Genomic DNA, 57,671 nt, shown 5'->3' with positions numbered 1-57,671 from the left:
GAAAAGAAAATAGAATTAATATCAGAAAAAGTAATTTTTGTTTCATATTGCCATAACTTTGCGTTAAAGATAACAAAAGAATTGGAGCAACTTAAACAAATACAAAGCATACAAAACCCCTTTATCAAAAAACTGGTTCAACTCAAAGAGAAATCTCGTGATAGAAAAAAAACCAGAAAATTTATTATAGAAGGAAAAAGAGAACTTTCATTAGCTATAAAAAGTGGTTATGATATTGAAACTATCCTTTTTTATCCCGAATTGTTTTCTACTACTGAAGCAAAATCTTTATCCCAAAATGGAATAGCCATTATTGAGATTTCTTTTGAAGTTTTTCAAAAGTTGGCTCACCGTGATACAACCGAAGGTGTTTTGGCTGTCGCCAAAACTAAAGAGCATAGTATTAATAATTTATCTTTCATCTCCAAAAACCCGTTAATATTGGTTGCTGAAGCTCCTGAAAAACCTGGTAATATAGGTGCCTTGCTACGCACTGCAGATGCTGCAAATTTAGATGCGGTGATTATTGCCAACCCTAAAACCGATTTATACAATCCTAACATTATACGGTCTAGTGTTGGCTGCATATTTACGAATCAAATTGCTACGGGAACAACCTCTGAAATTATTCAGTTTTTAAAGTCAAACAACATATCTATTTATTGTGCGGCTCTACAAGCTTCAGTTAATTATCACACACAAAATTACACAAAACCTTCTGCAATAGTTGTTGGCACAGAAGCCACAGGATTGAGTCAAGAATGGCGTGACGCTTCCAATCAAAATATCATTATACCTATGCAAGGTGAAATAGACTCCATGAATGTATCAGTTGCTGCGGGAATTCTTATTTTTGAAGCCAAAAGACAACGTGATTTTAAATAACATAATGACAGCTACTTCCTTATTCTGGATCATTACAGCCATTATCATTATCAATTTTATTATTGATAAAATATTGGACGCACTCAACGCCAAACATTTTAATGATGATTTACCTAAAGACATCAACGATGTCTATGATGCCGATGCGTATAAAAAATCACAAAGCTACAAGCTAACCAATTATAGATTTGGTATTATTACCTCTACGTTTTCGCTGCTTTTAACACTTGCTTTTTTGTTTTTAGATGGCTTTGAATATGTGGATAATATAGCTAGAAGTTATTCAAGCAATCCAATAATAATTGCTTTAATTTTCTTTGGAATTATTATGATTGGCAGCGACATTCTTACCTTACCTTTTTCCTATTATAAAACATTTGTAATTGAGGAAAAATTTGGGTTTAATAAAACCACAAAAAAAACATTCGTTCTAGACAAAATAAAAGGCTGGATAATGATGGCTGTTCTAGGTGGTGGAATTCTGGCTCTAATCATCTGGTTTTATCAATTAACAAAAGTCAATTTTTGGTTATATGCTTGGGGAACCGTTGCTGTATTTACCTTGTTTATGAATATGTTCTATTCACGATTGATTGTGCCTTTATTCAACAAACAAGTACCTTTAGAAGCGAGTTCTTTACGCGACAAAATTTCGGCTTATGCTGAAACAGTTGGTTTTAAGCTAAATAAAATTTTTGTTATTGATGGCTCTAAACGCAGCACAAAAGCCAATGCCTATTTTTCTGGCTTTGGTAGCGAAAAACGGGTAACACTTTTTGACACATTAATAAACGATTTGGACGAAGATGAAATTGTAGCAGTATTGGCTCATGAAGTAGGCCATTATAAGAAGAAGCACATTATTTTCAATCTAGTGGCTTCGGTGTTATTAACTGGACTCACCCTATATATACTTTCTGTTTTTATATCCAATCCACTTCTATCCAATGCTTTGGGTGTAGAAATACCCAGTTTTCATGTTGGACTAATAGCATTTGGATTATTGTATTCGCCAATTTCTGAAATAACTGGATTAATTATGAATGGATTCTCCAGAAAGTTTGAGTATCAGGCAGACAATTATGCCAAAGCGACCTACAAAGCAGAGCCATTGATTACATCGCTTAAAAAACTTTCTAAAAATAGTTTAAGTAATTTAACGCCACATCCTGCTTATGTGTTTATGCACTATTCGCATCCAACACTATTAAGTAGAATAAAAAATTTAAAAGGCTAACTGAAGGAGTTATTTTTTTCTTTGAGCCTTAGGAGGCATAGTTCCAAACACTTTGTCCCAAAATGTATTAGACACTCCAAATGCTTTGTCAGGATATTGATAATGGTGCAAACTATGATGCATCCATAAATTTTTAAAACGTTTTGGCGGTCTCATAACGTGGGTTGCTCTATGAACAAACGAATACATTAAATACCCTACAAAGAAACCAGGAAAAAAGCCATAAACCAACTGTGTATAGCCTGCAATCCAAAAAATCAAAAAGAAAAACCCAAATAATATAGATGCTAAAATTAATCCAGGTACTGGAGGCATAAGCAAACGCTCTTCGTCTTTTGGATAGTGATGGTGGGCACCATGCATGATAAAATGAAAGCGTTGAGACCATTTAGCTTCGGTTACCCAATGAAACACATAACGGTGTAACATATATTCGGCAAACGTCCAAAAAAACAATCCTACAATAAATAAACCAACAAATTGCAGAACGCTTAATCCCATAACTTCAATAGCCACATAACCTAATATCAAATTAGTTAGGCCATAAACAATAATATTAGATATAGGATCGGTCTTGGTCAAACTTTCCAAAAATGGGTTTTTAAAAATTTGTGCCTGACCAGCTTGAAATTCTGTCGTTACTCGTGGTTTCATAATTTCTTTTATTTAGATTTGGACTAAATGTTTTGCAAAATTACCTAATTTTATATAAATAATGAATTTTTGAAGTTATTTCCTTTTAACTACCATAACCAAATGTCTGTTTTACCATGAGAATGTTGAAATTAATTTGGGATTTTAGAGGTCCCTATGCTGAAAAGACAGCTGAACATCATGAAATTCACTTGAAGGATTATATAAAAACAGAACAATTAAATTTGAATATTACTGGCTTTCAAACCATTAACGATATGCATGCTATTGCATTTATGGTTGTACCAGAAAATATTATGAAACCTATTCGCGATGCTTTAAAACCACATCGCGGACAATTATATCAAGAATAAATATGATAGCAACAGCAATTATTTTCGTCATTTTAGGAATTTTGATAAAACATGGGAAATTTTATAACCTTATTGCAGGCTACAACACCATGTCTAAAGAAGAGCAAGCAACTTACAACATTGAGAAAATAGCTACTCTATTTAGAAATGTCATGTTTGCTATGGCCTTGTTAATTATTCTTGGCTATATACTATCAAAACAATTAGAAAACGAACAGATAAGCTTCTATGCCATCATAATGGTGAGCATTATAGGTATTCCGTATCTCCTAATTAAATCAAATTCTAAAGCTTACAAGAACAATAATTCCAATTAACGGGAATAGTTTGGTGATTCTTTCGTAATGGTCACGTCATGTGGGTGACTTTCGTTTATTCCTGAAGCCGTTATTTTTACAAATTGACCAGTTTCCTTAAGCGTTTCAATATCTTTAGCACCACAGTAACCCATACCAGCACGTAAACCACCTACAAACTGATGGATACTTTCATTTAATTCGCCTTTATAAGGTACACGACCCACTATTCCTTCTGGAACCAATTTCTTGATATCATCTTCTACATCTTGGAAATAACGATCCTTACTACCTTGTTTCATAGCTTCAACCGATCCCATGCCACGGTAGGATTTGAATTTTCTACCTTCATATATTATAGTCTCTCCTGGTGATTCTTTAGTACCTGCCAATAACGATCCTAACATCACACAATCAGCTCCTGCAGCAATTGCTTTAGGAATATCGCCTGTATAACGAATTCCGCCATCGGCAATAACAGGAACACCAGAACCTTTTATGGCCGCTGCTACTTCTAAAACAGCAGAAAACTGTGGAAATCCAACACCCGCAACAACTCGAGTAGTACAAATAGAACCGGGTCCAATACCTACTTTTACAGCATCAGCCCCAGCTTCAACCAAATATCTGGCAGCTGTACCTGTAGCAATATTACCAACTATAACATCTAAATTGGGGAATTTAGATTTCACATCCTTTAATACATTTACCACACCTTTAGTATGACCATGAGCGGTATCAATTATTATAGCATCTACTCCTGCATTAACCAAAGCTTCAGCCCGGTCTACTGCATCTCCAGTTACACCAATGGCAGCAGCAACCCTTAAACGGCCAAAAGCATCTTTATTGGCATTCGGTTTTTGAGTTAATTTAGTTATATCTCTAAAAGTAATTAAACCTATAAGTTTATAATTATCATCAACCACAGGTAATTTTTCAATTTTATTCTCTTGTAGAATATCTTCAGCATCCACGAGCGATGTTCCTTGACCAGCTGTAACCAAATTTTCAGAGGTCATAACCTCCACTATTGGCCGGTTATTATTTTTTTCAAAACGTAAATCACGATTGGTAACAATACCCTTTAAAACACCATTTTCATCCACAATAGGAATACCTCCAATACTATGTTCTGCCATGTTTTCTTTAGCATCGCGAACTATAGCTGTTAAGGGTAATGTAACCGGATCGATTATCATACCACTTTCTGCACGCTTTACTTTTCTAACTTTAGAGGCCTGTTCTTCAACAGTCATGTTTTTGTGTAAAACGCCAATACCGCCTTCCTGTGCCATGGCTATTGCCATTTTACTTTCGGTAACCGTATCCATAGCAGCAGAGACTATAGGTACATTGATAGTAATGTTTTTTGTGAATTTAGTTTGAATATTGACTTCGCGAGGTAAGACTTCAGAAAAAGCAGGAACTAAAAGGACATCGTCATAAGTTAAACCTTCTCCAACAATTTTGTTTTGATGTGCGATCATGATGCAATTACAGTTATAATTGCGTGCAAATATACGATTTTAATATGGATTTCTATTTTAATAGTATGTTAATAACATATTATGTCATTTTAAGAAAGGTTATAGCTAAAACTAGTCGCATTTTCAGTCAATATAACAACTCAAAAAAAATTAACATTTGATAGCACATTAATAACCAAACAATTACATTTTTTTATTTTTATTTATTCTAAATAAACTTGCGAGAAGTAATTTTTGCTACTACTTTTGCAGCCGTTAAATTAATCCTATTTATAATAAGTCTAAATAAAAATGAAATACTATTTATCACTATTTACAGTACTTTTAAGTTTATCTATAGTCGCTCAAAATGAAAAACCGCTCGATTCGGTTCAAGATTTAAGTGAAGTTATAATTTCTACAAACGTTATCTTTGGAAACAAATATGTGGCAAAAAATCGAACAGGTTCTGCCTACTACATTTCTCCTGAAGAATTAGCAAAATTTAATTACACAGATATTAACCGTGTATTAAGAACTGTTCCTGGAGTAAATATTTATGAAGAAGATGGTTATGGATTACGACCAAACATTAGTCTACGTGGAACGTCACCAGAACGTAGTGCCAAAATTTCTATTATGGAAGATGGCGTTTTAATTGCGCCAGCTCCCTATAGTGCCCCAGCTGCTTATTACTTCCCTTCTATTGCGAGAATGGAGGCCATAGAAATATTAAAAGGAAGTAGCCAGGTGCAATATGGGCCATTTACAACTGGTGGAGCCATTAATATGGTTTCGACTCAAATACCAGATTCATTTTACGGTAAAGTTTTTGGTAGTTATGGAACCTTTAACACAGGACAATTTCAGGCTAAAATTGGTGACAGTAAAGAAAATTTCGGTTATATGGTAGAATACTTGAACTATAATTCCGATGGTTTTAAAAATCTGTTGGACAACCAAAATACAGGTTTTGACAAAAATGATGTAGTTGCAAAATTTAGAGTAAACTCAAGTCATGATGCCAAAACTAAACAAGCATTAGAGTTTAAGTTTCAATATTCAGACGAAACTTCTAATGAAACCTATCTAGGGTTAACTGATGAGGATTTTGAAACCAGTCCGTTTGATAGATATGCTTCTTCCCAAGTTGATAGAATGAATACTGAACATATTCAATTTATGGCAACCCATAGCCTAGACTTCACACCTGATTTTAGAATTACGACAACAGGATATTATAACAGATTTCAACGCAACTGGTACAAATTAAATGATGTGACGTTAAATGGTGACCGTGTTGGAATTGCCAATATTGTCAGTAATCCAGAAACGTATGCTGATTATATGCAAATAGTAAGAGGTGAAATAAACTCTCCAGACGATGCGTTGCGAGTAAAAGCCAATAACAGGTTATACCATTCAAAAGGTATTCAAACTAAATTGGATTATCATTACAAAGGCGACAATACATTTCACGATATTGAAGTTGGATTAAGGTATCACTACGATGAGGAAGATCGTTTTCAATGGGTAGATAATTACAAAATAAATATTGAAGGGTTAATGACCATGACCACAGCTGGAACACCTGGAACTGATGCTAACAGAGTTAGTGCAGCCAAAGCATTTGCAGCCTATGCCATGTACAAATTCAGATATAATAAATTAACTGTAACACCAGGTCTACGTTATGAAAATATTATTCTTAATCGAGATGATTATGGTAAAAATGATGTGAACCGTTCTGGTCTAAATTTAGCCTCTCTTGAGAATAAAGTTGATGTCTTTATTCCTGGAATTGGATTTAGCTATAAGTTTAATAACATGACATCCATTTTTGGTGGTGTGCATAAAGGATTTTCTCCACCTAGTAATCAGGATGGGCAAAAACCAGAAGAAAGTATTAATTACGAATTCGGTTCAAGGTTTGCAGTTGATGGTCTAACAGGTGAAGTTGCAGTTTTCTTTAATGATTACAGCAATCTATTAGGCAGTGATTTAGCTGCAACTGGTGGAACAGGATCATTAGAACAATTCAATGCAGGAGAAGTTAATGTTGCTGGTCTTGAAGCATTGTTAAACTACGATTTGCTTTCCAATAACGAGAAATTTGCTCTGCCAATTTCATTTGGCTATACTTACACAAACGCTGAATTTCAAAATAGCTTTGGAAGCGATGATGATCTATGGGGCGAAGTTCAAGAAGGTGACAAATTACCTTACATTCCAGAACATCAATTTAACCTGATGGTGTCTTTAGAACACAAAAAATATGAGATAAATGCCAGTGGGCGCTATTTGGGAGAATTTAGAACAATGGCTGGAACTGGTGCCATACCAGAAAACGAAAAAGTTGATTCAAATTTTGTATTAGATTTTTCAGCAAAATACCATTTTAATGATCACTTTAGTTTAACTGGAAATATAATTAATGCCTTAGATACTACCTATGCCGTTTCGAGAGTACCTGCTGGCTTGAGACCAGGTATGCCTTTTGCAGCTAACGCAGGATTAGAGTTTAGGTTTTAAAACTATGAATTAGTCTAAATTTATAAAGCTACTTGATTCAAGTAGCTTTTTTTATGATTAGTGAAATGCTGAAAATATTTTAGTGGCTTCGTTATAAGCACTCTCAAAACTCATAGCATTGAGGTCTGATTTCTTTTTTGTAGTGAAGTATGACAATAGCTTTTCAGTAGGCATATTACCTGTGAGTTCGTCCTTGGCCATTGGGCAGCCGCCAAAACCTTGTATTGCGCCATCAAAACGGTTACATCCAGCTTTATAGGCAGCATCAACTTTTTCAAACCAAGTAGAAGGTGTGGTATGTAAATGCGCTCCGAATTCTATTTCTGGGTATTTTGGAATTAAATTGGAAAACAAATAATCTATATTTTCAGGGTCTGAACTCCCAATGGTATCACTCAATGATAGAATCTTGACGCCCATATTACTCAAGCGCTCGGTCCACTCGCCTACTATATCCACATTCCAAGGATCACCGTATGGATTACCAAAGCCCATGGAAATATAAACCACCACTTCTTTATTCGATTTATCAGCTATCTCTAAAATTTCTTTCAAAGTTACAACCGATTGCGCAATGGTTTTATGGGTGTTACGCATCTGGAAATTTTCAGAAATTGAAAACGGATACCCTAAATAATCTATTTCACTGTGTTGTGAGGCATCACTAGCGCCCCTTGTATTAGCTATAATGGCCAAAAGTTTTGAGGTGGATTTAGATAAATCTAATTGCGCCAATACTTTTGCAGTATCAACCATCTGTGGAATAGCCCGAGGTGATACAAAGCTTCCAAAGTCAATAGTATCAAAGCCTACACGTAACAACGACTGAATGTATTGCACTTTTTTTTCAGTTGGAATAAAAGTCTTGATACCTTGCATGGCATCACGTGGACATTCAATGATTTTAATAGGTTTATTCATGAATTTCAAAGATAATAAAGATTGTCTTGTACGAAAACGTTTTCTTAAAAACTGATTGGATCAGGAAATAATAATTCCCCTAAAAAGCCAAACCAAATACCATATCCTAAAACACCACCAATAAAACCAGACACAATAAAAGTAAACCAATACTTTAAGGGAACAATCTTAAAAATGATATACATTGAAACAGCTAAACCTATTAACATGGTTAGTATAGGAACAACCCATTGGTTTAAGTCCAATGCACTTGATATTCTAAATTCATCACCGTAAAATTGAGTTGAACCAGAAATTAGTATTGTAAAAATTGCCATAACCGTATTAAAAACCTCACGTAAAATGAACAATCCCAGAAAAACCCCCAACCAGTCCAAAATTTTAAAATCACTACGTTGCTTTGATTTTCTAACATAGAGCATAAAAAGACCTATCAAACACATTAAAATAGTTTGTGCTGGTCCTCCAATGGTTATCCATAAATCATGAGCTTTGTTGTTTGGAAATTTACCTTGTATTTTGGCAACCAAATTATTGTAATGATCTAATTCGTTTTCATCTAGTTCTTCAAGATTTGTTATACCTTCATCTTGAAACTTTTGTTCCAATTGTTCTAATTCTACAACATATTTATCCTGCTTATAGCCTTTAGTCAAATGGTACATACTACCATAACTCAAATACGTTTCATAATCAAAATATTTAGCTACAGCAATATGACCGATTTCATGGGAAAGCGTGCCGACTATTGTAAAAACCACAAAAGTTAGTATTAGCCAAAAGGATATTTTTTTATTAATGCTAAACACAGTCACTAAATCAAAATTAAAATAGCAATACTTATAAACACTACTATTTGGAGCCACTTTAATACAAAACCAAGATTTTTATGCGATTTTATATAGTCTGATATTTTTCCTGCAAGTAAGGCTATAAATGAAAAAATGATTAAGGATACTGCCATGAAAACAAAACCTAAAACATAAAACTGAAGAACCGTACTTAATGTATCACTAAATAAAAACCCAGGGAAAAAAGCTAAAAAAAAAATCGTAACTTTTGGGTTTAGTACATTCATTATAAAGCCTTGTTTAAACAATTGTATTAAAGACTTCTTCGGAATATAACCATTCGACAAATGAATTGCGCTGCTACTTTTGTAAACCTTGTATGCTAAATACACCAAATATAACGCTCCTAGCAATTTGATGGCGAAAAACAATGTTTCACTTTCTCTGATTATCACGGAAACCCCAAATGCTAACAAGGTGGTATGAATAATGCAGCCAGAAATCAAACCTGCTGTAGTAGCCAAACCATATTTTGACCCATTTACAACGCTTTGTGTTAACACATAAATGTTATCTGGCCCAGGAGAAATAGCTAATGCTGAAGTAGCCAAAATAAATGATAATAGAATTTCTATGATTGATAGCTTTTAATTAAAACTCAAAAATAGGCAAAAAGAAATTGTAAGCAATTATTAATTAAACGACCTAATATTAAACAGTTTAGCTATGAAAACAACTACTTCAATCTTCTTATTACTAGCTTTAATGATTACGAATATTATATACTCACAATCTGTAGCTACTTACAATATAACGTTTACCAGCTCTTGGAATTCTACTGATCATGGTACGCTTCCAACCAATGCACATTGGTCCAGACTAGTTGGAGCCAATCACAATAATAATATTACATTTCTAGAAATGGGGCAATTGGCAACTCAAGGTATTGAAGATGTAGCCGAATTGGGTGACAATGCTGTTTTTATGGATGTTGAAGTACAGCAAGCCATTAATAATGGAAATGCCGAGCAGTATATTAATGGAAGCTCATTAGCTAATGCTACAGGCACTATTGAAATTATGGGTTTGGATGTAAGCGAAGATTATCCTCTCTTAACTTTAGTTTCTATGATTGCTCCGAGTCCAGATTGGATGATAGCCATAAACGGTATTAATTTAAGAGAAAATAATTCTTGGAAAAACAATATTTCTATTGATTTGTATCCTTATGATGCAGGTACAGATGATGGTATTAACTACACTTCTGGAAATGCCGATTCAAATCCTCAAGGTGTAATTACCAGTCTGGTTAATATTGGTCCTTTTAATGACCAAAAAATAGGAACACTTATCATTTCGCTTCAAGGTGTTTTAGGAGTAGACGAATTTCAAAGCGAGTCTGTTAAGTTATTTCCAAACCCTATGACAACAAATTTCAATATTGCTTCAGCTACTAATAATACAGTAACAGAAACTACTATTTACAATGTTTTAGGCAAACAAATTTTAGAGGTTAAAAACGCTAGTAATACTAAATTTCAAACCATTAATGTTGCTAATCTAAAAAAAGGTGTTTACCTCGTAAATATGAAATTTAAAAATGAAGAATCTGTTTTAAAAAAGATCATTATCCATTAATGATTGCTTTATTAATTTGCTTAATAAGGTTTGGCCCTTCATAAATAAAACCTGTATAAAGTTGTATTAAATCGGCTCCAGCATTAAACTTATCCATAGCGTCTTGAACCGAATGAATCCCTCCAACTCCTATTATAGGAAATGCTTTATTACTTTTTTCTGAAAGAAAACGAATGACTTCTGTAGAACGGTTTGTAAGTGGCTTACCACTCAAGCCTCCCATTTCTGTTCTATTGTCACTGGTTAATCCATCTCTTGAAATGGTAGTGTTTGTTGCAATAACACCATCAATTTTAGTGCCTTTAACAATATCTATAATATCTAGTAATTGTGAATCTGTTAGATCTGGTGCTATTTTCAATAAAATAGGTTTAGGATTTTGTTTTTCAGCATTTAAATCCTTTAGGGTCTGTAAAAGTTTAGTCAACGGTTCTTTGTCTTGTAGTTCACGAAGGTTAGGTGTATTGGGCGAACTTACATTAACCACAAAATAATCTACATAATCAAAAAGAGAATTAAAGCAAATTTTATAATCATCAACTGCTAGATCATTGGGTGTCAACTTATTTTTACCAATGTTTCCACCAATTAACACGCCTTTGTTTAGTTTAAGTCGTTCAACTGCTGCTTCAACTCCACCATTGTTAAAACCCATTCTATTTATAATTGCGGAATCTGATTGCAAACGAAATAAGCGTTTTTTTGGATTGCCAGACTGTGCTTTTGGTGTTAATGTCCCAATTTCTATAAACCCAAAGCCAAAATTTGAAAGTTCATTAAATAATTTCGCATCCTTATCAAAACCTGCAGCTAGACCTACTGGGTTTTTAAACTTTAATCCAAACAACTCCCGCTCTAATCGTTTATCATCAACTCGATACAAGCTATTTATAATACTAGAGACAAAAGGTAGCTTATTAAAAAAACGAATAGTTGAAAATGTGAAATGATGTATTTTCTCTGGATCGAAAAGAAAAAAAATGGGTCGGATAAGAAACTTATACATGTCTGGGTTTTAAATTGCAAAAATACAATTCTAATTTACCAATACTAGTCAAAACCTATTCTTTTTGCGTGTGTTTTATATACTTTTCTATCACCACTGCCGTTACAATTACCAAATAGAATTGCCCCATCATAGACAGAAAAATCGATCCTTTTTGGGCAATGTCTGAAACCGGTGCAATATCACCATAACCAATTGTCATAAGTGTTATATAGCTGAAATACATTAAGTCGTCTACATTAGCAGGTGTCATACCAAGTTCCTTTAGCCCAGAAAAAGACCCAGGATTAATCATTTCAATACAACAAAAAATAAAAAAACCAATAAGTCCAAGTGAAATGTAGCCACTCATTAAACCATAAATAACTGGTTTATTAACCGTTTTGGCATTCCATACTTGTGAAATTATTTCAACAGTAACTAAAGCATAAAACCCGAAATAAACAAAAAACCGAATATACTCTAGAATACGTTCATCAGATTTAGATATTAGTCTATAAAAGAAAACGAAAGATACAAGCACTAACATGCCGATTACAACTAAAGTTTGCTTTTTTCTTTTTTTAAATATCACCAATCCTGATGCAATATTAATTACAAAAAGAAGGGGCAAAACCACAGCCGTTAAAACTTGTTTAGGGAAAATTAAAGACCCAAACAAAATGGTAATTAAACTATAAAAGAATAATTCAAAGCGGTATTTAAATAATTTTTTTAAAATCATTGACTTAATCTTCCATCAGCGCGTCATTAAACGTATAGTCTTTATAATTTACTTTATACAGCACACTGTAAAAAGACGGAATAAATAATAACGTTATAAAAGTTCCGAATAATAATCCAACCATTATACTAACGGCCATACCTTCCCACATTTCACCGCCACTCAAATACAACGGAATTAAACCCAAAACAGTAGTAAATGTGGCTAACAGAATAGGTCTGAAACGTTGTAAGCAAGCTGCTATTATGGCATCTTGAATTGGCCGGTTCATTTCATGCTCTTCAATTTGCATTCTGTCTATTAACACAATAGCGTTATTAATAACAATTCCAGCTAACGAAATCACACCTAAAAATGGCATAAAACCAAATGGCTCTTGAAATATAAGAAGTCCAATTACAACACCAATAATTCCTAACGGAATTGTTGAAGCTACCATTATTGTCTTTCTTACCGAATTAAACTGAATAATTAACAGTAATATAATGATGAAGCCTGACAAAGGTAAATACCCAATTACAGCACCCATGTTTTCAGCCGTGTTTTCTGCATCTCCACCAAACTTATAAGTGTAACCTTCAGGCCAAGATTTGGACTCATTCTCTATCCAAGGTGTAATTTCTTTCATGATAGCAGAAGCATTTCCATCATCATTTAATTCACTAGAAACTATAATGGTTCTATCAATATCCAATCGTTTTATTTTAGCGTATTGCCATTCTGGAACAATAGTCGCCACTTGACTTAACGGTACACTTTTTCCCGTATTTTGAGCATAAATATTTAAGGTTTCTATTGAGGCCAATGATTGTTGCTGACTACCATCACTACGCATAAGAATTGGTATTGACTTATCGTCTTCTCGGTATTCTCCAGTTTGAAAACCATCTAAAACCGTTTGTAATGATGTAGCGATATCCTGATTGGAAACACCCGCTAAACGTGCCTTATTTTGATCGATATCCACTACAAACTTTTTACTTTTTGGTCCCCAATCATCTTTAACATTTTTGGTGCCCGTAATTTTTGATAATTTCTGTTTGGTTTGTTCTGATAAAGCCGCTAATACATCGGGATTATCTCCTGATATTTTCACCTCGATTGGTGTGCCTCCACCTCCTGAACCTAAAAGACTTACTTTAATATCTGCATCAGGAAAATTATTATAGCAATACTTATCTATTTTATTTACCAATTCATTATTGTAAATAGCATCTGAAACATTTACTAGCATATGCCCATAACTCGCATCGGGTTCGTCTGGTGTATAACCTAAATCATACGATTCGGGCCCTTTACCTACATAAGAGGACCAATCGGTAATACCATTTTCTCGTTTGGCATTTACTAATAATGAATCGCGCATGTAGACTTCTAATTCTTCAACTAATTCTTGGGTACGTTCTATACGAGTGCCCTGGGTAAGGTTTATATCTATAGTAATCATATTACGATCACTATCCGGGAAGAAAATAAAAGGAATCTTTGTAAATCCATAAAGTGATAAAACAAATAATCCTACAATTACTAAAAGTACAGTTACCTTAATTGATAAGGCTTTTAAAATCAAATCTTTGTAATACTCTTTAAGCTTATAAATCACTTTGTCAATCGCACTCGGTTCGCGTTCAGCCTTGGGCTTGATTTTTAAAAAGAGTACACAGAATAATGTTATTACTGTTAAAGCCAACAACCATGAGGATAATAATGCTAGAGAAATAACAACAAAAATCGGTCCTACAATATCTCCCATCGTAGATTCAGCTAAATAAAATGCTAAAAATGCTGCTGAAGTGGTTAAAGTAGAAATCAATAAAGGCGTGAATAATTCTGAACACGCATCAATAGCTGCATCTTTGGCTTTAGCACCATTTTCCATTTTCACCATAATGGTTTCGGCTACAACAATGGCATTATCCACCATCATGCCCAACGCCATAATTAATGCTGCAAGCGTTACTTGATTTAAGCCCATACTAATAACCCCCATAAGCATCAAGGTCATAATGGTAACAAGTGGAATTAAGCTGGCAATAATGGCACCTGTTCTTACACCCAAAAATATAAGCATAACCAAAAGCACAATTACTATAGACTGCATAAGGTTAACAATAAAATCGCTAATCTTAACATCTATATACGTATCTAGTGACGCTAGTCTTACAAGTTCTAAACCAACCGGAAGTTTTTTCTCCCAATCAGCCATAACTTTATTTACATCTTCACCTAATTTAATAACGTTAGCGCCTTCTTTTAAACTAACGTGCATAGAAATGGCTTCTTTGCCATTGACTTTTACGATTTGTGTAGGTGGATCAATATAGCCTTTAACGATGGTTGTTATATCGCCTAGATAAACCATTTGTGTACCATCGCCAACAGGAATTAATGTATTTTTAATGTCTTGAACAGAATTGAAGTTTCCTGTTGGTTCTAAAATAATACGTTCACTATCTAAATTAACTTGGCCACCCGAACTCAATATATTTGTTGCACCAATAGCTTGTTGCAGTTTTGAGGCCGAAAGACCGTATTCCTTTAATCGTGAATTATCAAATTCTACAAACACACGTTCATCCTGTACACCTCCCAATTCAACTTTGGCGGCAAAATCCAGTTTTATTAAATCGTCTTTAATATCGTCAACATACTCTTTTGCTTCAGCATAAGAATAACCATCTGATATAATACCAACAGCAATCCCAAAAACCTCTCCAATACCATCATCATCTAAAAAAGGAACAACATTAGACGGTAAACCTTCTATGGCTTCTAACTTTCGTCTCAACCTATCCCAAACTGCCTGAAGTTTTTCGGGTCTTACTTCATCTTTTAACTCGACAGTAACTATCGAAAGCCCAGCTCGTGATGTACTAGTAACTTCTTTTAATTCAGGTAGCTCCTGTGAAACCTTTTCAACCTTATCGGTTACGAGTAGCTCAACACGTTCTGGACTGGCTCCTGGAAAATTGGTTACAATATTGGCAACACGTACAGTATAAGGCGGCATACTATCTCGTGACAAGCCTTGGTATAGGACTATACCCATTAGTACGATAGTAGTTAAAACGGTAAACGTAATTCTGTTGCGCTCTATTGAAAACTTGGCTAAATTCATGTATTGCGCTTAATTTAATTTAACTTTTTGTCCATCTAAAAGTGTTTGAAGTCCCGCAGTGGCAATTTTTTGTCCCTCTTCCAACCCAGAGTCAATTTCAAAGCCTTCTGAAGTCAATTCGCCAATTTCAATAGGTTGTCGTTTAATAACATAGTTTCCTTCTGAACCATCTATTACAAATACAAAGCGGCTATCACCATCTTCACCAACACTTACCGGTGGTATTACCAATTTACGTTCTTCACTTTGGCTAGTGACAAATTCAAAAGTAACACTAGCGGCCATACCACTTTTTATTTGCTCATCATCATCAAGAACAGTCACACGAATTGGGTAAGTAGATGTATTACTATCTAATGCTGGAGCAACTTCGGTTACCTCACCATTATATTGTTTATTACCAATAGCTGTAAAAGACACTTTAACTTTCATGCCTTTGTACACATTATTAATAACGCTTTCTGGAAGCCCAATTTCAATTTCAATTGCAGATCCTGCATTTAGGACACCAATAGTTTGCCCTGGTGAAACATTCTCATCAACTTCTGCAACAACTGAAGCTATAACACCTTCTTCTGGGGCATATAAATATCCAAATTGAATTTGATCTTGTTGAATAGCTACACTACGCTTAGCCGATTCAAAACTTGCAACAGCCGTACGATAAGAGTTTTTAGCAGATTCATAATCACTTAAAGAAGAACTTCCTTTTTCGTAAAGGGTTCTAACCCGATTTAAATTTAATTTAGCGGTATTCATTTGGGATTCAGCACTATTTTTAGATTCAACTGAACTCTCATAATTTAATCGAGCCTGTACATTATCGAGTTGAGCCAATAAATCGCCTTTTTTAACTTTCTGTCCCAATTTCATATCAAGCATCACAATAATACCTGTATTTCTAAAACTTAAATTGATAATCTTCTCGGTTTTTGCCGTACCACTAAAATGTCTAATCTTATCAGCACCTGCATATTTTACTTCTGTATACTTTACGGGGCGCAACACCTCTTGCTTTGGTGCTTCCTTTTTGCCACAGGCAGCAAATAAACCAAGTATTAAAAAGGGGAATAATTTATAGTATTTGTTTAAAATCATAAGTTTTATATTTAATCTTCTATACTAGCTTTAAATTCTAAAAAACGAGCTATAAAAGCATTGCGATCGTCTGTAGATTCCAGCAAAAAGAAGTTTCCTATATAGCGTTCTAATGTTAGCATAGCTAACAAGTAATTGTATGTTGCATTACTACTGGCCAATTGCGCCTGTAAGTAATTGTTTTGGGCATCCAACAGTTGGATGATATTAACTGCGCCATTTTCATAAGATGTCTGGGTTAATTCCAAAACTTCTTTTGCAGTTTCCTCAAATACTTTAGATAACTCAATATTTGTAATTTGGTTGATAACTTCCAATACAGCATCATTAATATTTTTTTCAATCTGAAGCTTTAGGTTCTCTGTTGAAAATTGAATTTGCTCTTTTTGAATTGTGGCAATTTGCTTATTGATATTTTGTTTATTCTGATTAAATATGGGTAAGCTTAAATTTACACCAACATTATAATAGCCATCTGGTGGTGTAGTTAAAAATGGTGGAAATGTACTTCCTGCTCCACTTCGTGAAAACACATGGTTATATTGACCTTGTAGTGCTACAGTGGGTAAAAACCGCCCTGGACCAAACAATTTTTCACTCCGTTCGGTAGCTATTAAATTGTAATCTAAGAACTTCAATTCCGGAGAGTTGTTAAGCGCTTCCTGAATTAAGAATTGAATAAACGGCCTACGCTCCAAAGGATCGTTTAATAAATCGTTAAAGGCATGGTAATCATATTCTTCAAAAATACCAGAATCCAATTCCGCATCATCAACATCAATAACCAAGCTTATAGGATTATTAAGCAATTGATTTAACACGTAATAACCTTGATTTAACTGGTTAAACGACTCTACATTATCCTGCATATTTTGTACCAGCTCACTTCTAAAACGCAATACATCTGATTTTCCAGATTGTCCAGCATCATAGTTTTGAGCAGCAATCTGTAGGTTGCGTTTGGTTAAATTTAAGTTCTTACTTTGTATTTTGTAATTGGCTTTAAGTATTAAGGCATTAAAATAAGCCGTAACGGATTCAAAAACAATATTTAACTGCTCGCGATTATAATCTTCTTGTTGCGCTTGTTGCAAGGCAGTTTGTATGCCAATATTAGCATTTGCGGCTTCAGAGAATATAGTTTGCGACAGGGTTATATTTCCTGCGGTCAACACTTCTGGATTTTGACCGTTGGTTGCAGCCGCAAATTCAGGGTCGGTATAATTTGCAGAAGCTGAAGCAAATACATCTGGCAAATAATCACTTTTAGCAAACTTGGTATCTTCTTCAGAAACCAACACATCTTGCTGCAACTCTTTAAGTGTTAAGTTTTCCGCAATTACCTCTGTCATTACACTTACTAAATCGTAGCGTTTATCTGCATCTATATCTGAAGCATCTCCAACAAAATTTGTTGTTGCTATTAAGCTATACTTTAAGGGTACACCAATACGTTGGGCAGTATTAAAGTTAATAGTAAGGCTTTTATTTACAGTGAGTAAAGATGAGGATTCACTGGGTACATCATCAACCACAACCGATTCGACACTTAAGGCAATACGCCTAAAAAACTGATCGATTTGAGATTGATCATTGTTAGTCGCTAAAAGACCATTTTCAACATCACGAATTTGAGTTGTGGTAAACGAAGGAATTTTTTTAGCTATCAGCGCATTTGCAATATTTTTTATTTCATCTTCAGTAAGGTATAGTCCTCCAATAAAATATACGGCCTCTTGACCCTCTAACGCATTAATAACATCTTGAGCAGTATCAAACGGTAGCAACGTTAATTCCAGTTCTAAATCTGATGATAACTTTGCTAAAATTTCAGAAACAGGGCTGTATTGTATAGCACCACGTTCCATTAAAACACCAACACTCTTACAGCCAACCAGTTCTTTAAATATGCGTAAATCTTCCTCATAGGAAAGTGGCGTTACTATAGATGTGAAATTTTCAACATTAATTTTTTGAGCTCTTGTAGTCTCAATGAAATCTTTATTCACGGTCCCAAAAAGAATAGTAGGTATTGGATAAGCCTCCCGTTCCGTTAAAACTTTATTAGTGGTTGCACCGTAGGCAATAACAATATCCACTTCTGAAACCAGTGTGTTATATTGCTCTTTAGCCAGATTGGGATTAAAATTATTTACATACCTACTGTTGGAAGGAAAAACAACCGTTGCATCTTCACCAACAACAGCTATAATTTCTTCCTGTAAGTCATCTATTAATACATTAATTCGGTCATTGGCTTTATCCAATAAAAAACCAATTTTATAAGTTTTGTCTTGTGATAAGGCTGAAAAATTAACTGTCAAAAAAAAACCAATGAGTAATAAATAGCGCATTAAAAGGAAATTATATAAGCTAAAGTAATTTTATTTTAAATGTAATCAAAGCACACAATAAATTAAATTACAAGAATTTATAGTTTAATATCCCGAATGATATTTTTATTTTTGACGAAAATAACTAGCCATGATAGACAAAAACCACATTATAAATAGATTTACAAGTTACGTAACCGTTGATACAGAATCCGATCCTGAATCTGAAACTACACCAAGTACTGAAAAACAATGGGATTTAGCCAATACCTTGGTTGATGAATTGAAATCAATAGGATTAACCGATGTTACTATAGACGAAAACGCCTATATCATGGCAACACTACCAAGCAATGTGGATCATGATGTTCCTACCATTGGGTTTATATCGCACTTTGACACAAGCCCTGATTTTACAGGTGCCAACGTAAAACCTCAAATCGTAGAAAACTACGATGGCAAAGATATTGTTTTAAATGAAGCTGAAAATATTGTGCTTTCTCCTGACTATTTTGAAGATTTACTCATGTATAAAGGTCAGACCTTAATCACTACTGATGGCACTACGCTTTTAGGCGCTGATGATAAGGCAGGTATATGTGAAATTATCTCGGCAATGGAATACTTAATACAGCATCCAGAAATAAAACATGGAACCATTCGTGTAGGTTTTACCCCTGACGAAGAAATTGGTCGTGGCGCTCATAAATTTGATGTTGAAAAGTTTGCAGCCGATTGGGCTTATACTATGGATGGTAGTCAAGTAGGCGAATTGGAATACGAAAACTTTAACGCTGCTGGAGCTGTTGTAAAAGTAAAGGGTAAAATTGTTCATCCTGGTTACGCCAAAGGTAAAATGGTAAACTCCATGTACATTGCTACAGAATACATCAATTCTTTACCACGAATGGAAACACCAGAACATACCGAAGGCTATCAAGGCTTTTTCCATTTACACAATATGAAAGGAGCTGTTGAAGAAACCGTTTTACAATATATTATTCGCGACCACGACAAAGGGCATTTTGAAGCACGAAAAGAAGTCATGCAAAAGTTGGCCAACGAGCTTAACGAACAATATGGACGAGAAGTTATAACCCTAGAAATTACAGACCAATATTTCAATATGAAAGAAAAGGTTGAGCCCGTAATGCATATTGTAGATATAGCCGAAGAAGCCATGAAACAACTGAACATTAAACCGCTTATAAAACCCATTCGTGGTGGTACAGATGGTTCACAATTAAGCTATATGGGCTTACCTTGTCCTAATATTTTTGCTGGTGGCCATAACTTTCACGGACGTTATGAATATGTACCAGTAGAAAGCATCATAAAAGCCACAGAGGTTATATGTAAGATTGCGGAATTGACGGCTAAAAAACATGAAGCCTAGGCGGTTGACTTTAGGAAAAAAATATTCGAACTTGGTTTAACTGTTGTTTTAGTGCGTTTGAAATCGAAATAATGAAAGTAATACATTGGACACCAAAAGAAAATAAAAGTCAAATTTTAGAAAAAGGAATTCTAATAACTGATACTTGGATTTCGTGTGCAATTCTTACACCATTTAAAAACTTAAATCGCTGGTGGCTTGACTTTTTGCTGAATGATAAAGAATATATAGGAATGATATTTGAATTAGAAAGAAATGATTTCCCTTTAGTTCATGGCCATTGGTGTATTGATACAAAAACAGAATATAATGAAGATTTTGAAGTCATATCAAAAAAAAGATATGATCTGAACGAAATATTATATAGTAATCCGCAATTTGTATTTAATGATTTCAAGGAATTAAAGCAAAATTATGAACAGACAATAATTTGGCGAATAGGAAATACAATAGATGACTCCAGTTATTTAGATAAAGACGGAATTTATAAATCAGATGATAGAAAAATTATCGCATCAGGATTGAAATTGATAAAATCAAATCCTAAAAAGGCTGAAAAGGATTTTTTTGATAATCCTGACTTTATGGAATTTGTTTTTGAAGACTATGAAATTCTGTTATTCAAAGATATAAAGCCTTGCAGAATTGAAAAAGTGATTCAAATGAATTCAAACTATTCATATGATGACTTAATAAATGAAATAAAAACGCACTACAACAAGACGCATAATTAATTGCGGCTGAATTTCCTCGCCGGAAATTCAATCTTATTAATTATCTTTCCACAACAATGGAAAATGACTCCCGTACTTTTCCTGCAAAAAACCATACAAAAATACGTTAAACGAATTATGAAAAAAGTCACATCTGTAGAAGAATATGTAGAAAACAACAGTCATTTTGGAGAAGCCTTAACGCTTTTGCGTGATATTATTACCAAAACCGAATTAGAAGAAACCCTAAAATGGAGCGCACCTGTATATGTGCTTAATGGCAAAAATGTGGTGGGTTTAGGTGCCTTTAAAAACCATTTTGGTATTTGGTTTTTTAATGGTGTGTTTCTCAAGGATGAAAAGAACTTACTGGTAAATGCCCAAGAAGGCAAAACCAAAGCCTTACGCCAAATGCGCTTTGAAAGTATTGAGGATATAGATCAAGCGGCTGTGCTGGCTTACGTTAAAGAAGCCATTGAAAACCAAAAACTAGGTAAAGAAATAAAACCTGAGCGAAAAGGCAAAAATGTGACTATTCCCAATGAGCTAAAAATACTTTTTAAAAGTCAGCCTGGTGTCCACAAGAGTTTTAAGGCCTTAACTCCTGGCAAACAACGTGAGTACTGTGAACACATAGAATCTGCCAAACGTGAGGCTACCAAACTATCACGGATAGAAAAAATTACGCCTATGATTTTACAAGGTGTTGGCTTGCATGACAAATACAAAAACTGCTAGTTATTAATAGATTCCGCATCAAGTGCGGAATGACAAAAAATAAAAAAAACTCCGAAGGCGACTTCGGAGTTTTTTGTAATATATTTTAAAACTATATTATTTAGCTGGTGTATTTAATTTCTTGCTCATTTCCATAGAAATGGCCGATTTATCAAACTTAATTTTACCTGCTAGAGTTTCAATAACACAACTGCCATCTTTGTCATTAAGTTCAACAACCTTACCATGCATACCGCTTTTGGTAATCACTTTGTCGCCCTTCTTTAACTCGGCTGCGAATTTTTTTTCTTGCTTTTGACGTTTCATCTGTGGTGCTATCATGAAAAAATACACGACAACAAACATTAAAATAAACGGCAAAAATGTACTTAAACCACCTTCTCCCATGAATTACTTAACTTGTGGGATAGTAGCTTTAGCTGGTGTAACTGCGTCAGGGTCTGGTTTAACGAAAGCTGTAATTTTTACAGTCTCTTTACCTTTTTCTGTATTGGCTGTTACAGTAACTGTTTTAGATACTTTATTTTTACCAGATCCATTAAATTTTACAGTAAAGCTACCGCTATCTCCAGGAGCTAAAGGCTCTTTACTCCAATCTTGAGGCACAGTACAACCACATGAACTCTTAATATCTGTAATTACCAAAGGGGCATCACCAGTGTTAGTGTACGAAAAAACAGTTTCTACAGCTGTTTTAGCTTCAATTTCACCAAAATCATGCTCTGTCTTATCAAATGTAATCACAGGGAATTTTGATGAGTTAGCATCTCTTTCAGCAGCCTCTGCTACATTTTTTTCATCAATTTTTTGTGTGGCATCTTCTTTACAAGATGTGAATGCAATCATGCATAGTGCACTTAATCCTAATATTATTTTTTTCATAATAAAAAATTTTTGTTTGGGGCGTAAATGTAGTAATTATTTCTAATTACATCAACCCACGACCGGTTTTATTTAACGTATTGGCTTCTTGATACTCTTTAACCAAATTATCTAGAATACCATTTATAAAAATACTACTCTTTGGTGTTGAGTACTCTTTAGCGATTTCCAAATACTCGTTTATGGTTACCTTTACTGGTATAGACGGAAAGTTTTTAAGCTCACATATTGCCATTTGCAACAACACCTGATCAATATTGGCTATACGATCGGCTTCCCAGTTTTTTGTTTTCTCTCCAATTTCAGAGTTTAGCTCATTTTGGTTTAAAATGGTCTTCTTAAACAGGTCTAGTGCAAACTCACGGTCATCAATATCTTTAAATAATTCTGGTAGCATGTGCCTATCTGAAGCGTTTGGCTTAAGCTTACGCAACAGTTTTACTATGGTAGTATTTATAACCGGTAGATCGTCTATCCATGTTAAGTTCTGATCTTCTAAGTAATCATACAACTTATCGTTAGGCGCTATAATTTCTTTGTAAATGTCTATAACAAAGTTTTTATCTTCATTAAAGTTGGAGGTTCTAGTTTGCATGTATTCATTATACAAGTTACTAGATTTAATGGCTTTAAACAGTACATCTACATATTCGTTGTCCAGGTCCCAATTCTTGACCTTATAATCTTCTATAGCCTCTTGAAGCGCTGTGTTGTTTTTTAAATACAACAACACTTCATTGTTAGCAAACTTTTGATTAGGGTTTTTATCCTCTGAAGTAGCGAGGTGCTTTTTTTGGGTTTTCTCAACGTAAATAGCTTCGCGTTTTTGAATTTCAACCAATAAGGATAATTGTAATAAGTAAAGCGAATACATATTCTCTATACTTCTTAACAAAAATGTTTGGTCTGCTTTAAAATCACCTCCTTCTCCGCCTTTATAAGCGTAAATAGTTTGCATAACCTTTATGCGAATATGTCTTCTGTTTAGCATATTTACAAAGAACTTTTTATTTAAAGAGGCGAAAGTATACACTATCGCCTCGCAAAAATACTATTATTTTAAAGAATTATTTTGAATTCTCTTGTTTTCTTGTCTCAATGCGTTGCTTTGCAATATTTAAAGCCGCATGATTAGTTGTTATGTTATGCGTTTCAGCATTCTTCAATATCTCTAACGTTGTGTTATAGATATTTTCTGTCTTACGCATAATCTCTTTTCTATCGTAACCTTCCAACTCGGCGTATACATTAATAATACCACCTGCATTTATTAAGAAGTCTGGCGCATACACAATACCACGATCTTGTAATATTTTCCCATGCTTTTCTTCTACTGCCAATTGATTATTGGCCGCTCCAGCTACAATTTTTGCTTTTAAATTGTAAATAGTATCATCATTAATAGTTGCGCCTAGTGCACAAGGGGCATAAATATCCATATCTTCACTGTAAATGTCATTACCGCCATAGATGGTTACTCCGTATTTTGAGCGTACCTCCTCTAACCTATCTTGACTAATATCTGAAATGGTAACTTCGGCACCTTCATCAACTAAATGTTCAACCAAAGCTTCTCCTACATTACCAATACCTTGTACAAAAACAGTTTTTCCTTCTAGCACATCGCTACCAAACTTATACTTTGCAGCGGCTTTCATACCCATAAACACACCATAAGCCGTGATTGGCGAAGGGTTTCCTGCTCCTCCTATAGATTCTGAAATTCCCGTAACATAAGGTGTAACCTCACGAACCGTATCCATATCAGCAGTGGTCATACCTACATCTTCAGCAGTAATGTACTTTCCGCTTAACGAATGTACAAACTCACCAAACTTCTTCATTAATTCCGGTGTTTTTTGAGTTTTGGCATCACCAATAATAACGGCTTTTCCACCACCTAAATTTAAACCCGTGATAGCTGACTTAAAGGTCATACCACGCGACAAACGCAAGACATCATTTAAAGCCTCCCATTCGTTGGCATAATTCCACATTCTAGTTCCGCCCAAAGCAGGTCCTAAGACTGTGTTATGAATACCTATTATTGCTTTTAAACCTGTATCTTTGTCGTTGCAAAAAACTATTTGTTCGTGATTATCGAATGAAAGCTGACCAAAAACGGGATCTGCTTTATAAAGTTCTTTTGCATTAATTATGTCTGTATCCATCTAAATTTAATTTAATATTTAACCGCTCATTTAAACGATTCATAAAAAGAGCATGCAAAATTAAGTGAATATTAGGGTTAAAACAACATAATTAAGATTAAAATAAGAATTTGTTAAAAACTTTATATTAGAAACCAAATCGTTAATGAAAGAATTAAGGCACTTAAATAAGTACTTCTTAAAATACAAATACAAATTACTGGCGGGAATCATTATTACAATTATAGCTAGAATATTTCTGTTATTCACCCCTCGATTAGTCAGCAAAATCTTTACAGCCATAGAGAAAGGTTTGGATGGCTCAATTACAAGAGAAGCTTTTAAAGCTGAACTAACCCTATCTATAATTTATATTATTGTCGCAGCCATTATTGCTGGACTTTTTACATTTTTAATGCGTCAAACCATAATTAATGTTTCGCGCTATATTGAATATGACCTTAAAAATGAAATTTATCAACAGTACCAAAAACTATCCTTAAATTTTTACAAGAAGAATAGGACGGGTGATTTAATGAACCGCATAAGTGAAGATGTTGGTCGTGTTCGTATGTACGCTGGACCAGCAATTATGTACAGCATAAACACGGTGACACTTTTTGTGATTGCTTTAATTTACATGTATAACGCAGCCCCTACCCTAACGTTATATACCATTATTCCTCTACCTATCCTTTCTGTGGCTATTTATAAATTAAGTAGAGAAATTCACAAACGAAGCACCGTTGTCCAAGAGTACTTATCTAAATTATCTTCGTTTACCCAAGAAACCTTTAGTGGTGTTGCCATTATAAAATCCTATGGCATTGAACCACAGACCAATCAGAATTTTGTTGAGTTGGCTAGTGGCAGCCGTGACAAACAATTGAGTTTAGTTCGAGTTAGTGCCTTATTCTTCCCAATGATGATTTTACTTATTGGTGTGAGTAATTTAATTGTTATTTATATAGGTGGTTTACAATACATAAATGGCGAAATTGAAAGTATTGGTACCATAGCAGAATTCATAATTTATGTTAATATGCTAACATGGCCTGTTGCCACAGTGGGCTGGGTAACTTCAATTGTACAACAAGCCGAAGCTTCACAAAAACGGATTAATGAGTTTTTAAAGATAGAATCTGAAGTTCAAAATAAGAATAACAATCCTTCAGATATCATAGGTGATATCCACTTTAAGGATGTAACTTTTACTTACGACGATACCAATATAACGGCATTAAAAGGCGTATCATTTAAAGTGAATCATGGTGAAACTTTAGCCATAATTGGCAAAACAGGTTCAGGAAAATCAACCATATTGGAATTAATTGGTCGGTTATACGATATTAAACATGGTGACTTGACAATAGATGGAAAACCTATAGACCAAGTAAACCTTTACAGTTTACGGGATAGTATTGGTTATGTACCTCAAGATGCTTTTTTGTTTTCAGACACTATTAAAAACAACATCAAATTTGGTAAAGAATCTGCTACTGATGATGAAGTTATTCAAGCGGCAAAATATGCGCAAGTGCACAAAAATATTATAGGCTTTAACAAGGGTTACGATACCACTTTAGGTGAGCGTGGTATTACCTTGTCTGGTGGTCAAAAACAACGGGTTTCCATTGCTCGCGCTATAATAAAAGACCCAAAAGTTTTATTGTTTGATGACTGCCTTTCTGCAGTAGATACAGAAACTGAAGAAAAAATTCTAAACAACCTAAAAAAACTTACCACCGGTAAAACAACAATTATTGTGAGCCATCGTATATCTGCTGCTAAAAATGCCGACAATATTATTGTTCTAGATGATGGTAAAATAGTGCAATCAGGCAATCATGATAGTTTAATTGAAGTAGATGGCTACTATAAAAACCTATACTTAAAACAATTAAGCGAATCTGAAAGCCATTAAGTCATTACAATGCAATAAGTTATTGATATTGTGGTAAATACAAAACAAAATTACAAGTAGATAAAAGAAATTTCATAAATTGTTGGTTCGTAACCTATTTTTTTAGATTTTTGAAGAACTCATAATTTAGATTTTAATTAGTTTTAAGACAATGAACAACAATGACATGATGGAGAAAGAAGAAATTTTTTCGAAAGTATTAAGAGCTGGAAGACGCACCTATTTCTTTGATGTAAGATCGACAAAAGCCGGAGATTATTATTTAACCATTACAGAAAGTAAAAAGTTCACTAACGATGATGGTTCGTATCATTATAAAAAACATAAAATTTATTTATACAAAGAAGATTTTTCTGAATTTAATAGCATTCTAGCTGAAATGACAGATTACATTATTGAAGAAAAAGGCGATGAAGTTATTAGCGAACGTCACCAAAAAGACTTCAAAAAAGAATATGTAAATAATGATTCTGAATCAGCAGACGATGCGGAATCAAATGCGCCTGAAAATTTTACAGATATTGATTTTGATGATATCTAATATAAACTAACAATATTCTAAAAGCCGCTAATAATTATTAGCGGCTTTTTGTTTTACAATTTTACGGCCAATAGGCTAAACAACAAGGTCAACAATATATAACCCAAACCAACCGAAGCAACAAAAAAAGTATTCAAAACGATCACAACAAATAGTATCCAAATTGGAACAAGTGTTACCGAAATGGCAAAACGAAATGTAGAGACAAACTCTATTTCGTTAATTCGAGGCTTGACAAACCAGACCCAAATGGCATATGGAACAAATAACACTATACACATTAGCGCTTTAAAAACAGACTTTAAAACTTTAGGCTTGTAATGCAATTTAAATGAGCAGTCCTTATAATTTGAAGCTATACAGTTATTAACAGCTGAAGGGTATAAAAAATTAACTTGAAGTTTTTCTAGTGTCTCAAGATCCTTATCATAATTATCAGCTGGAATATGTGTGGTTAATACCTCTAGGTTATCTGAAACAGCTTCCTTTAAATTTAAAATATCTTGATTGCGGTTATCTGAAATAAAATCTGTTGCATTTAACGGATTCCCTATAACCATAGAGACACTATCTGCAAAAGCATCAGCCTGTTCATAGTTTAACCCAATTGGTATAATCTTTAAATTCGTTTCCGGATAGGTTTCTAATGTTTCAAAAATAATTCTTGTAAAACCTTTGCTCAATGGTCTAACGGTTCGCCTAATATTATGATTGCCTTCAGGAAATAAGGCTACAACCTTTCCTTTATGCAATAACTCTCTACAATACTCAAAAATTTCATTATTGTTTTGAATAGTACTCCATCCATCGCGAACACGATAAACAGGCAACATATTCAAACTCATTAAAAAAGATTTTATTCTAGGATTTGTAAATACACTGGCACGTGTTAAAAAATAGGAGAACCTACCTGCTCTAGTAGCAATTAATAAGGCATCCATTAAGGCATTATTATGATTGGACAAAATAACCAAAGGTCCTGTTTTAGGTACTGCCTCTTTGTTTACTGTATGAAATCTCCTGTAATAAAAAAACAACCCCATTCGTAAATAAGCTCTCACCAGATGTAACCAAAGTGCTTTCAAACTACTGCGTGTTTTTTATGCGATTTAACAGACCAAAAATAGGCTAAAACCAATCCAGAAATAATATGCCAAATACCCCAAAATGCAGCCATTATTGCCATACCGCCTAACCCATTAAGAAACGTAAATATAAGTAGCAATCCTAGTCCAGAATTTTGAATCCCTGTTTCTATAGCTATTGTTTTTTGGTTTTTAAATGACAACCTAAATGCTTTGGCCACAAACAATCCTAGTAATATGGCCACTACATTATGACTAACACCTAAAACCAATACATGATGAATGTAATTATTAAAAACATCAAGGTTATTCATAAACGCTATGATAACAATAGCCACAAAAATCAATATGGAAAAAGGCTTTAAAAGTTTAGATGTTTTTATGGCAAAATCAGGAAACCTATAACGAACAAGCATTCCAAGCAATAAAGGTATTCCCAGAATTAAAACAACTAGCTTAACCAAATCTATTGGGCTTAAAGCTACGTATTGTAACAGCTCGGCTGTAGGTTGGTACATATTACCATAAAATTGAAAATTAAAAGGCGTCATAACCACAGCAATAAAGGTTGAAAATGCGGTTAAACTTACTGATAGAGCTGTATTTCCATTTGCCAAGTGTGTCATAAAATTGGAAATATTCCCTCCAGGACAGGCGGCAACCATCATCATACCCAAAGCAATACTTGCCTGAGGCTGAACAATTAAAATAAAGATAAATGTCACCAATGGCAACAAAACAAACTGCGACAGAATACCCACTAACACCAATTTGGGCTTTTTAAATAAGGCTCTAAAATCATCTACCGTAATGCCCAAAGCCACACCAAACATGACAATTGCCAATGCAATATTCAGAATCCATAAATTATTAGAATCGAAGTTAATTTGAACCTCATCGAGTTCCAGCATACTTAAAAAGTTAGTTAGTAAGCGGTAAGATGGCAGTTAATTTATTAAAAAACAAGTAAGTTTTTAAAAGAAGTCCATAATCAGGAAACTATTGAGCCATTTTTCACCTTACTTTCAGGATTTAAAAGTATAACACCAGAACCATTAACCGCACCAAGTAGTAAACATTCACTCATAAACTTGGCTATTTGTTTTTTGGGAAAGTTAACCACTGCAACAACTTGCCTATTAAGCAAGTCCGCTTTGTTATATAAGCTCGTGATTTGTGCTGAAGTTTTTTTTATACCCAAATCACCAAAATCTACCGTCAATTGATAAGCTGGTTTTTTGGCTTCAGGAAAATCATGTACTTCAGTTATGGTCCCCACACGAAGATCTACTTTTGTAAAATCCTCAAAATTTATTACATTATTCATGCTATAAAATTACATTATTTAATAACAAAGCAAAACCAAATTTATGTCATTAACACCTTCAAATATGTTGCCTTTAGGCACAACAGCTACAGAGTTTACATTACAAGACACCATATCAGGAAACAACTATAGTTTAAATGAGTTAAAAGGGCTAAAAGCCACCGTTATCATGTTTATCTGCAATCATTGTCCGTTTGTTAAACATGTAAACCCACAACTGGCTCAATTAGCCCGAGATTACAAGAGCAAGGGTATTAATTGTATTGCCATTTCCAGTAACGATGCCGAAAACTATCCTGAAGATGCACCCATACATTTAAAACAACAGGCTATAGACAACGACTTTAAGTTTCCCTATTTATACGATCAAACCCAAGCAGTCGCCAAAGCCTATGATGCTGCATGCACTCCAGATTTTTATGTTTTTGATGCCGAATTAAAATTAGTTTACCGTGGCCAATTAGACGATTCCAGACCCGGAAATGGCAAACCCTTAAATGGTAGCGATTTACGTCATGCTTTAGACTGTATAATAGAGCAAAAAGAAAACACACAAACCCAAAAGCCTAGCATGGGTTGTAATATCAAGTGGAAATAACCCAACGTTAAACCTATCTTTTGAGTCAGAACGAGTCTTTTTATTTTAAACAAGAGGAACGAAACAAAAGTTGTTTGCTTGCTCTGCGAGATATAATTTTAAATTTGGATAAAAACATAACCGAAACAAAAAAATATGGTATGCCTTGTTTTTGTTATAAAAACAAAATGTTCGCCTATTTATGGACAGATAAAAAAACTGTCGAACCTTATATCTTATTAGTTGAAGGTAATTATTTGGATTTTATCGAATTGGAAACTGGCAATCGTTCGCGTATGAAAATTTTAAGGGTTGATCCCTCTAAAGACATCCCCATAAAATTAGTTAGTACAATACTAAATAAGGCTATTGACTTATATAAAGAGGGCACTATAAAAACAAAATAATATGCTTAAACGCCTACACCTTTATGGTGGTATATTGATTGCCATCATTTTTATATTAACTGGACAGTATATGCATCATAATTATGATCATTTAAAAGATATGGAGCTCATGAATCGTGCGTTGTTTCGTGCTGGGCATCTATATATTTTGCTTTTCGGATTAGTTAATGTGTCTTTAGGCAGTTATTTTAAGATATCGCAAAATCAATGGGTTAAAACCTTTCAAATATTGGGCTCTATAACAATCCTATTATCTAGTGTTTTAATTATTTATGCGTTCTTTAAAGAATTACCTACTGAAAGTATAGAGAGGCCTTTAACCAGAATTAGTTTATATATAATACTGTTTGGCGTTTCTGTTCACGGTTTGATTGCTTTAATTATAAAAAAAGCTAGTTAGAAATTTCAACCGCAACTTACCAACCTTCACGCTTTATTAAATTTTCGATATGCGCATAATGGTGATCGCAATGCCAGGCATAAATACCGATGTTCTTTTTTAAAACAACTTCCTCATTATGCTCTGGATGAATAAAACGTCTATTCAAGTCATCATCACTTAAACCCTTTAAAAGAAAAACCAATTTGGCATGAACGGCTTTTAGGTGAAGTAAAGACAAGGCTATTGGCCCTGTTTTAGAATCAAACAATTCGGCCCAAAGGGCTTCATAGTAATACTTTATAACCGGGTTCTCCTCTGTTAATGCCCATTTAAACCGAATATAACTATGGTGGTGACTATCTGACACATGATGCACAACTTGCCTAATGGTCCAACCATCTGGTCGGTAGGGTGTATCTAATTGCTGGTCAGTTAAACCAACTGTTAATTGTGCTAATCGTTCTGGAAACGTTTCCAAAACCATAATCCAATTTTCAATTTGCGCTTTAGAAATTACATCTGGGCATTCAAAATGACCAATTGGATATTTAAGTTGTTCTAGATCATTAATTGCCATGGTTCTATGTTTATTTTATACAAAAGTGGTAAAAACTTCAATGTTTTAATGTAAAAATAAAAGCTTTATAGCATATTAAAGTTGACAATTAGCATACACCTCATAATTATTAATTATTTTTACAGTACTAATTCTGTAATATAAATCAAAAATATTCACATCTATTAAATCTTACAACCATGCCAAAAAAAGCAAACACGATTCTTATTTTATTGATTACTTTATTAGTATGCAATTGTAATCAAAAAGCTGAACAAACCGAAGAAACTACGCAACCAACTGAAACTGTCAATCTTGATGACTTTACTTCCAAACAAATGACAGGTGTTGAACAAATAACTGTTGATGTTGATTTGGATGCTGCTGTACAACGCCTATCCAAAGCGGTTACTTTTAAAACCATATCCAATCAAGATAGAGATGATTTCGACACTAAAGCGTTTACAGATTATCACAAATTTTTAGAGCAATCGTACCCATTGGTGCACAAAACACTAAAAAAAGAGATACATGGCGACCCAAGACCGTATAGCTTACTTTACACTTGGGAAGGCAAAGACCCTAATTTAGAGCCGGCTTTATTTTACGCGCATCAGGATGTTGTGCCAGTACCCGAAGAATCTAGAGATCAATGGAAAGAAGACCCATTTGCCGGCACCGTAAAAGATGGATATATCTGGGGACGTGGTGTATTGGATGATAAAAATCAAATCCACGCCATTTTAGAAGCCGCTGAAATGAAGCTAAAAGAAGGTTGGCAACCAGCTCGTACCCTTTATTTTGTATTCGGTCAAGATGAAGAAGTAGGTGGTGCTGAAGGTGCCAAGGTAATTGCTGATGTTTTAGAAGAACTCGGTATAGAACGCTTTGCTTACGTTATGGATGAGTCTGCGCCGTTAACTCCTGGTATATTCCCAGGTATTAAAGACAACACAGCCTTAATTGGTATTGCCCAAAAAGGTTTTATTAGTTTAGAATTAGCAATACATGGTGTTGGTGGACACTCGTCTATGCCTCCTGAAGAGTCTAACATAGGTATTTTAGCGGAAGCTATTACAAAATTAGAAGCTGCTCAATTTCCTTATAAAATACACCCAGCTGTTAGGTCGCAATATCGTTATATGGGACCAGAACTGGATGAAGAACTAAAACCATTATATGCAGCCGTAGCCTTTGGTAAAGATGATGAATTGACGGAGCAGGAACAAAAATTTATAGATGCCATGGCCAGAAATGAGGTGACTCGAGCCATGCTTCATACCACTATTGCTGTGACCATGTTTAACGCAGGTATTAAAGATAACGTATTACCGCCTTCTGCTACAGCTGTGGTGAATTTCAGACCTATGCCTGGTGATACTCCAGAAGTTATTATTGAACATGTTAAAAAAGCAATTGGTGATGACAGAATTCAAATTAGAGACATTTCTGCATCTACACCTGCGACAAACATTGCAGAAGTAGGCAATCCTGCTTATAATATGCTTGAAAAAACCATCCGTCAAATTTATGGTAATGACTTAATTGTATCTCCTTTCTTTGTAGTAGGTGGTTCGGACTCGAAACACTTTCAAGCTAGAGATTTTGCACCAGATGTATATACTATAACGGCTATTCAATTAGAAAATACTGAAGAATTTAAAGGATTCCACGGTGTGAATGAACGAATTTTGGTTGAGGAATACGCAAAATCTATTGGCTTCTTTTATACCATATTTGATAATTTGGAGGAATTGTAACGTATGATGTTAAAATATTATTTTTTCAATATTGCGCTAATCTTATCGTCTACAGCATTCGCACAGATAGAAACCTCAAAGGATTCTACACAAAATCAATTGGTCATACCTGATAAGGATGTTAAAGAAGATATCTTAAAAACGGCTTCTGAAGCATTTTCGAGTACTGATTTTCCAGGGTCATGGCCTATGTTTGGAACTGATCTTCGACTAAAACTTGGCGGCTATGTAAAAGCCGATTTCTTGTATGATTTAGATGGCACAACAGACAAGAGTCAATTTTTACTATCTACCATTCCTGTTAGAGGAGAACCTGAATATGGCAATGAAGGTTATATCTCTTTTATAGCGAAGGAAACTAGGGTTAATATTGATTTAAGACGCTTTGCTGAAAACAAAATCCCTTTACAACTATTTATTGAAGGTGATTTTTTTACAGATGGCAATCGCTTTAGATTACGTCATGCCTACATCACGGCGGGTGATTTTATAATAGGCCAAACCTGGACAACACTGTCCTTTTTAGGTTCTATGGCAGCTATGATTGACTTTGCCGCAGGCGATGCCTTGTTTGGTGGGAGGTCAGTGCAAATAAGATATCAAAATCAACTTTCAGAAAAAGTCAAACTTGCTGTTGGTGTTGAATATTTGAGTTCATTGGGCATTGAAAACTCAAACAATCTGGAAGGGCAAGCTAACGTGCAATTACCCTTATTGGCTTTAAGAATGGATTACAAATGGAAAACCGGTATTCTTTGGACAGGGGCCAGTTTAGCCCAATTGCGATGGGATGGTGGTCCTGCGGGACCATCAGATCAAACCGTCCAATGGGCGCTGGTTATAGCAGGACGACAGTACATTGGCGATAATAATTACTTCACCTTCAACTTTAATTATGGTGACGCCTATGGGGAAAATATTATTGCTTTTGCAGGAAGTAACGCCAATGCCGTATTAAATGCCGAAGGCAAGCTAGAATCCATGTTGGCAAAATCTATTATGGCTGGTTTCATGCATAGGTGGACTCCTAAATTGGAATCCAATTTTAATTATGCCTACGGTTGGTTGGACTCACCTGATTCTAGGGCGCCTTTCTCCCTAAAACGAGGTGGTGTAGGACACGCCAACCTGATTTACCAATTTGATAAAAACTTCTCTATTGGTGCTGAATATATGTGGGGGGAACAACGTACCACTAATGACGCTTATGGTGCCGCACATAGAATACAGACTATGGCAAAATTTGAATTTTAAAAAACATAAATAATGAAAAGCAAATACTTATTATCAACAATTCTTCTGCTTTTTACAATGGCTACAATGAATGCCCAAGATGAAAAGCTAGAAAAAAGTGCTGCCGATTTAGCTAAAGAATTGGCCAACCCTAATGCCACTTTGGGGCAAATGTTATTTCCAATAGATTTTATTGGCTATAACGGAGATATCAATAATGCTAGTGGCCAAAGCGCTTCGGTTGTAAGCTTTCAACCATCCTTACCGATTCCAATCTCTGAAGGGATAAATTTATATGTAAGACCTTTAATACCCATGTATATCTCACAACCCACTATTACGGCGAATGGTTTTGAGCAAAAATCAGGACTTGGTAATATTAGTGCAGATGTTGCTATTGGTAAAACCTGGCCATCTAAATGGATAACTTTAGTTGGTGTTTTCGGAAGTTTCAGAACAGCTTCAGATGAAGCATTACGAGCAAATTACACCACATTAGGCCCAGAAATGATGATTGCCAAATTAACCAGTTTTGGAGCTTTAGGGTTAATTGTTAGCCATGCCTGGAGTGTTGGAAGTGGTAAGGATGCTGACCCTACTAGTTCAGCTATATTACCTGATGACTTTTGGGCTACTTCTGGTCCTTCATCAGATGGTGTAAGCATAACAGCTGGACAATACTTTTATACCATTAATCTAAATAAAGGTTGGCAAATTACAGCCTCTCCAACTTACGCCTACAATCACAATGCTACTGATGGCAATAAATTTACATTACCCATTGGAACCGGTATTCAAAAAGTAACAAGAATTGGAAAGCTTCCAGTTAGATTTGGTGCACAGTATTGGTATTATGTTGCGTCGCCAGAGGCCTTTGGTCCTCAGCATCAATTTAGAATAACCATTGCGCCTGTAGTTCCTTTACCATGGTAGTGCAAAGAACGCCTTTCAAAATTTGATGAGAAACATCTCCATTCTATTAGGTCTGCTTTTTATTTCAACTATTTCAATAGCGCAAAATAAAACTCAAGATAGCTTGAAGCAAACTCAAGTGAAAGAAAAAAATCTGGACTTAACAGTAATGCCTTTTATCAGTTACAACCGTAATCTCAAGTTCATGTTTGGGGGCATACCTATGGCGATGTACAAACTAAATAAACAGGATACTATATCCCCTAAATCCTTATCGGGTGTTGCTGGTGTATATACCACCAATAAATCGTATTTTGTTGGTGTATTCAACAAGTTTTATTTTCATGAAGACCGTTGGCGTGGCACCCTATTATTGGCTTTAGGAGACCTTAACTCGCAATTTTTCGCAGGGGAGTTTAACAATGCCGACTTTTACAACTACGCCACTAATGCCACTATATTCAGCATGGGTATTCAAAGAAGACTAGTTACCAATTTCTATGGTGGTCTAACCTATACCTATGCTAGTTATAATACGGTTTTTGAAAACAATATAGTAGATGAGTCTACTACAATAACAAACGGTTTAGAATTAAATATTTTATTTGATACACGAGACAATGTGTACTATTCAACTACTGGAAATATGATTAATGCCAAATGGATTACCTATGCCGAATGGTTTGGAAATGAAGTCAATGCCAATAAAATAACGGCTAACTTCAATAAATATTTTGCCATGAGAGACCAAAAGGATGTATTAGCCGCTCGTTTTTCGGGAACATTTGGACTAGGCAATATCGCCTTTGAACAACAAGCTATTGTAGGCGGCAATGATATTAGAGGTTATTCTGAAGGAAAATATCGTGGCAATACGGTTATGGCACTTCAAGGGGAATACAGATTGAATTTTGCTAAACGTATGGGTGTAGTGGGTTTTGCAGGTATAGCAACGCTTTTTGGTGCCGATAACGATGATTTTGATGGCGAAGTATTACCTGGTGGTGGCGTTGGATTTCGATATAGAGCGTTTAAAGACACTAAATTCAATATCGGTCTAGATGCTGCTTTGGGCAAAGATGATTGGGGCGTGTATTTTAGAATTGGAGAAGCGTTCTAGAATCATTTAATAAATAGCTAATCCATATTTATTATTGTATGAGTATCAAAAAAAAGGCACTTAAAAGTGTTGTGGATAACAAAATAAAAACTCTAAATATCATTTTTAGAGTTTTAATTGTTTTCATGTCTGTAGTTGTTTTGTATGATGCTTTTGTATATGGTACGCCACTTTATTATATGCTATTCTTTTTTGGTGGTATAGTTATTGGAAAACTATATTTAAAATTATACTCCATTAATAAAAATGAAGAAACAGGAAAATTCCATTTAAACAGTGGCATATTAAACATTGTAATCACACTAGTTCTTTTATCACTGCGTTTTATATTTGGAAAACAAATTCTGGATTCTTTCGAGTTTCAATATACTAGTGATGCACTGTATTTGTTTTTTATAGGTCTTTACAAATCGAAATGGAAAGCCATTGTACATCATTTAGAGAATAAATTATTCAGTAATTTATAAAAAAGAAAAGCCCAACTAAATGTTGGACCCTTCAGCTATTAATCATTGTTGGTTGGCTAGTAAGCTTATAATTACCTTTTTAAATGCACTTAACGACATCTTTTCCTTGGTACGTCGCTGTTAATAATCAACTTATTTTTATAAATATAATCTTGCTTTTAGACCTAAAAAAAATTCATCTTTGCTTAATTTAACTTATTAGTTAATTTGTCTTTTCTACAGCAGGTGGTGCATATAATGGGTCAAGCGCATTTGGATCAGGCCAGTAAATGCGCGACTGTAATGAAAGCTTCCCATCATGTGCTGGCAGCCAATTAGATATTTTATCTTCTCCAGGATTGTCTTTCTGGATATAAACATCCAAAGAACCATCGTCGTTATATTTTAAGCCTTTGGTATTACTGCTTATTATGTAGCGATTGATTTCATTCTCTATAAGCAGTTGTTCAGGTAGTTTGTACATGGTTAGCGACCAAAATGATTTGGCCGGAGGCAATTCATCGGCATTAAAATGCAAGATATAGTTGTATTTAGATCCGTCGAGCTCCTCACCATCTGCATCAAAAGTAGTTTCGGGATAGAAAGCTTCTTCCAAATCATTTCCATAAAGCCCAAAATATGCTGCTGCTGCTCTTCTCAAATATTTCCCTTTCATGGCTTCCCTTGTTCCAAAGGAACCAGAAATCAATTGCCAACCATCTTTTCTCATACCTAACTTTGTTGACTCCTCTTTTATTTTTTCCATCCCTGATTGTACGCCTTCATTTATTGCTGCAAGAATTTCAGGTTCAATATCATCAGAGTTAAACGGTTTTCCAGGTGCTATTCCAATTTTTGCAAACCGTTCAAACATTGCTTTTTCATTAGGATGAATAGGTCCTTGAGTCATTAAAGCATTCAAATAACTAATGAAATTTGCATCGGCTACTTTCTGTGGATTGTATGGTGGGAAATCAGGATTTGGAGGCATAACATCAGCTTCCATGTTGCCTAAATATTTATTGAGTGACAATACTTTATAGCCTGTCATCAATTCTTGAGCCTTCTCAACATCATCAGGACCAAAAACTTGAGTGCGTCCAAGTGCTAAAAGGTAATTTCCTTCAGAATGAATGACCTTGTTAATTCCTTCTGGAGTTTCACCTTCCCAATTTGGGCCAACAAACATATAATTTCCTGCATCAAAACCTGTTTTACGGGTACCTACATAGTCTATATTGTGAGTATACATGTCTATGATCTGGAAAGAATAGTATCTTCCGTTGGTAATAGCAGGAACTTCCATAATTTGAGGTTGATGTGATAAATCAAGCCATACAGAGGAATAAAAAGTATCATTATTAGGTCGAACAATAATGGTGTCTTTTGGTCCATTCAATGTTGCATTATTCGAAAGCGTATTAAATGGTCCTGTAAATAGCCCTGATTCTTCATACATAGTATAGGCAAACATCATTTTGTAATGTTCTATCATAGGATAAGCATAGATGTATGCTTCTTCAGCAATTTGTTTGGCTTCTTGAGAAGTTAAATCTTGTTTTTTATTGTCGCAGGAATTTGTTCCTAACATAATTGCACCAAACAAAAAAACGGTGAATAATGTTTTCAGTTTTAAAGTTTTCATTTTAATCTATTTTTATTTTTTTAATACTTCAAACAAGGGTTGTCCCGAGGCCGCAGAGGGGATTTTGATTTTAAGATAATTTGATAAAGTTAATGCGATATCAACTGTTTCCACATTCCTAAAAACAGTTTGATGCTTCAATCCATTTCCTGCAAAAATCACTGGTACAGATGTGTCGTATTTCCATGGAGAACCGTGGGTGCTTGCTACCACTAAACCATCAAAGTCATTTATGTACCAATACGGTTCTGTAACTATGAATATTTCTCCCGATCTTTTGGGATTATAATTCCTTAACACCGACCTGTTCAGTTCAGTGTCTGCGAGTTTCCCCTCCAACAAATCAATGGATGGGATAGCAAACGCAATGCCTTCCTGAGTTTGAAGTTCGTGTGCCAGTGCTCGGGAAACTTCATTAATATCCAATTTGCTTTTTTCAATAACATCTCTATTTAAATACACATACGGATGGAAATAACCAGAAACAATTTTTTCGGTTAAATTGAACTTCTTTCTCATTACTTGACTTATGGTTGTTGTGTCAACACTGTCAATATCAAAATAGCCTGCGTCAACACCAAAGTTCTTCAAACGGTCAGGAACATCTGGGCCACCATGATCGGCGGATAAAACAATGAGTACATTATCCAGCCCAATTTTATCATCCACAAAACTTATCAGGTTTGCAAGTGTTCTGTCTAATCTTATTAGGTTGTCTTCACTTTCCAAACTTGCTGGACCAAAAGTATGTCCTATATAATCAGTAGATGAAAAACTCACCGATAGATAATCAGTAATATTATCACTGCCTAATTGTTCAGCTACAATCAATTCCTTAGCAAAATCTAAGGTTAACTCATCGCCAACTGGGCTAAGTGTTAAAAACGTAGTAAAGTATTTGTTATCTGTGTCTCCAAAATTATGCGGGAACACTACACCATATCCAGGAAGATTTGTTTCATAAGGCATATCATCTTCTTCACCATGAATATAGGTTGAAATATCGTTTGTTAAATTCCAACTGGTATTGGCATACGCTTTATACTTTTCTTTCTCGTTCCATTTGTTTACCCAATCTGGATAGTCATCATAATAGTATGTACTTGTTGCAAATTGACCAGTGGCCTTACTGAACCAGAACGCTTTTCCAGCATGACCAGCCATGGGTATTGCACCACGATCTTTAACCGAAACACCAAATATTTTAGATTTGCCATTGGTGAATAAAGCTAATTCATCTGAAAAAGTTGTTGAAATTAAAGCCGAAGGAGATCTCCCATCAGTTGAAGCAGCTGCTTGAGTGGGATCTATTTCAGTAGTCTTGTCCACTCCTTTACCTGAACCAATTAAGGGGTAACGGTAATCCTCCACGTTGTAAACCGATCGCTTATGTTCTTTATCATACCATAAATTACCTATCATGCCATGTTCAGAAGGGTCGGCACCTGTGGCCAACGTTGCGTGACCTACAACTGTTTCTGTATTGGCATGACGATGGTGCGCATTTTCATAAACGATACCTTCATTGTAAAAGTATTTAAATCCACCATCTGGTAAGCGATCTAAAACTGTACGAGGCAAATCAGCTCTTAATTGATCCACGGTTATTTGCAAGATTAATTTGGTTTTTGAATCGTTTTGTGAATACGTGTTTACAGAACCAATAAAAAAAATGATGCCTAGGAGTAAAAGGGATTTTTTAATCTGTTTTAAAAGCTTGTTACTCATCATTTATCAATTTGCTAATTATTTTTCACCATTTGTGGTCTTACCCATTCTCCTGATAAGGTCTCTGGTTTCGGCAAATACAATCGCATTACAACTGAAAATGGTCCTTTGGGTGCAGGTAACCAATTAGGTTCTTTTTCTTTGCCCGGAGATTCATTTTGAAAATAAAGGGTAAGTCCTCCGTCTTTGCCAAAAACGAAATCATCCATCATGGGTGAATTAAGCAGATAACGGTTAAGCGGGTTCTCCACGAGAAGGCTCGCCGGAAGCTCATACATGGTTAAGGACCAAAAGGCACCTACAGGAGGTAATTGTCCCGGTTCAAAACGAAGGGTGTACTTATTGGCACCGTTAAGTGGTTCATTTTCCGAGTCGACATAATAGGTTGGATAAATCGCCTCTTCGGCACTCGCTCCCCATATTCCCACTACTGCAGCTATCATCCTGTAGCTGTAGTTATTGTTAAGGTGTTCCCTGGTGCCAAATATTTCTGCTGACCCTAATCCTCCAGCTTCTGCTTGCGATTTAAGAGCCTCAAAATCAACCCAGGAATCTGCAATTCCTTGTTTTATTGCATTTTGAACTTCTGGAGAAAAAGAGTCCCATTTGAATTCTTCTCCAGCTCCAATTCCTAGTTTAGCAAAACGTTTCATTAATTCTTTTTCTGAAGGATGGGTAGGACAGAATTGCAGGAGATAGTTCAATTGCTCAAATACCTTTGGAGACGCTTTAATTTCATCCAGCGTTAAGGGTTCAATGAATTGAATATCCGGTGCTGCCTCTTGGGCGGGTAAATCAAGAAAGGAAGATAGCGATTGAAGATTATACTCCGACTGAATTTGCTTCACATTGTCGAGATCATCAGGATTGAAAAGTTGTGTTCTATACACTGCTAATACCCATTCAGTTTCAGCTTTAATAACCTTTTCAATGCCGCCAGGTTTTTCACCATCCCATTCTGGGCCAGCTATGAGAAAACGACCACCATTATTGCCCACTGTTCGCTTACCGATAAAATCAAAGTTATGGGTGTACATGTCAATAAGTTGTATACTGAAATAGCGATTTTCTTCCATTTTAGGAATTGTAAGAACTATAGGTTCTGAACGCAAATCCAAAGCTGCAAAGCTATACGGTGTATCGGAATTTGCAGTCTGTATAGTACGGTCTTCATGGGTATATACCCTCGCCATATTGATAACTGTATTCCAGGGGCCTTTGTAGTCTGAACTGTTTATGTCGATGAAGTAATTGTAAAGCCCTCGATAATGGTCGACCATTGGATTGGCATAAGTATAAGCCTCTTTGGCAATTTCTTTGGCTTCGTTAGCTGTTAGTTTTGGTTCTTCTATACAGGAAGTTAGTACTAGCAAGATTGCCAGTAATAGTAAATTGGTTTTCATTTTGATTGGTTTGTTTCTATATTAATTTTTTATTCATCAATATATTTAATATTAATTTTCTCAATTTCCCCATTAAAACGAAAGGGTGTACGATTGTAATAATCCAATGATACAGGCGAACCTAAATCAACACCTATGTCAAAAGTTTCAGAAGCTGTATGTATTGCAGGAACAGACCGTTCAATACGCCCTTGTCCTACTTGCTCTCCATTTACTTTTAAAGTAACTATAGCTGGAGCCATACGTTCTTTTGAATCGTACTTGGTTTCCACTTCAATTTTAACTTTTCCAGTAGGGATGGTTGTAGTTGAAGAAATTTTATATCGGTTTAAAGTCATAGCGTTGTATTCTACTTTCAAAAATCCTTTATCAATGTATACCGTAAAACCAGAAGAAATGCCACCTAAAGCAAAGAGAACACCTTCGGAGTTGTTATTAATCTCAGCATCAATAACGGCTAAAGTAGAGCGTCCGCTGACAAATTTAGGAGCCATAGCTTCAGGAATACGTCCTTGTCCTTCATAGAATGACCATTCAGTTAGTGAAGAAGAAGGTAGCTCGCTTGGACTGTAAAAAGCAGTATAAAATGAAGCTCCAATAGGATATACAAGATTATCTGTTGCTTCCTTGTCAAATACAACTTTTAGTTCTTCTAGTTTTTCAGGATTTTTATCTGCTAAATTCTCGGCTTGTGCATAATCTCCAGTGAGGTTATATAATTCCCACACCTCTTTTTCGGGTTCCCAGTTTATAACACCTGTTGGGTCTGTTGACCAAGGCATTTTTGGACCAAATGTTCCTGCAAACCATCCGTCATGGTAAACACCTCTACTGCCAAGAATTTCAAAATACTGGGCACCTTTAGTGGTTTTTGCATCTGCATTATCAAAGGTATAAACCATGGATGTTCCATCAAGAGGTTGTTGTTCCACACCATTCACCACTTTTGGAGGCGTGATATCAAGTATATCATAGATGGTTGAAGCAATATCGTTAACATGATGAAATTGCGAACGTACTTTACCATCATGCTTTATTTTTTTTGGCCAAGAAATGACCATAGGCGTTCGCGTACCACCCAAGTGAGCAGCTACAAGTTTTGTTCCCTGAAAGGGTGATGCCCCTGCATAAGCCCAGCCATGGTGATACATGATATCTAGCTGTGGCCCACCTAAAGCATCCATACCTCCATAATCTCTGTTAAGTACTTCTATTTGTTGCTCAACAGTAGACGGCATAGCATTTTGAGCTAATAGCTCACTAATGGTGCCGTTCATTCCTTCAGCTGAAGGACCGTTATCAGAGTTGATGTAAATGATTAAAGTATTTTCCAATAAGCCTTGTTGTTCTAACTCATCAACAATTTTTCCATATTGTGTATCAGTATGTTCTAAAAAGCCTGCATAAATCTCCATCAAACGACTTTGAAACTCACGTTGTGATTGAGGTACATCATCCCATTTTTGCATGCCTTTTGCTAGAGGGTTTAATTTAGCGTCTTCTGGAATCCAACCCATTTTCTTTTGTTTTTCAAAGGTCATGGTGCGCAACGCTTCCCATCCTTCATCAAATTTACCATCATACTTATCAGCCCATTCTTTAAAAATTTGATGAGGCCCATGAACAGCACCTGGGGTGAAATAGACAAAAAATGGTTTTTCAGGAGTTATAGTATTATTGGTTCGTATCCACTCAATAGCTTTAGTTGTCATATCTTCCGTAAGATGATAGTTTGGATCATGAGGTGGCTCAATAGGATTGGTGTTTTCAAATAAACGCGGTTCATATTGTGAAGTCTCACCTGCAAGAAAACCATAGAAGTAGTCAAATCCAATACCTGTAGGATAACGATCAAAAGGTCCTAGTTTTGTTATGTCTGTAATTGGAGTATTATGCCATTTACCGAACGCAGCTGTGTTGTAACCATAATAAGATAATACTTGTGCAACTGTAGCAGTTGATTTAGGAATTTTACCTAAATACCCATCCCAATCCGATGCCAATTCGGCTATTTGTCCTGTTGCTACTCTGTGGTGATTTCTACCTGTTAGTAATGAAGCTCGTGTAGGTGAACACATAGCAGTAGTATGAAAGGCGTTATATGAAATACCTGTTCCTGCCAAACGCTCCATAGTTGGCATATGAATAGGGCCACCAAAGGCACTTGGATTGGCAAAACCAGCATCATCAGTCATGAAAATTACAATATTAGGAGCTTCTGCTGGTAAGTGATTTTCAGCCTGTCGCCATTGATGCTTAGAGTCTGCCAAAGTTTTACCTGTAATACTTGAAGAAGCAGGTTCTTCAAATGGTAAAACAGTTCCTTCTTTCTGGGATTCCATTACTCCATTCTGTTTATTGTTTTGCTCACAAGCAAAGAATAGGCTAATAATTAGTAGTAAACTCCAAGTTAAGTAGTTACTTTTTTTTCTGTTTTGAAGTACTTTCATTTTTTTAAGTTTAGTATTTACATATTGTTTTTTGAAAACCAGTTTTTCCCCTTGATGCCAAAACGGTAGTTTAGTGAGAATAGACCAGCAGTACGGTCTCCAAGAAATTGTGCTTCGGCTCTCATTTGCCATCGGTAATTTATTTGCCACTGTGCCCCAATTAGCATGTTCCAAGGGTTGTTTATTTTCTTATCAAACGAATACCGGATGTATCCATTGTTAACAGAATCTTGTATATTCTCAAGACCATTGTTTAGCTTGGTATAAGGAATATAATATTTAAGTTGATCCGCTGGGCTTAAATTATCATACCAATCATTTAAATTGGTAATCATTTCATCAATTCGTGCTGGGGCATCAGGCGCTAATTCAGTTGCTCTTATAGAGCCTACAGTTTCACTATTAAAATTAGTATACATCGCTCCAGCCCATAGCGTAATATTCATTTTAGGATTATTCTTGAACTTAAATACAGGACCTGTTCGCAGTCCGGCAATGGACACTTTAGCAGGGTCATCTAGTCTAGGGTTAAAGCTATAAGTTTGGTTTGCGTCCAACGAGATAAACAATGGACCTACCGCTCCTGCGGCCATCATACCATAACCAACGTAGGTACCACTAACTTCGGTGGTGACACTCAAAGGTATAGGATCTATGAGCGTAACGCTTATATTTGCTTTTTTGGTTTTTCCAACAATACCATAGACATTTAAAAAAGGTAGAACCCACGTATCAAATCTTAAATTATAGGTCGAGGTTTGTGCAGTAATATCTTCAAAGGTCACAAATTCGCTTAGGTCAATCATTTCTGGATTGTCAGGACTATTTACATTGCCAAACCCTAATTGCATATTGTCAAGTGATAAATATTGAGTGCCAACAAGTGCGTTAAACATAACTCCTATAGGTAAGGGCATCCTTACTTTGGTATTATGTGCTTTATCCCCAAGAATTGGTAAAATGTAAGGATAGGGTTTACTAAAAAAAATCGAATCGGTTTTCGACATTATTTTAAGATCATCTTGAGCATTCGTATGAGAAACACCAAAAATTATAAAAATGAATAGGGTAAATAACTTTATTTTCATGTACAATAAGTTAAAGGTTTTTTTGACTGACGATAACAAATTTACTGAATTAGGACAAAGAATTTTAGACAAGGGTGTCAGGTTCCGGTAATAATTAATTCGAAACCAATTTAAAGGCTTTAGAAAGGAAACTATCAGCTTCTGTTTTGCGGATTGTTTTGATATAAACCGATAGTGTTATTCATAATTTCTTCAGCTAAAGAATTTAGGTAATCAACACTGAAATCGGAAAAATTCAATTTTGAGTACCACGCATCTGTTAGCGTATTATAAAATTGATGAATTTCTTTGTCTGTAAAATTTCCGCCAAAGTGAGGTTTTATTAATGGTAATAATATTTTAATCGAGCTTTGATTAAAATTACTATATACTTCAAAAAATTCTTTAATATGCGCGTTACGAAGCAATTGCTGATGAAATCTGACAGCCATCTTAAATCTGAACATAATCTTGTAAAGATCTGGCATTAATATTTTTAATTTTACTATTTCTGATTGAAAATTTTCATTCAGGCGAGAATGTTCTTTTAAAAGCTCTTCTATCAATTGCTCTTTATTATTAAAATAGTAATAAAAAGTTGCTCTAGGAAGGTGATATTTTTTAGATAATGCCTTTAAACTGAAATTAGGCCCATTAATTGCAAATTCCTCATAAGCAGCATCAATCCATTCTATATATTTTTTATTTCTTTCCATCACAAATTTGTTATCAGTAAATGCAAAAGTGTAGAACCAAATTTACTTTATGGTAAATAGTATTATTCATTTTTTTTCACAGATTCACTTTTTTTTCCAGCTCCAATAGGAATGTTAACTTTTAAAAATAGTGAATTGTTCTTTGTACCGCTTATGTCTTTATAAACATCAATTAAACCAAAATAATATTTAGCACCAATAGTCATGCCTTTACCTTTACCTATATTGTAGCCCAGACCAAAAGTAAAACCTGCATCAAACTTGTTGATCATATCTTTATTGAATTCTTTAATTTTTGCTTCTTTACCACCCTCATCAGAATTATATTCTATCCAAGATTTATACATTAATCCAAATTGCGGTCCACCTTCAACATACATATAATTATCAAACTTGTATTTTGCGAGTGCTGGAACTAAAAAATAATTCATTTTTTGACTGTAATCACCTTTTCCCTCGTAAATGGTGGCATCAAGCAACTCAAGATCAGCTGTTGTCAGCTTATGAAGTCCCAAATTAGATTTTGCCAAAACACCTGTATAGAGATACCACTGATTCTTCATTCGGATATCAAAATAAAAACCAAGATTCCATGTTGCCAAAGATTTAGAACTATCTAAATTGGAAATCTTCGACCAATTAAAGCCTGTTTCTAAACCAAACTCCAGACCATCAGAATTTAATTTATCTCCTAATAATAACGAAATTAATATTTGAGATTGAGCTGTTATACCTACTAGTAAGAAAGTAATAATTAAAAAGTATTTTTTCATATTAAAAACATTAAGATTCACAGAATTTGTATACAAAAATCAAACAATTTATGACTGTTTTAAAGATCGTGTTCCATTCACTAAAATAGTTAATTATAAACTTTAACAAATATATCTTAAAAAGAAAGAAAGAAAGAAAAGCCCAACATAATGCTGGGCTCTTCAAAAATTAACCAAATATTGGTTGGCTAGTTAACCTAAAACTATCTTTTTATAATGCGCTTAACGACATCTCTTCCCTCGCTATCAGTAACTTTAACTAAATATATTCCTGAATTTAAATCAGATATATCTATTTGTGATGCTTGGTTAGCTTGTTTAACTTTTGCTCCTAACATATTGTAGATAACAACAGATTTTGCCTGAACACCTGGCTGTAATGCAATGTTCATAACATCTTTAACAGGGTTCGGGTAAATTAGCAATTCGGTGGTGTCTAAAGTTGGTGTATCGACACTTAAAGTCATGTACGACACATCGTAAGTAATGATACCTAAATCTGGTGTAGACATATAAGCCGTAAAACCTGTACCATTAAAATCAATAGCCATTTGGTACGATTGCGTATAACCTATGTTCTGATAAGGCACCATAGTCCAGGTAGTACCGTAATCTTCTGAATGGAAAATAGTAGCTTGAGCAAATAAGGATGAATAAACCGTTGTTACCATTACTTCAGGGTGGTTTGGATCGTATAGCACTCTACTCGCATCATTCGTATTAAGTACGTGTACCCAATTGGCATAATGATCTGTAGATTTCCAAACACCATTTGAAGTTGCTAATGTAAATTCATTAGGGTCATTAGGACTTTGAACGATATCAAAAATACTTCCAGAAGTTGGATCAAGCGTTAAACCTGTACTTGAATTAGTCCAGTTGGTTCCACGATCAGTTGTAGACCATATTTCGCCACCTTGACTTATTAAAACTTCTTGATTATTACTAGGGTTTATCCACATAGAATTAATTCTACCTGTAGCTGGTAAGGTTACGTACGTAATGGTAGGTGCCCAAGGGTCTGAACTGGTTACATCAACTATTTGTGCTATAGCTGAACCCCAAGAATCAAAAGCTACCCAAACTTCGTTTGTATTTACAGGGTCTGGAACTAATGTTACAAGTGGGTCAAAGAAATTATAGAAGGTATGAAACGATTGACCATGGTCTGTACTTACGCTTAAAGCGTTTCCACTAAAACCACCAACTGCGCTAAAAACACGACCATACTGGTTTTCATCTACAAAATAACTACCACCATCATTACTCACGTAATCAATTTGTTGCACATTGTATGTGGTCTCTACCGATGTATTTAAATTTCTAGCAATAAAACCACCTTTGGCTCCATAATAAAGATATGGGTCATCCGATCCATTGTTTGGAGATAGTCCTACAGCAGAAGTAAAGCCATAAGGCGAAAACATTCTTGAAAGGGTTACGCCTCCATCAGTTGAGCGGAATGGATAATAGTTACTGGTGTAAATAACTTCATCATTATCATTTGGATTAAAAGTAGCTGATAACCCATAGAAGTAATCCGTTTCAGGCAAACCTACATCAAACCATTGCACTGACCAGTTTGCTCCACCATCAGAGCTTATGGCTATTTCGTTAGTCTCTAAAAGGTATATTTTGTTTGGAATTGAAGGGTGAAAAATAACCTCATTAACCTCTTGAAGTGAATAATCATCAAAAGGAATGGCTAATTCAGCCCAATTCGCACCTGCGTCCAATGTTTGGTAAACCGCTACTTGCTCGCCCCATCCTGGATCTGTACCTATCATCCAATGATCTGCATTGTTTGGGTCTACAGCTATGCCTCTTATATTTGTTGTTGCATAATGTTCTGTCCAAGTGGCTCCAGCATCCGTACTTACCAAAAGCCCTCCATTTACACCATTGGCACCGTTTCCTCTAGTAATAAATAAAAGATTTGGATCGTCATAGCTAATCAAAACTTTATCTACAGAAATAAGGTTATTGATTGGCCATATTTCATCATAAACCACTGTCCATGTGGCTCCACCATCCGTAGTATAATACGCACTGTCATAACTATCAAATCCAATTCTATACGTCTGCTTATAAAGCATGATATCAGTATCATTTCCGTAGAAACTATATCCTGTTGCCCACGATACTTCAGCAGATCCATTGACAGGTCTGTCAATTGATGTTAAAGCAAGGGTATTTAAATCTATCAAATAAACCGTATTAAAATCCTCATAACCGGTATTTGCAAGATAAAAGCTTAAGTGCGTATCATTAAGCGTTTGTAACTCCTTTATTTGTCCTCCAGATAAAGAATAAAACAATTCCCAGGTCACACCATTATTATGAGATACCAGGATATGGTTATTTAAAGTTGCAGCGTATAATTTATTTTCTGTATTCTGGTCATAGACCACATCAAATATACGTCCATACTCATCAGAAGTAATTGATGTTACTTGTGCAAAGGAAAATAGAGTTCCTAACATTAAACAAGCTACAACAAGTGATTTAAACTTTTTCATTGTGTACTTTTTTTTCATTGTGTTGTGATTTAAAGATTTTTCACAAAAGTCAACAAATCAAGTCGTTATTGCCGAATTTTAAGCCGGACAAAACGTGACATAATACATAAAAAACGTGATGCAGTCTATATTTGTGAGATGTAGGTGTACAAATCTTCGTTTTCGGTAAGCTCAATTTTTTTGGAGATACGTTCCTTTCGTTTTCTACAAGCCTCTGGTGTAATATTCATTATTGAGGCTATTTCTTTCATAGATAAGTTCATGTATAAATACGAAATAAAACGAATATCATTAGCGTTTAAATTTTCATGTTTGTCTTTAAGGCGATTTAACAAACCATGGTTAACCTCATCAAAATACTGAACAAAATTTTCCCATTCCTCGTCACTTTTAAGCAAACCTTTTAAACGTCTTATATGACTTGTTACTTCCCTGCTCGGTTTTATTTTATCAGATTGTTCCAAATCCTGAATAATAGTTTCAACCAAACGATTACGGTCTATTAAATACAAAGCTTTAGCTGAAAGCTTTCTGTTTTTGGATTCAATTTCTCGTTTGTGCTGTTCTTGTTCCAACAGCAATTTAGTTTCGTTTTCCTTGAGTTGTTTTTCCAGAATAACGTTATTGGCCTTTTCGTTTTCCAATTCCAAATTCAATATTTTTTCCTGCCTCGCCAACAAGTCTTTACGTTGTTTGTTTTTTATACGGCTTAACCTTAAAGACCATAGCAATAGAAAAATAACAAGAAAAGAACTAATAGCCAGAATAAGTATGAGTCGTTTTTGCGATTTAATACGTTGGCGCCCTTCATTTAATTGGGTTTCATAATTCAACACCTCAAACTTTACCTTATTGGCTTGGTATTGCCTGCTATTTTGCAGGTCGTATATGTCCTGTTTTAATTGCAACATGCTATCCATCGCTACTAATGCTTGAGGATAGTCACTTACTTGTTCACTATAGTTATGTATTAAACTATATATCTTGTATTTGGTTTCTAAATTAATGGGTTGCTGTTTTAAAGCACTATTCCCTAATGCTAAAGCATCACTCCAATTATTTTTGGCGTTTTCAATTTTTGCCAAGGTTAGCAAAAGTACCACGCGTGTTTCGGCATAACGATTGCCTTCCAACTTGGGCATCAGTACGTTTATCAACTTTTCAGACTCTTGTACTTTACCAAGTGCATGTAACAATACAGCCTCTAGAGCTTCGGCTTCAAGAAGGTAGTCGGGATCGTCGACTAGAAGCTTTATAGCTTCCTTAATATAGGGCATTGCAGTTTCTGGTTGCCCTATGTCATGGTATACCTGTGCTAAATTAATGGCGTAAATGCCTTTTTTTGATTGGTCTTTGGGAACTAAAGCTAAATCGTAAGCCTTTTGAAAATACTCAATAGCCTTGTCTGAATCGTTCTCTTGAGAATACAATATGGCTATATTATTTAAGGAGGTCATTTCGTAGCTGTAATCCAATTCCTTAATAGCAATTTTATAAGACTCTAAATAATACTCTAATGCTTCATTGTTATCGAGTAGTTTATGATAGTTTAAGCCAATATTGTTAATGGCTACAAACTGATTGGTGTAATCTTCATTTTCTTCGGCCTGTACTCGAGCTTTAGTCAATAATTCCAAAGATTCACTGTAATTGCCCTCCATCATAGCATTAACGCCTTCAACTATAATATCATAAGTCTCATTGTTTTGACCTATTACATAACAGGCGTTCAATGCGAACAAAACAAATAATATGTACGACTTAATTTTCAATGCTAAATACATTTACATTTCAAAAATACAATAAATGAATGGCTTCTATTTCTAAAACCTTACAAAACACGTTAAAGTTACTATATTTTTAGCCTACTTTTATACGGGTAACGTGTTAGATTTTGATAAATTTGTTATCTTATTACTTTCTTTAAAGCCATCAGCAAATGAATAAAACCAATGGTATTTTAAGTTTAATTTTTGTGCTCATTTTTCAAATTTCATGGTCACAAGCTCATACTACTGAAAAAGATAGCACCTATTCTCCTTATCAATTATTATCAAGTTACTACGATTCAGATTTTAAACCGTTTAAAAAAAGGAATGTGTATTTAGGTTTAGCTCTTTCACTTGAAGATAGAAAAGTGCAAAATGCCAATAATATAATTGAAACCGTATTGGATGGTGACCGATTAAATTACGACATCACACTAAAAGGTGGGTACTTTATTGGAAATTATGCCATGGCTGGTATTGGAGCTCGTTATCATCAAAACAAATTTTCTGGAACGGTATTAAGAGATTCAGATACCATTCAGTCCAAATCCATAACCAGAGGTTATGCCATAGCACCTTACTTTAGATCAACAGTGCCTTTAACCCGCAATGAGCGCTTAAGCTTCTTTACCGAACTGGGAGTAACATTTGGAGGAAGTAATACGCTAACCCGAGATATCAAAAATATAGACCAAATTGATAAAGTATATACCACAAATTTTAATTTTAGAGTAGGTATCAGTCCAGGCATTACGTTTTTTGCTATGGAAAATTTTGCTTTAGAAGTTGGATTGGATGTATTGGGCTATGAATTGAATTCATCAAAAACCACCAAAAATGATATAGAGGAATCCAGCAAAGTTAGACAGAATGTAGATTTTAACATTAACATATTGTCCCTTAAGATAGGGCTTGCCTATTACTTTGGAGGATAACATGAACGTTTGGTGTTCATTAAAGACTAAAAATATGAAGAAGATTATTTTAATTACTGCAGCATGGGCGGTTATGCTATTGTCTTGTGTTGAAGAAGATTATTTTGGAAAATCCCAATATGGTTATATCAAAACTATTGAAGTTAGTAACCAATCTAGTGTTGCAACTATTATTAGGGATAGTTTATTGGTTACAGTAGAAATTCCAGGTGGTGTTGATTTAACATCCATTAGTATTGAAAAGCTCGAGCTGTCATCATTTGCAAGCAGTAATAAATCCCAAGGCGACATCCTTAATTTAGATAATGATGATACGATTAGTGTTACTGCCGAAGATGGATCTGTTTATAATTGGACGATTCGCGCCTATGTAGCTTCTGAAACCCCTCAACTGGATAATTGGCAGTTAAATGATTGGTATATGACGGCTACCAATTATTATGAACCTGGAGCAGATGCAGCGACTACTATTTGGGGTACTGGAAATCAAGGCACTCAAATTTTAAATATTCTGGCTACAATTCCTGAAGATTTAGGTGTTGACAATTTAGCGGCTAAAATGATAACTTTAGACAATGGTACTTTGGCAGGGACTTTTGGCGCCCCTATTTCAGCTGGGTCATTATTTACAGGGTATTTTGATCCAGATAATATTGATTTGAGTAACCCTCAAGCAGCTATTGAGTTTGGAACACCATTTTCTGGACGACCACTAAAAATTCGATTTAAATACAGTTATGTACCAGGTGAGGAAAATAAAGATCGTGACGGTGATCTTTTAAGCTATAGCGATGCCTGTGATATTTATGCCTTATTGGAAATTAGGCAAGGCGGTGAAATACAGCGTTTAGGCACAGCCTGGTTTAGGAGTGATATTACTCAAAACGAATTAATAACTCAAGAAATTGAATTCACTTATGGTGAGTTGGACAGTAGTTTCCCTGCATACATGTACCCAGAAAACAACACTTATGTATCACCTGACGTAGCTGAATTTGGTTTACCAACCCACATTACTTTTGTGGCTTCTTCTAGTTTTGATGGCGCAAACTTTGCAGGTGCCATAGATAGCACTTTAATTATAGATGATATTGAATTAGTTTATGAATAACCCCCAAAAGCTAAAGTCATAATTACTTTTTTTCAAAAGCCTTTACAAAGCGTTTGGCTCGTGGATTTCCAGAATTGAGCTCCAAGGCTTTTTTGTAGTTTTCGTAAGCGTTTAAACTATCTCCTGTTCGTAAATAGGCATCTGCAAGACTATCATATACATTATCACTTTCAGGATATAAAGCAACATTCATTTTAAAAACAGCTATGGCATGGTCGTTCTCTTCCTTTCGTAATAATTCATAACCATAACTATTAAATTCCCGCTCTTCAATTAAAACACTCGTAGAATCTTGTTTCTTTATATCTAGAAACCCTGCCAAGGCTTCATCAAAGTTATTGGCTTTAAGGTGCATGCTCGGCGTTTTAAATGAATCGGCTACTTTTAAATAGTCGTAAGTAAAACTGGAATCATCATTTTCAGACACAATACCCATATAGCGCTTTTGGGTTTCTGGTTGCTGCACAAAACGTAGTTTTTTATACATATCCGGTACAAAAAAAGTGGTTTCATCCAATGCCACGGGTTTTAATTTATCATTCCCTCTCCATTTTAAAAACAGTGTATTATTCTCGTAATAGACATCAATAACTTCATCTTGAGAATATAGATAACGCCCAGAAGTAGTATTAATTACATCTTGAGAATACTCAACATTGTTGGAACAATTTAATAGCATTATTAAAAAAACCGTTAAAGGCATTACAGTTTTGATTTTCATAAATTCATATAGTTTTTGATGGGTTAGCTGAAAAGTACAAAATATTGTATAAAAAAAAGTCTCATTATAAATGAGACGATTTTTTTTAAAATTTGTTACGGTATGAACAGATAATTTAACTGTTACTTTACAGCCATTAATTCCACATCAAATACCAAAGTAGCATTTGGTGGAATAACACCACCTGCTCCACGACTGCCATAACCTAAATCGCTTGGGATTACTAAACGTGCTTTGTCACCTACATTCAAAAGGCAAATACCTTCATCCCAACCAGCAATGACCTGACCAACTCCAACTGGAAACTCTAAAGGTTGATTACGTTTATATGAAGAGTCAAATACAGTTCCATCGGCTAATTGTCCTTTGTAGTGTACGGAAACAGTTTGACCTTTTTGAGCTTTTGCTCCTGATCCCTTTTGAAGAATTTGATAGCGTAAACCACTCTCGGTTTTTTCAAAGCCTGTCGCTATTTTATCCAACTCGGCCTCTCTAGCTTCTTTTTCAGCAGCTAAACGTTTTTCCCTAGATCCTTCAAAAGTTCTAAAAGCTTCAATAGCGTTAAAGTTTTCAGCAGCTTCCCCTACTCTAATAATTTCTAAAGATTCTATGGAGTCTCCTTGAGCAATAGCATCAACTACATCCTGACCTTCTTTTACCTTACCAAAAACGGTATGGTTACCATCTAACCAAGGCGTCTCTACATGTGTTATAAAAAACTGACTGCCATTAGTACCTGGTCCTGCATTAGCCATAGATAAGATACCTGGTCCGTCGTGCTTTAAGTCTGGATGAAATTCATCATCGAATTGATAACCCGGATTTCCAGTACCTGTACCTTGAGGACAACCTCCTTGAATCATAAAATCTGGTATAACACGATGAAACGTTAAACCGTTATAATAAGGGTTACCTTGTTTTTTTGCAGAGTTCTCTAAATTACCTTCTGCCAAAGCAACAAAATTACCAACTGTTCCTGGTGTTTTCTCAAATTCTAAATTAACTAAAATATCACCTTTTGAAGTATGAAACTTTACGTATAAACCGTCTTGCATTGTATTAATTTTAAATGAGGTGCAAAGATACGGAATCATCCTTGAAGTCAGAAGTCAGAAGACAGAAGATTTAAAAAAAGCTTAATTAGCTACCTCACTAATAAACTTTATGCGGTATAAACGGAGTTCTTCATCATCATAATCACCATCAAATTCATCAATAGCTACATCTATTTTATCGGTATCAGACTCCATAAAGTAATCGTGAATCTCTTCTTGTTGGTCTTCATCTAAAATATCATGAACCCAATAATCAATATTCAGTTTTGTACCTGAATATACTATAGCCTCCATTTCCTTAATTAAATCTGGCATCTCCATACCTTTTGCCGAAGCTATATCATCTAATGGCAGCTTACGGTCTATATTTTGAATGATATACAATTTAAGTGCCGAATTGCTTCCTGTAGATTTAACTATTAAATCGTCTGGTCGATCAATATCATTATCCGCCACATATTGCTTAATGAGCGCCACAAAATCTTTTCCATACTTTTTAGCCTTACTCTCACCTACACCATGAACATTACTTAACTCTTCTATGGATATGGGATATTTTAAAGCCATATCTTCCAATGATGGGTCTTGAAATATCACAAATGGTGGTACACCAAGCTTCTTAGCATTGCGCTTACGTAAATCTTTAAGCATGGTCATCAAGGCCTCGTCGGCAACACCACCTCCACCTTTTGTAGCTGTAATTATGGAATCGTCAATGTCTTCAGAAAACTCATGGTCTTCAGTCATCATAAACGATTCTGGGTGTTTAATAAAATCCAAACCTTCAGGTGTTAACTTTATAACACCATAAGTCTCAATATCTTTTCTTAAATATCCAGCAACCAATACTTGGCGAATAAGTGCCATCCAATATTTATCAGTTTCTTCTTTTCCTAATCCAAAAAAGGGTTGCTCATGGGTTTTATGCGATTTAATTAAGGCGTTTTCCTTACCAATAATAACCTTTACTAAATCTTTAGCCTTATACTTCTCGTTGGTTTTTTGAACTGTTTCCAGTAGCGTTACTACATGATCTTTAGCTTCGTGTTGTTTTTTAGGATTACGCATATTATCATCCATATCACCACCTTCTCCAGTTTCATTATCAAACTCTTCGCCAAAATAGTGTAGTATAAACTTACGTCTTGAAATTGAGGTTTCAGCATAAGCTACAACCTCTTGAAGTAACGCATGACCAATTTCCTGTTCTGCAACAGGTTTTCCAGACATAAACTTTTCCAGTTTCTCAATATCTTTATAGGCATAAAATGCCAAACAATGTCCTTCGCCACCATCGCGTCCTGCACGTCCGGTTTCTTGATAGTAACTTTCAATACTTTTTGGGATATCATGATGAATTACAAATCGTACGTCTGGTTTATCGATTCCCATTCCAAAGGCAATAGTTGCCACAACAACATCAACATCTTCCATTAAAAACATATCTTGATGACTGGCTCTTTTTTTAGCATCCAGCCCGGCATGATAGGGTACTGCTTTTATACCGTTTACCTGTAGGGTTTGCGACAACTCTTCTACACGTTTACGACTCAAACAATATACAATTCCAGATTTACCCTCGTTTTGTTTAATAAAGCGAATAATATCTGAATCCACTTGCTTGGTTTTTGGGCGTACTTCATAAAACAAATTAGGCCTGTTAAACGACGCTTTAAAAGTTACGGCATTGGTCATGCCCAAGTTTTTTAGAATATCTTCCTGAACCTTTGGAGTTGCTGTAGCTGTAAGTCCAATTATGGGTATATCATCACCAATGCGCTGTATAATGTGTCGTAAATTACGATACTCTGGTCTAAAATCATGTCCCCATTCACTAATACAATGGGCTTCATCTACAGCCATAAATGAAATTTTAACCGATTTCAAAAACTCCACATTCTCATCCTTGGTTAAGGATTCTGGAGCGACATACAGTAATTTTGTAATACCATTAACGATATCCTCTTTTACTTTTTTAATCTCGGTTTTATTAAGTGACGAATTTAAAACATGAGCCACGCCATCGTTGTCTGAAACCGCACGAATAGCATCGACCTGGTTTTTCATTAAGGCAATTAATGGCGACACAATTATGGCTGTACCATCTTGCATAAGTGCTGGTAATTGGTAACATAACGATTTACCCCCTCCCGTTGGCATAATAACAAATGTATTATGACCTGCTAATAAACTTTTTACTACGGCTTCCTGTAATCCTTTAAACGTATTAAAACCAAAGTATTTTTTTAGCGCTTCTTGTAAGTCTTTTTCAACAACAGACATGAACTATCTTTAATATTAATTTACACATATTAAACACGCTATCAATAAATTTGCTATTAATTAATCCTAGCGTATCTAGGGTACTCTCATAATTTTTTTGTTAGCTTTGCAGCATACGTGAACTAACGTAATATTATTAAGAAAGAATTACTTAAAGATAATAAAATCTTTAAAAGCATCAACCCAAAAAAATAATAAATTTTGAATAGTCATAAAGCAATTATTGAAACGGCTAAACAAACGGTTGAAATGGAAAGCCAAGCCATTTCCAATTTAGCCCATTTTATTAATG

53 protein-coding genes (2 of these 53 only partly in view) are annotated in these 57,671 nt (G+C 34.9%); 22 read left to right on the top strand and 31 right to left on the bottom strand.

The window, feature by feature from the left end:
• Positions 1-46 carry the 5' end (the start) of a T9SS type A sorting domain-containing protein gene (locus K7G76_RS09850; protein ID WP_223034028.1) on the bottom strand. 1,433 nt of this gene lie to the left of the window's left edge, so 46 of the gene's 1,479 nt are visible here — the first part of the coding sequence; the start codon lies at positions 44-46; the stop codon falls past the left edge of the window.
• Between the two features lie 35 nt (positions 47-81).
• On the opposite strand from K7G76_RS09850, the gene K7G76_RS09845 reads away from it, so the two are divergent.
• Both K7G76_RS09845 and K7G76_RS09840 read left to right on the top strand, forming a co-directional pair.
• Positions 82-885: a TrmH family RNA methyltransferase gene (locus K7G76_RS09845; protein WP_255572985.1), complete on the top strand. Its 804-nt coding sequence runs from the start codon at positions 82-84 to the stop codon at positions 883-885.
• A gap of 4 nt (positions 886-889) precedes the next feature.
• Positions 890-2,122, top strand: a complete 1,233-nt coding sequence (locus K7G76_RS09840) for a M48 family metallopeptidase (RefSeq protein WP_223034026.1) — start codon at positions 890-892, stop codon at positions 2,120-2,122.
• Positions 2,123-2,131: 9 nt separating this feature from the next.
• Here K7G76_RS09840 and K7G76_RS09835 read toward each other — a convergent pair whose 3' ends face one another.
• On the bottom strand, positions 2,132-2,776 hold the full coding sequence (locus tag K7G76_RS09835; RefSeq protein ID WP_223034025.1) for a sterol desaturase family protein: 645 nt from the start codon (positions 2,774-2,776) through the stop codon (positions 2,132-2,134).
• A gap of 116 nt (positions 2,777-2,892) precedes the next feature.
• Between K7G76_RS09835 and K7G76_RS09830 the strand changes: the two genes are divergently transcribed.
• Both K7G76_RS09830 and K7G76_RS09825 read left to right on the top strand, forming a co-directional pair.
• On the top strand, positions 2,893-3,129 hold the full coding sequence (locus K7G76_RS09830) for a hypothetical protein (RefSeq protein WP_223034024.1): 237 nt from the start codon (positions 2,893-2,895) through the stop codon (positions 3,127-3,129).
• Positions 3,130-3,131: 2 nt separating this feature from the next.
• Complete coding sequence (locus K7G76_RS09825; RefSeq protein WP_223034023.1) at positions 3,132-3,446, top strand: DUF3784 domain-containing protein; 315 nt, start codon at positions 3,132-3,134, stop codon at positions 3,444-3,446.
• On the opposite strand, the gene guaB is transcribed toward K7G76_RS09825, so the two are convergent.
• Positions 3,443-4,915, bottom strand: coding sequence for an IMP dehydrogenase (gene guaB, locus K7G76_RS09820; RefSeq protein WP_223034022.1), 1,473 nt, complete (start codon positions 4,913-4,915; stop codon positions 3,443-3,445). The two genes, K7G76_RS09825 and guaB, sit on opposite strands and share 4 nt — an antisense overlap.
• Before the next feature lie 291 nt (positions 4,916-5,206).
• Here guaB and K7G76_RS09815 point away from each other — a divergent pair, with 291 nt between their 5' ends.
• Positions 5,207-7,426: a TonB-dependent receptor family protein gene (locus K7G76_RS09815; protein ID WP_223034021.1), complete on the top strand. Its 2,220-nt coding sequence runs from the start codon at positions 5,207-5,209 to the stop codon at positions 7,424-7,426.
• Between the two features lie 57 nt (positions 7,427-7,483).
• Here K7G76_RS09815 and K7G76_RS09810 read toward each other — a convergent pair whose 3' ends face one another.
• From K7G76_RS09810 to K7G76_RS09800, 3 genes are read right to left on the bottom strand one after another with little or no spacing between them, the layout of a single operon-like run.
• Positions 7,484-8,347 carry a hydroxymethylglutaryl-CoA lyase gene (locus K7G76_RS09810; RefSeq protein WP_223034020.1) on the bottom strand — a complete coding sequence of 288 codons (864 nt, stop codon included), beginning with the start codon at positions 8,345-8,347 and terminating at the stop codon, positions 7,484-7,486.
• A gap of 44 nt (positions 8,348-8,391) precedes the next feature.
• Entirely contained in the window at positions 8,392-9,108 is a 717-nt protein-coding gene (locus K7G76_RS09805; RefSeq protein ID WP_223034019.1) for a hypothetical protein, read from the bottom strand.
• A gap of 53 nt (positions 9,109-9,161) precedes the next feature.
• The gene (locus K7G76_RS09800) at positions 9,162-9,776 is read right to left on the bottom strand and encodes a LysE family translocator (protein ID WP_223034162.1); all 615 of its coding nucleotides are present in this window, start codon (positions 9,774-9,776) and stop codon (positions 9,162-9,164) included.
• Between the two features lie 88 nt (positions 9,777-9,864).
• On the opposite strand from K7G76_RS09800, the gene K7G76_RS09795 reads away from it, so the two are divergent.
• Positions 9,865-10,776, top strand: a complete 912-nt coding sequence (locus K7G76_RS09795; RefSeq protein WP_223034018.1) for a T9SS type A sorting domain-containing protein — start codon at positions 9,865-9,867, stop codon at positions 10,774-10,776.
• On the opposite strand, the gene K7G76_RS09790 is transcribed toward K7G76_RS09795, so the two are convergent.
• From K7G76_RS09790 to K7G76_RS09770, 5 genes are read right to left on the bottom strand one after another with little or no spacing between them, the layout of a single operon-like run.
• The gene (locus K7G76_RS09790; RefSeq protein ID WP_223034017.1) at positions 10,766-11,782 is read right to left on the bottom strand and encodes a quinone-dependent dihydroorotate dehydrogenase; all 1,017 of its coding nucleotides are present in this window, start codon (positions 11,780-11,782) and stop codon (positions 10,766-10,768) included. The genes K7G76_RS09795 and K7G76_RS09790 overlap by 11 nt on opposite strands.
• A gap of 55 nt (positions 11,783-11,837) precedes the next feature.
• Positions 11,838-12,506 carry an ion channel gene (locus K7G76_RS09785; RefSeq protein ID WP_223034016.1) on the bottom strand — a complete coding sequence of 223 codons (669 nt, stop codon included), beginning with the start codon at positions 12,504-12,506 and terminating at the stop codon, positions 11,838-11,840.
• 4 nt (positions 12,507-12,510) lie between these two features.
• The gene (locus K7G76_RS09780; RefSeq protein WP_223034015.1) at positions 12,511-15,624 is read right to left on the bottom strand and encodes an efflux RND transporter permease subunit; all 3,114 of its coding nucleotides are present in this window, start codon (positions 15,622-15,624) and stop codon (positions 12,511-12,513) included.
• Between the two features lie 9 nt (positions 15,625-15,633).
• Complete coding sequence (locus K7G76_RS09775; protein WP_223034014.1) at positions 15,634-16,722, bottom strand: efflux RND transporter periplasmic adaptor subunit; 1,089 nt, start codon at positions 16,720-16,722, stop codon at positions 15,634-15,636.
• Between the two features lie 11 nt (positions 16,723-16,733).
• Positions 16,734-19,076: a TolC family protein gene (locus tag K7G76_RS09770; RefSeq protein WP_223034013.1), complete on the bottom strand. Its 2,343-nt coding sequence runs from the start codon at positions 19,074-19,076 to the stop codon at positions 16,734-16,736.
• 130 nt (positions 19,077-19,206) lie between these two features.
• Here K7G76_RS09770 and pepT point away from each other — a divergent pair, with 130 nt between their 5' ends.
• The 3 genes from pepT to K7G76_RS09755 all read left to right on the top strand — a co-directional run bounded on the left by pepT (position 19,207) and on the right by K7G76_RS09755 (position 21,902).
• Entirely contained in the window at positions 19,207-20,451 is a 1,245-nt protein-coding gene (gene pepT, locus K7G76_RS09765) for a peptidase T (protein WP_223034012.1), read from the top strand.
• Between the two features lie 71 nt (positions 20,452-20,522).
• Positions 20,523-21,185: a hypothetical protein gene (locus K7G76_RS09760; RefSeq protein ID WP_223034011.1), complete on the top strand. Its 663-nt coding sequence runs from the start codon at positions 20,523-20,525 to the stop codon at positions 21,183-21,185.
• Positions 21,186-21,302: 117 nt separating this feature from the next.
• The gene (locus K7G76_RS09755; protein WP_223034010.1) at positions 21,303-21,902 is read left to right on the top strand and encodes a YdeI/OmpD-associated family protein; all 600 of its coding nucleotides are present in this window, start codon (positions 21,303-21,305) and stop codon (positions 21,900-21,902) included.
• A 96-nt stretch (positions 21,903-21,998) separates the two neighbouring features.
• Here K7G76_RS09755 and yajC read toward each other — a convergent pair whose 3' ends face one another.
• The 4 genes from yajC to K7G76_RS09735 all read right to left on the bottom strand — a co-directional run bounded on the left by yajC (position 21,999) and on the right by K7G76_RS09735 (position 24,955).
• Entirely contained in the window at positions 21,999-22,289 is a 291-nt protein-coding gene (gene yajC / locus K7G76_RS09750) for a preprotein translocase subunit YajC (RefSeq protein ID WP_223034009.1), read from the bottom strand.
• Between the two features lie 3 nt (positions 22,290-22,292).
• Positions 22,293-22,784, bottom strand: coding sequence for a DUF1573 domain-containing protein (locus K7G76_RS09745; RefSeq protein ID WP_223034008.1), 492 nt, complete (start codon positions 22,782-22,784; stop codon positions 22,293-22,295).
• A 46-nt stretch (positions 22,785-22,830) separates the two neighbouring features.
• Positions 22,831-23,775 carry a transcription antitermination factor NusB gene (gene nusB, locus K7G76_RS09740; RefSeq protein WP_255572983.1) on the bottom strand — a complete coding sequence of 315 codons (945 nt, stop codon included), beginning with the start codon at positions 23,773-23,775 and terminating at the stop codon, positions 22,831-22,833.
• 76 nt (positions 23,776-23,851) lie between these two features.
• Entirely contained in the window at positions 23,852-24,955 is a 1,104-nt protein-coding gene (locus K7G76_RS09735) for a Glu/Leu/Phe/Val family dehydrogenase (RefSeq protein ID WP_223034007.1), read from the bottom strand.
• A 145-nt stretch (positions 24,956-25,100) separates the two neighbouring features.
• On the opposite strand from K7G76_RS09735, the gene K7G76_RS09730 reads away from it, so the two are divergent.
• Positions 25,101-26,858, top strand: coding sequence for an ABC transporter ATP-binding protein (locus tag K7G76_RS09730; RefSeq protein ID WP_223034006.1), 1,758 nt, complete (start codon positions 25,101-25,103; stop codon positions 26,856-26,858).
• Between the two features lie 151 nt (positions 26,859-27,009).
• The gene (locus K7G76_RS09725; protein WP_223034005.1) at positions 27,010-27,399 is read left to right on the top strand and encodes a PUR family DNA/RNA-binding protein; all 390 of its coding nucleotides are present in this window, start codon (positions 27,010-27,012) and stop codon (positions 27,397-27,399) included.
• A 53-nt stretch (positions 27,400-27,452) separates the two neighbouring features.
• Here the strand turns inward: K7G76_RS09725 and K7G76_RS09720 are convergent, their stop codons facing one another.
• The 3 genes from K7G76_RS09720 to K7G76_RS09710 all read right to left on the bottom strand — a co-directional run bounded on the left by K7G76_RS09720 (position 27,453) and on the right by K7G76_RS09710 (position 29,811).
• Positions 27,453-28,484 carry a lysophospholipid acyltransferase family protein gene (locus tag K7G76_RS09720; RefSeq protein WP_255572982.1) on the bottom strand — a complete coding sequence of 344 codons (1,032 nt, stop codon included), beginning with the start codon at positions 28,482-28,484 and terminating at the stop codon, positions 27,453-27,455.
• Positions 28,481-29,395 carry a bile acid:sodium symporter family protein gene (locus tag K7G76_RS09715; protein WP_223034004.1) on the bottom strand — a complete coding sequence of 305 codons (915 nt, stop codon included), beginning with the start codon at positions 29,393-29,395 and terminating at the stop codon, positions 28,481-28,483. Before K7G76_RS09715 ends, K7G76_RS09720 begins: the two co-directional genes overlap by 4 nt.
• A gap of 80 nt (positions 29,396-29,475) precedes the next feature.
• Entirely contained in the window at positions 29,476-29,811 is a 336-nt protein-coding gene (locus K7G76_RS09710; protein ID WP_223034003.1) for a tRNA-binding protein, read from the bottom strand.
• A gap of 43 nt (positions 29,812-29,854) precedes the next feature.
• Between K7G76_RS09710 and K7G76_RS09705 the strand changes: the two genes are divergently transcribed.
• The 3 genes from K7G76_RS09705 to K7G76_RS09695 are packed head-to-tail and all read left to right on the top strand — an operon-like array spanning position 29,855 to position 31,195.
• The gene (locus K7G76_RS09705; RefSeq protein WP_223034002.1) at positions 29,855-30,409 is read left to right on the top strand and encodes a thioredoxin family protein; all 555 of its coding nucleotides are present in this window, start codon (positions 29,855-29,857) and stop codon (positions 30,407-30,409) included.
• A 20-nt stretch (positions 30,410-30,429) separates the two neighbouring features.
• Entirely contained in the window at positions 30,430-30,795 is a 366-nt protein-coding gene (locus K7G76_RS09700) for a DUF1801 domain-containing protein (protein WP_223034001.1), read from the top strand.
• Between the two features lies 1 nt (position 30,796).
• Complete coding sequence (locus K7G76_RS09695) at positions 30,797-31,195, top strand: hypothetical protein (RefSeq protein WP_223034000.1); 399 nt, start codon at positions 30,797-30,799, stop codon at positions 31,193-31,195.
• A 16-nt stretch (positions 31,196-31,211) separates the two neighbouring features.
• Here the strand turns inward: K7G76_RS09695 and K7G76_RS09690 are convergent, their stop codons facing one another.
• The gene (locus K7G76_RS09690) at positions 31,212-31,754 is read right to left on the bottom strand and encodes a YfiT family bacillithiol transferase (RefSeq protein ID WP_223033999.1); all 543 of its coding nucleotides are present in this window, start codon (positions 31,752-31,754) and stop codon (positions 31,212-31,214) included.
• A 179-nt stretch (positions 31,755-31,933) separates the two neighbouring features.
• On the opposite strand from K7G76_RS09690, the gene K7G76_RS09685 reads away from it, so the two are divergent.
• The 5 genes from K7G76_RS09685 to K7G76_RS09665 are packed head-to-tail and all read left to right on the top strand — an operon-like array spanning position 31,934 to position 37,225.
• Entirely contained in the window at positions 31,934-33,493 is a 1,560-nt protein-coding gene (locus tag K7G76_RS09685) for a M20 family peptidase (RefSeq protein ID WP_223033998.1), read from the top strand.
• 3 nt (positions 33,494-33,496) lie between these two features.
• A complete protein-coding gene (locus tag K7G76_RS09680; protein WP_223033997.1) occupies positions 33,497-34,747 on the top strand; it encodes a DcaP family trimeric outer membrane transporter in 1,251 nt (416 codons plus the stop codon).
• Between the two features lie 12 nt (positions 34,748-34,759).
• Complete coding sequence (locus K7G76_RS09675) at positions 34,760-35,659, top strand: hypothetical protein (protein ID WP_223033996.1); 900 nt, start codon at positions 34,760-34,762, stop codon at positions 35,657-35,659.
• A 25-nt stretch (positions 35,660-35,684) separates the two neighbouring features.
• On the top strand, positions 35,685-36,758 hold the full coding sequence (locus K7G76_RS09670) for a BamA/TamA family outer membrane protein (protein ID WP_223033995.1): 1,074 nt from the start codon (positions 35,685-35,687) through the stop codon (positions 36,756-36,758).
• Between the two features lie 38 nt (positions 36,759-36,796).
• Positions 36,797-37,225 carry a hypothetical protein gene (locus K7G76_RS09665; RefSeq protein ID WP_223033994.1) on the top strand — a complete coding sequence of 143 codons (429 nt, stop codon included), beginning with the start codon at positions 36,797-36,799 and terminating at the stop codon, positions 37,223-37,225.
• Between the two features lie 202 nt (positions 37,226-37,427).
• Here K7G76_RS09665 and K7G76_RS09660 read toward each other — a convergent pair whose 3' ends face one another.
• From K7G76_RS09660 to K7G76_RS09620, 9 genes are all read right to left on the bottom strand, one after another.
• On the bottom strand, positions 37,428-38,849 hold the full coding sequence (locus K7G76_RS09660; RefSeq protein ID WP_223033993.1) for a DUF1254 domain-containing protein: 1,422 nt from the start codon (positions 38,847-38,849) through the stop codon (positions 37,428-37,430).
• 12 nt (positions 38,850-38,861) lie between these two features.
• A complete protein-coding gene (locus K7G76_RS09655; protein WP_255572981.1) occupies positions 38,862-40,577 on the bottom strand; it encodes an alkaline phosphatase family protein in 1,716 nt (571 codons plus the stop codon).
• 14 nt (positions 40,578-40,591) lie between these two features.
• Complete coding sequence (locus K7G76_RS09650) at positions 40,592-41,980, bottom strand: DUF1254 domain-containing protein (RefSeq protein WP_223033992.1); 1,389 nt, start codon at positions 41,978-41,980, stop codon at positions 40,592-40,594.
• 29 nt (positions 41,981-42,009) lie between these two features.
• Entirely contained in the window at positions 42,010-44,430 is a 2,421-nt protein-coding gene (locus K7G76_RS09645; RefSeq protein ID WP_223033991.1) for an arylsulfatase, read from the bottom strand.
• A gap of 17 nt (positions 44,431-44,447) precedes the next feature.
• Positions 44,448-45,518 carry a hypothetical protein gene (locus K7G76_RS09640; RefSeq protein WP_223033990.1) on the bottom strand — a complete coding sequence of 357 codons (1,071 nt, stop codon included), beginning with the start codon at positions 45,516-45,518 and terminating at the stop codon, positions 44,448-44,450.
• Positions 45,519-45,652: 134 nt separating this feature from the next.
• Positions 45,653-46,213, bottom strand: a complete 561-nt coding sequence (locus tag K7G76_RS09635) for a TetR/AcrR family transcriptional regulator (protein ID WP_223033989.1) — start codon at positions 46,211-46,213, stop codon at positions 45,653-45,655.
• Between the two features lie 62 nt (positions 46,214-46,275).
• On the bottom strand, positions 46,276-46,986 hold the full coding sequence (locus tag K7G76_RS09630) for a porin family protein (protein ID WP_223033988.1): 711 nt from the start codon (positions 46,984-46,986) through the stop codon (positions 46,276-46,278).
• A gap of 203 nt (positions 46,987-47,189) precedes the next feature.
• Positions 47,190-49,523 carry a VPS10 domain-containing protein gene (locus tag K7G76_RS09625; RefSeq protein WP_223033987.1) on the bottom strand — a complete coding sequence of 778 codons (2,334 nt, stop codon included), beginning with the start codon at positions 49,521-49,523 and terminating at the stop codon, positions 47,190-47,192.
• 107 nt (positions 49,524-49,630) lie between these two features.
• Positions 49,631-51,247: a tetratricopeptide repeat protein gene (locus tag K7G76_RS09620; protein WP_223033986.1), complete on the bottom strand. Its 1,617-nt coding sequence runs from the start codon at positions 51,245-51,247 to the stop codon at positions 49,631-49,633.
• 197 nt (positions 51,248-51,444) lie between these two features.
• Between K7G76_RS09620 and K7G76_RS09615 the strand changes: the two genes are divergently transcribed.
• Both K7G76_RS09615 and K7G76_RS09610 read left to right on the top strand, forming a co-directional pair.
• Complete coding sequence (locus K7G76_RS09615) at positions 51,445-52,209, top strand: hypothetical protein (protein WP_223033985.1); 765 nt, start codon at positions 51,445-51,447, stop codon at positions 52,207-52,209.
• Positions 52,210-52,243: 34 nt separating this feature from the next.
• Entirely contained in the window at positions 52,244-53,320 is a 1,077-nt protein-coding gene (locus K7G76_RS09610; protein WP_223033984.1) for a PCMD domain-containing protein, read from the top strand.
• A 22-nt stretch (positions 53,321-53,342) separates the two neighbouring features.
• Here the strand turns inward: K7G76_RS09610 and K7G76_RS09605 are convergent, their stop codons facing one another.
• The 3 genes from K7G76_RS09605 to recQ all read right to left on the bottom strand — a co-directional run bounded on the left by K7G76_RS09605 (position 53,343) and on the right by recQ (position 57,379).
• A complete protein-coding gene (locus K7G76_RS09605; RefSeq protein ID WP_223033983.1) occupies positions 53,343-54,041 on the bottom strand; it encodes a tetratricopeptide repeat protein in 699 nt (232 codons plus the stop codon).
• A 122-nt stretch (positions 54,042-54,163) separates the two neighbouring features.
• Positions 54,164-55,096 carry a peptidylprolyl isomerase gene (locus tag K7G76_RS09600; protein ID WP_223033982.1) on the bottom strand — a complete coding sequence of 311 codons (933 nt, stop codon included), beginning with the start codon at positions 55,094-55,096 and terminating at the stop codon, positions 54,164-54,166.
• Between the two features lie 81 nt (positions 55,097-55,177).
• Positions 55,178-57,379 (bottom strand): DNA helicase RecQ, encoded by a 2,202-nt coding sequence (gene recQ / locus K7G76_RS09595; RefSeq protein WP_223033981.1) that lies wholly within the window; start codon positions 57,377-57,379, stop codon positions 55,178-55,180.
• 249 nt (positions 57,380-57,628) lie between these two features.
• Between recQ and K7G76_RS09590 the strand changes: the two genes are divergently transcribed.
• Positions 57,629-57,671, top strand: the start of a protein-coding gene (locus K7G76_RS09590) for a KpsF/GutQ family sugar-phosphate isomerase (RefSeq protein WP_223034158.1). It continues 875 nt past the right edge of the window; 43 of the gene's 918 nt are visible here — the first part of the coding sequence; its start codon is at positions 57,629-57,631; the stop codon falls past the right edge of the window.

The sequence above is a fragment of the Hanstruepera marina genome, assembly GCF_019880635.1.
GTDB lineage: Bacteria > Bacteroidota > Bacteroidia > Flavobacteriales > Flavobacteriaceae > Hanstruepera > Hanstruepera marina.
Note: the sequence above shows the minus strand (reverse complement) of the source record. Positions and strands in the feature narration are given on the sequence as shown.

Coding starts and splice junctions, on each gene's coding strand:
- K7G76_RS09730 (WP_223034006.1), top strand. CDS start 25,101: ATGAAAGAATTAAGGCACTTAAATAAGTACTTCTTAAAATACAAATAC.
- K7G76_RS09690 (WP_223033999.1), bottom strand. CDS start 31,754: ATGGCAATTAATGATCTAGAACAACTTAAATATCCAATTGGTCATTTT.
- K7G76_RS09780 (WP_223034015.1), bottom strand. CDS start 15,624: ATGAATTTAGCCAAGTTTTCAATAGAGCGCAACAGAATTACGTTTACC.
- K7G76_RS09705 (WP_223034002.1), top strand. CDS start 29,855: ATGTCATTAACACCTTCAAATATGTTGCCTTTAGGCACAACAGCTACA.
- K7G76_RS09685 (WP_223033998.1), top strand. CDS start 31,934: ATGCCAAAAAAAGCAAACACGATTCTTATTTTATTGATTACTTTATTA.
- K7G76_RS09760 (WP_223034011.1), top strand. CDS start 20,523: ATGAAAGTAATACATTGGACACCAAAAGAAAATAAAAGTCAAATTTTA.
- K7G76_RS09725 (WP_223034005.1), top strand. CDS start 27,010: ATGAACAACAATGACATGATGGAGAAAGAAGAAATTTTTTCGAAAGTA.
- K7G76_RS09660 (WP_223033993.1), bottom strand. CDS start 38,849: ATGAAAACTTTAAAACTGAAAACATTATTCACCGTTTTTTTGTTTGGT.
- pepT (WP_223034012.1), top strand. CDS start 19,207: ATGATAGACAAAAACCACATTATAAATAGATTTACAAGTTACGTAACC.
- K7G76_RS09770 (WP_223034013.1), bottom strand. CDS start 19,076: ATGCGCTATTTATTACTCATTGGTTTTTTTTTGACAGTTAATTTTTCA.
- K7G76_RS09745 (WP_223034008.1), bottom strand. CDS start 22,784: ATGAAAAAAATAATATTAGGATTAAGTGCACTATGCATGATTGCATTC.
- K7G76_RS09605 (WP_223033983.1), bottom strand. CDS start 54,041: ATGAAAATCAAAACTGTAATGCCTTTAACGGTTTTTTTAATAATGCTA.
- K7G76_RS09640 (WP_223033990.1), bottom strand. CDS start 45,518: ATGAAAATAAAGTTATTTACCCTATTCATTTTTATAATTTTTGGTGTT.
- K7G76_RS09735 (WP_223034007.1), bottom strand. CDS start 24,955: ATGGATACAGACATAATTAATGCAAAAGAACTTTATAAAGCAGATCCC.
- nusB (WP_255572983.1), bottom strand. CDS start 23,775: ATGCTAAACAGAAGACATATTCGCATAAAGGTTATGCAAACTATTTAC.
- K7G76_RS09695 (WP_223034000.1), top strand. CDS start 30,797: ATGCTTAAACGCCTACACCTTTATGGTGGTATATTGATTGCCATCATT.
- K7G76_RS09815 (WP_223034021.1), top strand. CDS start 5,207: ATGAAATACTATTTATCACTATTTACAGTACTTTTAAGTTTATCTATA.
- K7G76_RS09650 (WP_223033992.1), bottom strand. CDS start 41,980: ATGAAAACCAATTTACTATTACTGGCAATCTTGCTAGTACTAACTTCC.
- K7G76_RS09680 (WP_223033997.1), top strand. CDS start 33,497: ATGATGTTAAAATATTATTTTTTCAATATTGCGCTAATCTTATCGTCT.
- K7G76_RS09610 (WP_223033984.1), top strand. CDS start 52,244: ATGAAGAAGATTATTTTAATTACTGCAGCATGGGCGGTTATGCTATTG.
- K7G76_RS09825 (WP_223034023.1), top strand. CDS start 3,132: ATGATAGCAACAGCAATTATTTTCGTCATTTTAGGAATTTTGATAAAA.
- K7G76_RS09835 (WP_223034025.1), bottom strand. CDS start 2,776: ATGAAACCACGAGTAACGACAGAATTTCAAGCTGGTCAGGCACAAATT.
- K7G76_RS09635 (WP_223033989.1), bottom strand. CDS start 46,213: ATGGAAAGAAATAAAAAATATATAGAATGGATTGATGCTGCTTATGAG.
- K7G76_RS09625 (WP_223033987.1), bottom strand. CDS start 49,523: ATGAAAAAAAAGTACACAATGAAAAAGTTTAAATCACTTGTTGTAGCT.
- K7G76_RS09710 (WP_223034003.1), bottom strand. CDS start 29,811: ATGAATAATGTAATAAATTTTGAGGATTTTACAAAAGTAGATCTTCGT.
- K7G76_RS09665 (WP_223033994.1), top strand. CDS start 36,797: ATGAGTATCAAAAAAAAGGCACTTAAAAGTGTTGTGGATAACAAAATA.
- K7G76_RS09670 (WP_223033995.1), top strand. CDS start 35,685: ATGAGAAACATCTCCATTCTATTAGGTCTGCTTTTTATTTCAACTATT.
- K7G76_RS09810 (WP_223034020.1), bottom strand. CDS start 8,347: ATGAATAAACCTATTAAAATCATTGAATGTCCACGTGATGCCATGCAA.
- K7G76_RS09655 (WP_255572981.1), bottom strand. CDS start 40,577: ATGAGTAACAAGCTTTTAAAACAGATTAAAAAATCCCTTTTACTCCTA.
- K7G76_RS09715 (WP_223034004.1), bottom strand. CDS start 29,395: ATGCTGGAACTCGATGAGGTTCAAATTAACTTCGATTCTAATAATTTA.
- K7G76_RS09600 (WP_223033982.1), bottom strand. CDS start 55,096: ATGCAAGACGGTTTATACGTAAAGTTTCATACTTCAAAAGGTGATATT.
- guaB (WP_223034022.1), bottom strand. CDS start 4,915: ATGATCGCACATCAAAACAAAATTGTTGGAGAAGGTTTAACTTATGAC.
- recQ (WP_223033981.1), bottom strand. CDS start 57,379: ATGTCTGTTGTTGAAAAAGACTTACAAGAAGCGCTAAAAAAATACTTT.
- K7G76_RS09755 (WP_223034010.1), top strand. CDS start 21,303: ATGAAAAAAGTCACATCTGTAGAAGAATATGTAGAAAACAACAGTCAT.
- yajC (WP_223034009.1), bottom strand. CDS start 22,289: ATGGGAGAAGGTGGTTTAAGTACATTTTTGCCGTTTATTTTAATGTTT.
- K7G76_RS09630 (WP_223033988.1), bottom strand. CDS start 46,986: ATGAAAAAATACTTTTTAATTATTACTTTCTTACTAGTAGGTATAACA.
- K7G76_RS09645 (WP_223033991.1), bottom strand. CDS start 44,430: ATGAAAGTACTTCAAAACAGAAAAAAAAGTAACTACTTAACTTGGAGT.
- K7G76_RS09795 (WP_223034018.1), top strand. CDS start 9,865: ATGAAAACAACTACTTCAATCTTCTTATTACTAGCTTTAATGATTACG.
- K7G76_RS09675 (WP_223033996.1), top strand. CDS start 34,760: ATGAAAAGCAAATACTTATTATCAACAATTCTTCTGCTTTTTACAATG.
- K7G76_RS09840 (WP_223034026.1), top strand. CDS start 890: ATGACAGCTACTTCCTTATTCTGGATCATTACAGCCATTATCATTATC.
- K7G76_RS09785 (WP_223034016.1), bottom strand. CDS start 12,506: ATGATTTTAAAAAAATTATTTAAATACCGCTTTGAATTATTCTTTTAT.
- K7G76_RS09830 (WP_223034024.1), top strand. CDS start 2,893: ATGAGAATGTTGAAATTAATTTGGGATTTTAGAGGTCCCTATGCTGAA.
- K7G76_RS09615 (WP_223033985.1), top strand. CDS start 51,445: ATGAATAAAACCAATGGTATTTTAAGTTTAATTTTTGTGCTCATTTTT.
- K7G76_RS09790 (WP_223034017.1), bottom strand. CDS start 11,782: ATGTATAAGTTTCTTATCCGACCCATTTTTTTTCTTTTCGATCCAGAG.
- K7G76_RS09775 (WP_223034014.1), bottom strand. CDS start 16,722: ATGATTTTAAACAAATACTATAAATTATTCCCCTTTTTAATACTTGGT.